Genomic DNA, 56409 nt, shown 5'->3' on the forward strand with positions numbered 1-56409 from the left:
GCCGAACTCGACGTGAAGTGAGCGACAGCCTGACCGGAGGACTGTGATGGTTGCCTTCCATCGACGTAACAAGCGCAGCAGCAACGGCAACGTGACCCACCTGCGGCCGTTCCGCCATAACCAGCTGCGCGGGGCCGACGACGACTTCGACGACGAAGCCACCGACGACCACGATATCGTCTACCAGCGTCCGCGCCGGCGCGGCATCTACCTGCTGCCCAACGCATTCACCACCGCGGCGCTGTTTGCGGGTTTCTTCGCCATCGTCCAGGCCATGAACATGCGCTTCGACGCGGCGGCCATCGCCATCTTCGCGGCGATGGTGCTGGACGGCATGGACGGGCGCGTGGCGCGTATTACCAATACGCAGAGTGCGTTTGGCGAGCAGTATGACTCGCTGTCGGACATGACCTCGTTTGGCGTTGCGCCGGCGCTGGTGATGTATGAGTGGATCCTGCATGACCTGGGCAAGTGGGGCTGGATAGCAGCCTTTGTCTACTGCACCTGCGCAGCGCTGCGCCTGGCGCGCTTCAATGCCAATATTGGCGTTGTCGACAAACGCTTCTTCCAGGGCCTGCCCAGCCCGGCCGCCGCCGCGCTGGTCGCAGGCTTCGTCTGGCTGGTGATCGACAACAAGCTGCCGGTCAAGGAGCTGTGGATGCCGTGGGTGGCGTTCGGCATTACGCTGTACGCCGGCCTGTCGATGGTGTCCAACGCGCCGTTCTACAGCGGCAAGGCGCTGGACGTGCGCTACCGCGTGCCGTTCGGCATGATGGTGCTGGTCCTGGTGCTGTTCGTGGTGGTGTCCACCGATCCGCCGGTGGCGCTGTTCGGGCTGTTCGTGGCCTATGCGATCTCGGGCTATGTGCTATGGGCCTGGCGGGCGATGCACGGCAAGCCGGCCATCGAGAAGAAGCAGCGCGAGAACGGCGGCAAGGCTTCGTAGACGTTTCAGGCAGAAGGGCGCTCAGGCGCCCTTCATGCTTTTCCGGATTCACAATTGTTTTCATGCCGCGGCCATCAAGCCGTGGCACTCTGCAGTGTTTTCCACTCACCGTCAGGAGGATGTCATGGGCATGTTCGACTTCATCAAGGAAGCGGGAGAAAAGCTGTTCGGCACTGGCGAGGCCAAGGCCGCGCAAGAGGCCGCCGCCGCCGATGCGTCGGCGGAGAAGGTCGATGCCGCCAATCGCGCCGCGGGCGATGCGATCGAGGGCTACATCAGGAAGATGGGCCTTGATGCCACCGGGCTGATGGTGCAGGTGGACGGCTCGCAGGGGCTGGTCACCGTGTTTGGCGTGGCGCCGGACCAGGCCACGCGCGAGAAGATCATCCTGTGCGCCGGCAACGTCGAGGGCGTGGACAAGGTCGAGGACAAGATGTCCGTCAACGTCGAGTCCGCGGAATCGAGCTGGCATACCGTGGTCAAGGGCGACACGCTGTGGGCGATCTCCCAGGCTGCTTACGGCAACGGCGCCGAATACAACAAGATCTTCGAGGCCAACAAGCCGATGCTGAGCCACCCGGACAAGATCTACCCGGGCCAGAAACTGCGCATTCCGCCCAAGGGCTGATCCGCCGCTGGCGCGTCCGGGCAAAATGGGCTAAACCCTGTATTGCATGGGCGCGCCAACTCGGCTATAGTCGGTGCCATGATTTCGCGCCAAGTCCTATTCGCCCGCACCACCCTAGGTGGCCTACTAGGCCATCAGGTCGGGACGCGCGCGCGCTAAGGACGGACTCACCCCTTAGCGCGAAATCCGCAAGGAATTTTTCCAACGCCCCGGCCTGCTCCATGCACGCCGGGGCGTTTTGCATTCCACAGCCGTGGAGCGCGGAACAGGCGGTAGGCCCCGGACGCAGCATGCCGGGGACAGCACACGATAAGCAATCAGGAGCTCCACAAAATGTCTGACAAACTCATCATTTTCGACACCACCTTGCGTGACGGCGAGCAGTCGCCCGGCGCCTCGATGACCCGCGAGGAAAAGATCCGCATCGCACGCCAGCTGGAACGCCTGAAGGTCGATGTGATCGAGGCCGGTTTCGCGGCGAGCTCCAACGGCGACTTCGAGGCGATCCGCTCGATCGCGCAGGTAGTCAAGGACTCGACCATCTGCTCGCTGGCTCGTGCCAATGACAAGGACATTGCCCGCGCCGCCGAGGCGCTCAAGCCTGCCAATTCGTTCCGCATCCACACCTTCATCGCCACGTCCGCGCTGCACATGGAGAAGAAACTGCGCATGACGCCGGACGAGGTGTATCAGCAGGCCCGCCTGGCGGTGCGCTTTGCGCGCCAGTTCACCGACGATATCGAGTTCTCGCCGGAAGACGGCAGCCGCTCGGACATGGACTTCCTGTGCCGCGTGCTGGAAGGCGTGATTGCCGAGGGCGCGACCACCATCAACCTGCCGGATACCGTGGGCTATGCGGTGCCGGAAGGCTACGCCGCACTGATCCGCTCGGTGCGCGAGCGCATTCCCAACTCGGACAAGGCGATCTGGTCGGTGCACTGCCACAACGACCTGGGCATGGCCGTGGCCAACTCGCTCGCCGCGGTCAAGATGGCCGGCGCGCGCCAGATCGAATGCACCATCAATGGCCTGGGCGAGCGCGCCGGCAACACCAGCCTGGAAGAAGTGGTGATGGCGGTGAAGACCCGCCGCGACTATTTCGACCTGGATGTCGGCGTGGATACCACCCAGATCGTGCCGGCCTCGAAGTTGGTGTCGCAGATCACCGGTTTCGTGGTGCAGCCGAACAAGGCCGTGGTGGGCGCCAACGCCTTCGCGCATGCCTCGGGCATCCACCAGGATGGCGTGCTCAAGGCGCGCGACACCTACGAGATCATGCGTGCGGAAGACGTGGGCTGGAGCGCCAACAAGATCGTGCTGGGCAAGCTGTCGGGCCGCAATGCCTTCAAGCAGCGCCTGCAGGAACTGGGCATCGAGCTCGAGAGCGAGACCGAAGTCAATGCCGCCTTCACCCGCTTCAAGGAACTGGCCGACCAGAAGGCCGAGATCTTCGACGAGGACATCGTCGCCATCGTCTCGAACGAAGCCCAGCACGATGCCAACGAGCACTTCCGCTTTATCTCGCTGTCGCAGCGCTCCGAGACCGGCGAGCGCCCGCACGCGCGCGTGGTGTTCAGCATGGACGGCCAGGAGCAGAGCGGCGAGGGCGAGGGCAACGGCCCAGTCGACGCCACCCTGCATGCGATTGAATCGCGCGTGTCCAGCGGCGCCGAGATGGTGCTCTATTCGGTGAACGCCATCACCGGCGGCACCGAGGCCCAGGGCGAAGTCACCGTGCGCCTGTCCAAGGCCGGCCGCATCGTCAACGGCGTGGGCACCGACCCGGATATCGTCGCCGCCTCGGCCAAGGCCTACCTGGCCGCGCTGAACAAGCTGCACGACAAGGCTGTGCAAAAGATCAATCCGCAGATCTGACCCAGGCCTCTGCGTAGACGGCGGAAGGCTTACCCGGCCTGAGCGTACGGACCAAGCCCGCCATTCCCGACCCGGGGATGGCGGGCTTTTTTTTATGGCTCAGTGGCGGCGATCGTCGGGATCGTACATCGGGTCGGGCGTGATCTGGGTCTGGCGCAGGATGCCGGTGTCGTCGAAATAGAAGTTGTACAACGATGGCCACACGTCTTCATGGCGGAAGCGGTAGGACCAGACCTCGCGCCGCATCAGCGGGTAGTACTCGACCGGCAGGCGCGTCCTGCCAAAATGCTCGGCCACATCCTGCCTGGTCCAGGTGCCGACCTGCGCCTTGTACAGTTCCGGCGTAGACAGCACATTGCTGAAGCGGGTCAGGTTGCCGTTGCGGTCGAAGTCCGCGCCATAGGCATACTGGCCCAGCGGCTGCTTGGTGTAGATCCAGCGCGAGGTGCCGTCGCGCAACTGGAACACATCGGTGGGCGGCCCGAACGCGGCCTGTACCGCGGCCTGCGGCTGGCCCACCAGCTTGGTGCCTTCCTGTACCGGCATCAGCGTGGTGCAGGCAGACAGCATGGCGACGCCCAGCGCCAGCATTAGCCGGCGCGCGCCGTTGGCGATGACAGGATTCATGGCAGACCTCGGTCGATGCGTGGATAGTGGATACCGCAAGTGTAGTGCGGCCTCCGGCCTTGTGTGCGCCGGGCGCTGCTTATTGACGGATCTTCCAGCAACCTGGCGGTTTCCTCGCGGAACTGGCGGCCTATGATCGTGCCCCGGTGGCATTTGCCCGCAACCGGTCGCTGCCGTACTATCCAGCGCTTTCCGGGAGAGAACATGAAGGTTGCAGCACGGTGGCGTGGATGGCTGGGCGGGTTGTTGCTGGTGGCAGCGGCGGGCGCGTCGGCACAAGAGCCGATCCGGCTGGGCATGATCGACGGGCTGTCCGGCCCGTTTGCCAACGCGGGCGAAGCCGTGACGCGCAACCTGCGCCTGGCGATCGAGCGCATCAACGCGCGCGGCGGCGTAAAGACCGCAGAGGGCGCACGGCCCATGGAGCTGGTCACCTTCGACAGCAAGGGCAATGTCGACGAGAGCCTGATCCAGTTGCGGGCCCTGACCGACAAGCGCATTCCCTTTGTCCTGCAGGGCAACAGTTCGGCCGTGGCCGGCGCGCTGGTGTCGGCCATCAACCGCCACAACGCGCGCCAGCCCGACGCGCGCGTGCTGTTCCTGAACTACTCGGCGGTCGATCCCAGCCTGACCAACGAGAATTGCAGCTTCTGGCATTTCCGCTTCGACGCCAGCGCCGACATGCGCATGCAGGCGCTGACCGAGGTGATCCGTCAGGATCAGGCGGTGCGCCGCGTCTACCTGATCGACCAGGACTACAGCTTCGGCCACCAGGTGTCGCGCTCGGCGCGCGAGATGCTGGCGGCGCGCCGGCCGGATATCCAGATCGTGGGCGACGAGTTCCACCCGATCGGCAAGATCAAGGACTTTGCGCCCTATATCGCCAAGATCAAGGCGAGCGGGGCGGACGCGGTCATCACCGGCAACTGGGGCAACGACCTGACGCTGATGGTCAAGGCCGCGCGCGAAGGCGGCCTGCAGGCCAAGTTCTACACCTTCTACGGCAATGGCCTGGGCGCGCCCGCGGCGATGGGCGACGCCGGCGTGGGCCGCGTGCTGGCGGTGGCCGAGTGGCACCCGAACGTGGGCGGGGCGGCATCGGACGCCTTCTACCAGCAGTTCCGCGCGCGCTATCCGGAGCCGAAGGACGACTACGTGCACCTGCGCATGCAGATGATGGTGGAAATGCTGGCGCGCGCGATCGAGCAGGCCGGCTCCACCGATGCGGTCAAGGTGGCGCGCGCGCTGGAGAACATGCGCTACGTCAACCAGTTCCATGAGGCCACCGTGCGTGCCGACGACCACCAGGTGCTGCAGCCGCTGTACGTGTCGGTGATGGAGCGCCAGGGCGGGGCAGTGCGCTTCGACAACGAGGGCTCGGGTTATGGCTTCCGTACCGTGCGCAGGCTCAAGGCCGCGCAGACCACGCTGCCGACCACATGCCGGATGGAGCGCCCCTGAGCGCCAGCGCGCTCGCACGGGCCCCGTGGTACTCCTGCCGCGGCTTTTCGGCTATAATCCGCGGCTGTCGTTGTCTGGCCGTTGGTCGGGCGGCGGCGGTAGCCAGTCAAAACATGGCACGACGCATGCGGCGCATCCCGCGCTGTAGCGTTCGCAAGTGAAAGGAAATCATCATGGCAGTTGCCGATATCAACAAGTCCGAAGTCATCAAGCAGTTCGCACGTGGCGCCAACGACACTGGCAGCCCCGAGGTGCAAGTGGCCCTGCTGACCACCCGCATCAACGAACTGACCCCGCACTTCAAGGCCAACATGAAGGATCACCACAGCCGCCGCGGTCTGCTGCGCATGGTGAGCCGCCGTCGCCGCCTGCTGGACTACCTCAAGTCCAACGACGCCGACCGTTACCGCGCCCTGATCGAAAAGCTGGGCCTGCGCAAGTAAGGTTGCGCCCGATGGCAGCGCGATTCCAGGGTTTGCACGGTTTCGCGTGAGGCCTCGATGCCTGCTTCAGCAATGCTGGGGCAGGCATTTTGCATTTCTGGCGGGGTGAATCCGCTTTGCCCAGGGATGCAGGCAGTTGATGGAGTGATTTTCGCTTCACGCCGTCCGGCGGACATTCTGATTCCCGGGCGCCCGTTGCAGCAAGCTGCGCAACGGAGTAAGTTGTTCTTTTTTCTGTTTTCAATACCCCGGACCGGCCAAGGAAACAGGGCTTTGTGTCATTCCAGCGCGGCATCGGCAACGCCAGTGCCGCGCTGGAATGGCATAGCACTTCCCTGCGACTGCGACCGGCAACCCGGCAGTTTGCCTGCGGCTGAGAACGCAGGCGTCGCAGGCCGTGCGCGTGTTATTGCGTGATGGCGCGGCCTGCACGCAAGCCAAGGAATGCACATGTCCATGTTCAACAAGATCGTCAAGGAATTCCAGTGGGGCCAGCACACGGTCCGCATGGAAACCGGCGAAATCGCCCGCCAGGCCGGCGGTGCCGTGCTGGTCGATGTGGAAGACACCGTGGTGCTGGCGACCGTGGTCGCCGCCAAGAGCCCGAAGCCGGGCCAGGACTTCTTCCCGCTGACCGTCGACTACATCGAGAAGACCTACGCGGCCGGCAAGATCCCCGGCGGCTTCTTCAAGCGTGAAGGCCGTCCGTCGGAAAACGAGACCCTGACCTCGCGCCTGATCGACCGTCCGCTGCGCCCGCTGTTCCCGGAAGGCTTCTACAACGACGTCCAGGTGGTGATCCACGTGGTGTCGCTGAACCCGGAAGTGCCCGCTGACATTCCCGCGCTGATCGGCGCGTCGGCCGCGCTGGCCGTGTCGGGCATCCCGTTCAACGGCCCGGTTGGCGCCGCGCGCGTGGGCTACAAGGATGGCCAGTACCTGCTGAACCCGACCCGCTCGCAGCTCGCCACCTCGGACCTGGACCTGGTGGTCGCCGGCACCGAGCGCGCCGTGCTGATGGTGGAATCGGAAGCCAACCAGCTGTCGGAAGAAGTGATGCTGGGCGCCGTGGTCTATGGCCACGAGCAAATGCAGATCGCGATCAACGCCATCCATGAGCTGGTGCGCGAAGGCGGCAAGCCCGAGTGGGACTGGGCCCCGGCCGCCAAGAACGAGCCGTTGATCGGCAAGGTCACCGAAGTGGCACTGCCGCTGCTGCAGGAAGCTTATCAACTGCGCCAGAAGTCGGCCCGCAGCCAGAAGCTGAAGGAAGTGAACGCCAACGTGGCGGCCGCACTGGCAGCCGCCGGCGTGGAAGCCGACAAGGTGGAAGTCGGCAACATCATGTTCGACCTCGAAGCCAAGATCGTGCGCGGCCAGGTGCTGGCTGGCGAGCCGCGTATCGACGGCCGCGACACCCGCACGGTGCGCCCGATCGAGATCCGTTCGTCGGTGCTGCCGCGCGCGCACGGCTCGGCGCTGTTCACCCGTGGTGAAACGCAGGCGCTGGTGGTGGCCACGCTCGGCACCAAGAGCGACGAGCAGATCATCGACGCGCTGGCCGGCGAATACCGCGACCGCTTCATGCTCCACTACAACATGCCCCCGTTCGCCACCGGTGAAACCGGCCGCGTGGGCAGCCCGAAGCGCCGCGAAATCGGCCACGGCCGCCTGGCCAAGCGCGCACTGATCCCGGTGCTGCCGAAGGACGATGAATTCGCCTACACCATCCGCCTGGTTTCGGAAATCACCGAGTCCAACGGCTCGTCGTCGATGGCTTCGGTCTGCGGCGGCTGCCTGGCTCTGATGGACGCCGGCGTTCCGGTCAAGGCGCACGTGGCCGGCGTGGCCATGGGCCTGATCCTGGAAGGCAACAAGTTCGCCGTGCTGACCGACATCCTGGGCGATGAAGATCACCTGGGCGACATGGACTTCAAGGTGGCGGGTACCGACAACGGCATCACCGCGCTGCAGATGGACATCAAGGTCCAGGGCATCACCAAGGAGATCATGCAGGTTGCGCTGGCGCAGGCCCGTGAAGGCCGCCTGCACATCCTGCACAAGATGCAGGAAGCGATGGGCCACGCACGCACCGAGCTGTCGGCGCACGCACCGCGCATGATCACCATGAAGATCCATCCGGACAAGATCCGCGAAGTGATCGGCAAGGGCGGCTCGACCATCCAGGCGCTGACCAAGGAAACCGGCACCACCATCGACATCCAGGAAGACGGCACGATCACGATCGCGTCGACCTCGACCGACGGCATGGCCGAAGCCAAGCGCCGCATCGAGGGCATCACCGCGGAAGCCGAAGTGGGCAAGATCTACGCCGGTACCGTGCTGAAGCTGCTGGACTTCGGCGCCATCGTCAACATCCTGCCGGGCAAGGATGGCCTGCTGCACATCTCGGAAATCGTCAACGAGCGTGTCAAGGACATCAAGGACTGGCTGAAGGAAGGCCAGCATGTCCGCGTCAAGCTGATCCAGGCTGACGAGAAGGGCCGCCTGCGCCTGTCGCTGAAGGCCGCGCTGGCCGAAGAGGGCGGCAGCATCAGCCCGATCAACGCTGGCGAAGCCGCCGCGCCGGCCGCTCCGGCCGAAGGCTCGGAACAGCAGTAAAGTCAGCGGGGCCGGATTGCCCGCAGGTGCCGCCGCAAGGTGGCGCCGCCGAAAAAACGGCTGGACGTTGTCCAGCCGTTTTTTTGTTTACACTGCCGGCAACCCTATCGAGCCACGGCTCACACCGACCCTGGCGCGACGCATCGTCGAGCCGCGCCAAGACAAGTACAAGGAGCAGAGCAGCATGCAAGCCATCGAGATCCGCGAATACGGTGCCCCCGAAGTCCTCCAGCTGACCGAGCGTCCCGATCCGGTCGCGGGTGCGGGCGAGGTCCTGATCCGCGTGGCTGCGGCCGGCGTCAACCGTCCGGACGTATTCCAGCGCACCGGCAACTACCCGGTGCCGCCGGGCGCTTCGGACCTGCCCGGCCTGGAAGTGGCGGGCGTGGTGGTGGGCGGCGACCTGTCGCATGCCGACAACCGCTTCGGCCTGAAGGTGGGCGACCGCGTCTGCGCGCTGGTGCAGGGCGGCGGTTACGCACAGCTGTGCACGGCGCCGCTGGCGCAGGTCCTGCCCGCGCCGCAAGGCCTGAGCGATGTCGAGGCCGCCGCGCTGCCGGAAACCTTCTTCACCGTCTGGAGCAATGTGTTCGACCGCGGCTACCTGGGCCAGGGCCCGCGCGGCAAGGATGAGACCCTGCTGATCCAGGGCGGCTCCAGCGGCATCGGCACGACCGCGATCCAGATCGCCAAGGCGCTGGGCTACAAGGTGTTCGTCACCGCCGGGACCGATGAGAAATGCAAGGCCTGCGAAGACCTGGGCGCGGATCGCGCGATCAACTACAAGACGCAGGACTTCGTCGCCGAGGTGGCCGCGCTGACCGGCGGCAAGGGTGTCGACGTGATTCTCGACATGGTTGCCGGCCCGTACCTGGCGCGCGAGCTGAAGTGCATTGCCGACGATGGCCGCATCGTCATCATTGCGCTGCTGGGCGGCGCCAAGGCCGAGATCCCGCTGGGCGATATCCTGCGCCGGCGCATCACCGTGACCGGCTCCACGCTGCGTCCGCGCCCGGCATCGTTCAAGGGCAAGATCGCCGCGGCACTGCATGAGCAGGTGTGGCCGCTGCTGGCTGCCGGCAACATCAAGCCGGTGATCCACCAGGTGTTCCCGGCCGCGCAGGCGGCCGATGCGCATCGCCTGATGGAGTCGAGCGAGCATATCGGCAAGATCGTGCTGACCTGGTAAGTCACATCGACCGTTGCATGTGGCCAATGCTGCCGCCCCCCGCCATCGGGCGGCGGTAGCGCCGTGCCCCCGCCACAAGCTACAATACCGGGTTTGATTTGGGAGGGGCACTTCGTGAGACAAAAGCTCGTCATCGGCAATTGGAAGATGCACGGCAGCCTGGCTGCAAACGCGGCGCTGCTGGAGGGTATCAAGGCTGGCGCGGCCAAGGCGACGCTGGCGGTCTGCGCGCCGTTCCCCTATCTTGCACAATGCCAGGCGTTGCTGAATGGCTCGCAGGTGGCCTGGGGCGCACAAGATGTGTCGGCGGAGGCGCGTGGCGCCTTCACCGGTGAAGTCGCGGCATCGATGGTCGGTGAATTTGGTTGCACTTATGTGCTGGTCGGCCACTCGGAGCGCCGCACCTATCATGGCGAAACCGACCAGACCGTCGCGGCCAAGGCGCTGCGCGCGCTGGAATTCGGCATCGTCCCGGTGGTCTGCGTGGGTGAAACGCTGGCCCAGCGCGAGGCGGGCGAAACCGAGGCGGTGGTCGGCAGGCAACTGCAGGCCGTGCTGGACGCGCTGACGGTGGAGCAGCTGAGCCGCGTGGTGCTGGCCTATGAGCCGGTCTGGGCGATCGGCACCGGCAAGACCGCCACCAGCGAACAGGCGCAGGCGGTGCACGCGTTCCTGCGCGGCCAGGTTGTTGCGCGCGATGCGGGCGTGGCCGAGCGCATGGCCATCCTGTACGGCGGCAGCGTCAAGCCGGACAATGCGGCCGAACTGTTTTCCATGACCGATATCGACGGGGGCCTGATTGGCGGCGCCTCGCTGAAGTCGGAAGATTTTCTCGCGATCGGCAACGCCTGAATGCCGGCCGTTCCGATCGACCGATCAGGCAAGTAACCAGCCAGTAAGGCTTATTTAAATCAAATGGCAATCTTCAAGACTTTGTTGGTGGTGCTGCAGGTGTTGTCGGCGCTGGGCGTGATTGGCCTGGTGCTGATCCAGCATGGCAAGGGCGCCGATGTCGGCGCGGCATTCGGTTCGGGCGCCTCAGGCAGCCTGTTCGGTGCCACTGGCTCGGCAAACTTCCTGTCGCGCACCACCGCCGTGCTGGCCACGCTGTTCTTCGTCTGCACGTTGGCACTGACGCTGCTGGGCAACTACAAGCCGGCTGCGTCGCTGGGCGTGATGGGCGCGGCGCCGGCTTCGGCGCCCGCAGTGGCAGGTGCTTCGGCTCCCGCTGCAGCCGCGGCCGCTGACGCGTCGGCGCCGGCAGCCCCCGCTGTTCCGAAATAATCCGTAAGCCTTGCGGCGGATTCCTGAGTTTTTTTGCAGTTGTGCGTTGAACAAAGCAAGAAATCTAGGTTAGAATGCAAGGCTTGAAACGATTCCCCAGCGATGGGTTCCGAGCGAAGACGAAAGCCTCTGCAACGGACCTGAAGGGCCTGAAAACCCGGCGCCAGGCAATATTGTTTCTCCCCCAGCCGACGTGGTGAAATTGGTAGACACGCTATCTTGAGGGGGTAGTGGCGAAAGCTGTGCGAGTTCGAGTCTCGCCGTCGGCACCAAACAACTTGATCGGAGTCCCTGGCCGGGCAATGCACCCGAGCGTGGGGCTCCGGCAGTCCGCAAGGCGGCGCGCCATGAGGCTTATGGCTTAGCGCCTGGGGTGGGCAACAGGACGCCGCTTCAGCTGGTGCTGTTGACAACATTCCAGATAAGGCTGGCCGTACCTTGAATCTCGAAGCCTACTTCCCCGTTCTCATCTTCATCATCTTCGGTGTCGTGCTTGGCGTGGCACTGATGTCGATCGGTCGGATCCTCGGTCCGAACAAGCCCGATCCCGCGAAGCTGTCGCCGTACGAGTGCGGCTTCGAAGCGTTTGAGGACGCGCGCATGAAGTTCGATGTGCGCTACTACCTCATCGCCATCCTGTTTATCCTGTTCGATCTCGAAACCGCCTTCCTGTTTCCGTGGGGTGTCGCCCTGCGGGATATCGGCTGGCCGGGGTTCATCGCCATGGGCGTGTTTCTGCTGGAATTCATCGTGGGCTTCGTCTACATCTGGAAAAAGGGCGCGCTCGATTGGGAGTGATGTGAAATGGCAATCGAAGGCGTTCTCAATGAAGGCTTCGTCACGACTACCGCTGACAAGCTGATCAACTGGACCCGCACCGGGTCGCTGTGGCCGATGACTTTCGGCTTGGCCTGCTGTGCCGTGGAAATGATGCATGCCGGCGCCGCGCGCTACGACATGGACCGCTTCGGTGTGATTTTCCGCCCGTCGCCGCGCCAGTCGGACGTGATGATTGTGGCCGGCACGCTGTGCAACAAGATGGCCCCCGCGCTGCGCAAGGTCTACGACCAGATGGCGGAACCGCGCTGGGTGATCTCGATGGGCTCGTGCGCCAATGGCGGCGGCTACTACCACTACTCGTATTCGGTGGTGCGTGGCTGCGATCGCATCGTGCCGGTGGATATCTACGTGCCGGGCTGCCCGCCGACGGCCGAAGCGCTGATCTACGGCGTGATCCAGCTGCAGAACAAGATCAAGCGTACCAACACCATCGCGCGCAAGGGCTGAAATGGCGAAGCTCGACATCCTCAAGGCCGCGCTCGAGAAAGCTCTCGGCAAGCGCGTGCAGAATCTGATCGAGGCGACCGGCGAACTGACGCTGATCGTCAAGGCCGACGACTACCTCGAAGTTGCCCGCATCCTGCGTGACGATCCGTCGCTGCGCTTCGAGCAGCTGATCGACCTGTGCGGCGTGGACTATTCCGAGTACGGCGACGGTGCCTGGGACGGCCTGCGCTTTGCCGCGGTCTCGCAGCTGCTGTCGATTACCCACAACTGGCGCCTGCGCGTGCGCGTGTTTGCCCCGGACGATGATTTTCCGGTGCTGCCGTCGGTGATCGACGTGTGGAACGGCGTCAACTGGTTCGAGCGCGAAGCTTTTGATTTCTACGGCATCGTCTTCGACGGCCATCCTGACCTGCGCCGCATCCTGACCGACTACGGTTTCGTCGGCCATCCGTTCCGCAAGGATTTCCCGGTTTCGGGCTTCGTCGAGATGCGCTACGACCCGGAACAGAAGCGGGTCATCTACCAGCCGGTCACGATCGAGCCGCGCGAAATCACCCCGCGCGTGATCCGCGAGGACAACTACGGCGGCTTGCACTGATAACGCGCCATGGCAGACATCAAGAACTACACCCTGAACTTCGGCCCGCAACACCCGGCAGCGCACGGCGTGCTGCGCCTGGTGCTGGAGCTGGACGGCGAAGTCATCCAGCGCGCCGACCCCCATATCGGCCTGCTGCACCGTGCCACTGAAAAGCTGGCCGAGCAGAAGACCTGGATCCAGAACGTGCCGTACATGGACCGCCTCGACTATGTGTCGATGATGGTCAACGAGCATGCCTACGTGATGGCAATCGAGCGCCTGCTGGGCCTCGAGGTGCCGGTGCGCGCGCAGTACATCCGCGTGATGTTCGACGAGATCACCCGCCTGCTGAACCACCTGATGTGGATCGGCTCGCACGCGCTGGACGTGGGCGCGATGGCGGTGTTCCTGTACGCCTTCCGCGAGCGCGAGGACATGTTCGATATGTACGAGGCGGTGTCGGGCGCGCGCATGCACGCGGCCTACTACCGTCCGGGCGGCGTCTATCGCGACCTGCCTGACACGATGCCGCAATATCGCGCGTCCAAGGTACACAACGAGCGCGCCATCAAGGCCATGAACGAGGCGCGTTCGGGCTCGCTGCTGGACTTCATCGAGGACTTCACCAACCGGTTCCCGAAGTACGTTGACGAATACGAGACGCTGCTGACCGACAACCGGATCTGGAAGCAGCGCCTGGTGGACATCGGCGTGGTCAGCCCGGAGCGGGCGCTGCAGATGGGCTTTACCGGCCCGATGCTGCGCGGCTCCGGCATCGAGTGGGACCTGCGCAAGAAGCAGCCGTACGAGGTGTACGACAAGCTGGACTTCGACATCCCGGTAGGCGTGGGCGGCGACTGCTACGCGCGCTACCTGGTGCGCGTGGAAGAGATGCGCCAGTCCAACCGCATTATCAAACAGTGCGTGGAATGGCTGCGCCGCAACCCGGGCCCGGTGATCACCGAGAACCACAAGGTGGCGCCGCCCTCGCGCGTGGACATGAAGTCCAACATGGAAGAACTGATCCACCACTTCAAGCTCTTCACCGAAGGCATGCACGTGCCCGAAGGCGAAGCGTATGCAGCGGTGGAACACCCGAAGGGCGAGTTCGGCATCTACGCGATCTCGGACGGCGCGAACAAGCCGTACCGCCTGAAGATCCGTGCACCTGGCTTCCCCCACCTGGCCGCGCTCGACGAAATGGCCAAGGGACACATGATTGCTGACGCGGTAACGATCATCGGCACGCAAGACATCGTCTTCGGCGAGATCGACCGTTAATCACGGACCGCCGGCCCGGACGACGATCCGGGCGCTTTCCGCGGCGCTCCCCAGGGGAGCGGGTGGAAAACCCGCGGCGGACCGGCAGGGCCTCAGGCCTGCCGGCGGAACGGGCAGCGACGGCTGCAAACCTGCGGAAGGGAACGCCCAGTGGCGCTGCCTGACGCCGTTTTACTGCAATGACCATGCTATCAGCAGAAGCTCTCAAGGAAATCGATCGCGCGATCGCGAAGTATCCGGCCGACCAGAAGCAGTCGGCCGTGATGGCGGCGCTTGCCGTGGCGCAGGGCGAGGTGGGCTGGGTTTCACCCGAAGTCATGCAGTTCGTCGCCAACTACCTCGAGATGCCGCCCGTGTGGGTGGAAGAGGTGGCGACCTTCTACAACATGTATGACACCAAGCCGGTGGGCAAATTCAAGCTCGCCGTCTGCACCAACCTGCCGTGCGCCCTGTCGGGCGGCGAGCGGGCCGGCGAGTACCTGAAGCGCAAGCTCGGGATCGACTACAACGAGACCACCGCTGACGGCTGCTTCACCCTGAAAGAGGGCGAGTGCATGGGCGCTTGCGGCGATGCGCCGGTGATGATCGTCAACAATACCCGCATGTGCAGCTGGATGAGCGACGACAAGCTCGACGCACTGGTCGACGAGCTCAAGGCCGAGGCTGCCAAGGGGGGCAAGTAACATGACCTGTCTGCACGACCGCCATATCCAGCCGCTGATCCTGGCCGGCCTGGACGGCAAGAACTGGCACCTGGAAGACTACGTCAAGCGTGGCGGCTACCAGCAACTCAAGCGCATCCTGACCGAGAAGATCCCGCCCGAGCAGGTGATCGCCGACGTCAAGGCCTCCGGCCTGCGCGGCCGTGGCGGTGCGGGCTTCCCGACCGGCCTGAAGTGGAGCTTCATGCCGCGCACCTTCCCGGGTCAGAAATACCTGGTCTGCAACACCGATGAAGGCGAGCCCGGCACGTTCAAGGACCGCGACATCATCCGCTACAACCCGCATTCGCTCATCGAGGGCATGGCCATCGGCGCGTATGCGATGGGCATCACCGTGGGCTACAACTACATCCACGGCGAGATCTGGAACGAATACAAGATCTTCGAGGAAGCCCTCGAAGAGGCGCGCGCTGCCGGCTTCCTGGGTGACAACATCCTGGGTTCGGGCTTTGATTTCCAACTGCACGCGCACCACGGCTACGGCGCCTACATCTGCGGCGAGGAAACCGCGCTGCTCGAATCGCTGGAAGGCAAGAAAGGCCAGCCGCGCTTCAAGCCGCCGTTCCCGGCCAGCTTCGGCCTGTACGGCAAGCCGACCACCATCAACAACACCGAGACCTTCGCCGCGGTGCCGTTCCTGCTGGCCGTCGGCCCCGAGAACTACCTGAAGCTGGGCAAGCCGAACAATGGCGGCACCAAGATCTTCTCGATCTCGGGCGACGTCGAGCGTCCCGGCAACTACGAGATCCCGCTGGGCACGCCGTTCGCCAAGCTGCTGGAACTCGCCGGCGGCATGCGCGGCGGCAAGCGCATCAAGGCGGTGATCCCGGGCGGCTCGTCCGCGCCGGTGGTGCCGGGCGACCTGATGATGGCGTCCGACATGGACTACGACTCGATCGCCAAGGCCGGCTCGATGCTGGGCTCGGGCGCGGTGATCGTGATGGACGAGACGCGCTGCATGGTCCGCTCGCTGCTGCGCCTGTCGTACTTCTATTTTGAGGAATCGTGCGGCCAGTGCACGCCGTGCCGCGAAGGCACCGGCTGGCTCTACCGCATGGTCAATCGCATCGAACACGGAGAGGGGCGCCAGGAAGACCTGGACCTGCTCAACAACGTCGCGGAAAACATCATGGGCCGCACCATCTGCGCGCTCGGCGATGCCGCGGCGATGCCGGTCCGCGGCATGCTCAAGCACTACTGGAAAGAGTTCGAATATCACGTCGAACACAAGCAGTGCATGGTTCCGGCCTACATCTAAGCGTGGCAGAACATGGTTGAACTAGAGATCGACGGCAAGAAGGTTGAGGTTGCTGAAGGCAGCCTGGTGATGGAAGCAGCCCGCAAGCTGGGCACCTACATCCCGCACTTCTGCTACCACCGCAAACTGTCCATCGCGGCCAACTGCCGCATGTGCCTGGTCGAGGTCGAGAAGGCGCCCAAGGCGCTGCCCGCCTGCGCCACGCCCGTGACCCCTGGCATGAAGGTCTTCACCAATTCGGAGAAGGCGGTCAAGGCGCAGAAGTCCGTGATGGAATTCCTGCTGATCAACCACCCGCTCGACTGCCCGATCTGCGATCAGGGCGGCGAATGCCAGCTGCAGGATCTGGCCGTGGGCTACGGTGCCTCGGAGTCGCGCTACAAGGAAGAGAAGCGCGTGGTGTTCCACAAGAACGTGGGCCCGCTGATCTCCATGGAGGAGATGACCCGCTGCATCCATTGCACCCGCTGCGTGCGCTTCGGCCAGGAAGTGGCCGGCGTGATGGAGCTGGGCATGCTGGGCCGCGGCGAGCATTCGGAAATCACCACCTTCGTCGGCAAGACCGTCGATTCGGAGCTGTCGGGCAACATGATCGACCTGTGCCCGGTCGGCGCGCTGACCAGCAAGCCGTTCCGTTACTCGGCCCGTACCTGGGAGCTGGCACGCCGCAAGTCGGTGTCGCCGCACGATGGCCTGGGCGCGAACCTGGTGGTGCAGACCAAGAACCAGCGCGTGATGCGCGTGCTGCCGCTGGAAAACGAAGACATCAACGAGTGCTGGATCTCCGACAAGGACCGCTTCTCGTATGAAGGCCTGAACAGCGCCGACCGCCTGACCCGCCCGCTGCTGAAGCAGGGCGGCGAATGGATGGAAACCGACTGGCAGACCGCGCTGGAATACGTGGCCAACGGCCTCGCCAGCATCAAGCGCGATCATGGCGCCGACCAGATCGCCGCGCTGGCCAGCCCGCACAGCACGCTGGAAGAGCTGTTCCTGCTGGGCAAGCTGATGCGCGGCCTGGGCAGCGACAACGTCGACTTCCGCCTGCGCCAGACCGACTTCTCGGCCGCACTGAAGGGCGCGCCGTGGCTGGGCATGCCGGTGGCCGACGTGACCACCCTGCAACGCGTGCTCGTGATCGGCTCGTCGCTGCGCAAGGATCATCCGCTGCTGGCCTCGCGCCTGCGCCAGGCCACCAAGAAGGGTGCCCGCGTGGCCGTGCTGGGTGCCGGCGGTGAAGACCTGCTGATGCCGCTGGCCGCCCGCATCGACGTGGCGCCGTCCGGCTGGACCGCGGCGCTCGCCGGCGTGGCCCGTGCCGTGGCTGCCGCCAAGGGCGTTGCTGCCCCGGCCGGCACTGAAGGATTCGACGGCGGCGAAGCCGCTGGCAAAGTGGCCGAAGCGCTGCTGTCGGGCGAGCGCCGTGCGGTGTTCCTCGGCAACGAGGCGGTGCGCCATCCGCAGTTCTCGGCGCTGCACGCGCTGGCACAGTGGATCGCCACCGAAACCGGTGCGACCCTGGGCTTCCTGACCGAAGCCGCCAACACCGTCGGCGGCTATGTCGCCGGCGCGCTGCCCAAGCAGGGCGGCGCCAATGCGCAGGCGATGCTGGACACGCCGCGCAAGGCCTACATCCTGCTGAACACCGAACCCGAGTTCGACGCCGCCGACCCGCGCAAGGCGCTGGCCGCGCTGGCCCAGGCCGGCACGGTGGTGGTGCTGTCGCCGTTCCGTTCGGAAGCGGCCATGCAGTACGCCGACGTGATCCTGCCGGTGACGCCGTTCACGGAAACCGCCGGCACCTTCGTCAACTGCGAAGGCAAGCCGCAGAGCTTCAACGGTGTGGTGCGCGCCCTGGGCGAATCGCGTCCGGGCTGGAAGGTACTGCGCGTGCTGGGCAACCTGCTGGACGTGGTTGGCTTCGACTATGAAACCGCCGAGTCGGTGCGTGTCGAAGTGCTGTCGGCCCCGGTCGACGCGCAGCTGGACAACACCACCGACGCGCCGATCCGCGTGGCCGCCGCTGCCGCCAACGGCATCGAACGCATTGCCGATGTGCCGATCTACCACGCCGACCCGATCGTGCGCCGCGCCGAGTCGCTGCAGCTGAGCGCTGCCGCGCGCCGCGCCATGCAGATCGCGCTGCCGGCCGACCTGTTCGCCAGCCTTGGCATCCAGTCCGGCGATCCGGTGCGGGTCACGCAAGGGCAGGGCAGCGTGGTGCTGCCGGCCGTGCTCGAAGCCACGCTCCCGGCCAACACCGTGCGCGTGCCGGCGGCAACGCCGGCGGCCATGAGCCTGGGCGCGATGTACGGCACGGTCACCGTAGAGAAGGCCATTGACCTGGCGCCGGCCACCGGCACCGTGGCCACGGCGTAAGAACAACAGCGAGAACAAGACATGATTGACTGGATTACCTCGCAAGGACAGGGCCTGCTGGGTGCCTACTGGACACCGCTGTGGATCCTGATTCGCGCCGTGATCATCGTGGTGCCGCTGCTGCTGTGCGTGGCTTACCTGATCCTGTGGGAGCGCAAGCTGATCGGCTGGATGCACGTCCGTATCGGCCCGAACCGCGTGGGCCCGCTGGGCCTGCTGCAGCCGATCGCCGACGTGCTGAAGCTGCTGCTCAAGGAAGTCATGATGCCCACGCAGGTCAGCCGGGGCATGTACCTGATTGCCCCGCTGATGGTGCTGATGCCCGCCGTGGCGGTCTGGGCCGTGATTCCGTTCCAGGCCGAAGTGGTGCTGGCGGATGTGAACGCCGGCCTGCTGTACGTGATGGCGATCAGCTCGGTGGGCGTGTACGGCGTGATCCTGGCCGGCTGGGCCTCGAACTCCAAGTACGCCTTCATCGGCGCCATGCGTGCCGCGGCCCAGATGGTGTCGTATGAAATCGCCATGGGCTTTGCGCTGGTGACGGTGCTGATGGTTGCCGGCAGCCTGAACCTGTCGGCCATCGTCAACGGCCAGAACACCGGCTACTTTGCCGACATGGGCATCAACATCCTGTCGTGGAACTGGCTGCCGCTGCTGCCGATGTTCGCCGTCTACTTCATCTCGGGCGTGGCCGAAACCAACCGCCACCCGTTCGACGTGGTGGAAGGGGAGTCGGAAATCGTGGCCGGCCACATGATCGAGTATTCGGGCATGGGCTTCGCGCTGTTCTTCCTGGCCGAGTACATCAACATGATCATCATCTCGACGATGACCGCGCTGATGTTCCTGGGCGGCTGGGCGCCGCCGGTCGATAGCGTGCTGACCAACGCGATCCCGGGCTTCTTCTGGCTGGTGATCAAGGTATTCCTGCTGCTGTCCGTCTTCATCTGGATCCGTGCCTCGTTCCCGCGCTACCGCTATGACCAGATCATGCGCCTGGGCTGGAAGGTGTTCATCCCCCTGACGGTGGCGTGGCTGATCATCGTGGCGATCTGGATCAAGTCGCCCTGGAACATCTGGCACTGAACGGCCAAACGACGGTGCGCGCCGTGGCGCGCACCGTGTGGAAATACTAGGAAGCATCATGCTGCTCGCCATCAAGGACTTCTTCAACAGCCTGCTCCTGAAGGAACTCTTCAAGGGCATGGCCGTGACCGGCCGCTATCTCTTCGCGCGCAAGATCACCGTCCAGTTCCCGGAAGAGAAAACGCCGATCTCGCCGCGCTTCCGTGGCCTGCACGCGCTGCGCCGCTACCCGAACGGGGAAGAGCGCTGCATCGCCTGCAAGCTGTGCGAGGCGGTGTGCCCGGCGCTGGCCATCACGATCGAGTCCGACGCGCGCGCCGACGGCACGCGCCGCACGACCCGCTATGACATCGACCTGACCAAGTGCATCTTCTGCGGTTTCTGCGAAGAGGCCTGCCCGGTCGACGCCATCGTGGAAACGCAGATCCTGGAGTACCACGGCGAGAAGCGCGGCGACCTGTACTTCACCAAGGACATGCTGCTGGCAGTGGGCGACCGCTACGAGCCGCAGATCGCCGCAGCCAAGGCTGCCGACGCGAAGTACCGCTAAGCTGAATCACCGGCCGGAAGTCTCGGCCAGAAGTAACGCCGGTTGGCGGCTGCCGCAAGCAGCAGACCTGGCAGCCGCCGCCACCGAATTTGAATGCGGTCCCTGCAATGCAAGGGGCCAATGCAAGGATGCCGCAGGAGCGGGCCACCCGAGGGGATGGCTTGTGCCGGACGGCCCAGAGAGGATCCGATAGGGACCATGGAACTCACGACCACCATCTTCTACGTCTTTGCGCTGGTGCTGGTGCTCTCCGCACTGAAAGTCATCACTGCGAAGAACCCGGTGCATTCCGCACTGTTCCTCGTGCTGTCGTTCTTCACGGCCGCGGCGATCTGGATGCTGCTCAAGGCGGAATTCCTCGCCATCCTGCTGGTGCTGGTCTATGTCGGCGCGGTGATGGTGCTGTTCCTGTTCGTGGTGATGATGATCGATATCGACATCGAGCACCTGCGGCGGGATTTCTGGACCTACGTGCCGATGGCCTCGGTGGTGGGCGCGCTGATCATCGCCGAGATGGCGATCGTGCTGGTGCGCAACTTCATCGGCACCACCACGCCGGTGGCCGCCAGCGGTTCGCAGGACCCGGGCTACTCGAACTCCGCCGCGCTCGGCAAGCTGATCTACACCGACTATATCTACGCCTTCGAAGTGGCCGGCATCATCCTTCTGGTGGCGATCATCGCCGCCGTGGCGCTGACCCTGCGCCGCCGCAAGGACGTCAAGGCCCAGGACGTATCGGCGCAGCTGCGCACCCGCCGCGACGACCGCGTGCGCCTGGTGCCGATGCAGTCCGAAGGCCAGACCCAGCAGACGGAAGCCGCGGCTGCCGCCAATAAGAACTAAAGCCCGGAGAAACGCTGTGCTCTCTCTCGCTCACTACCTCGTCCTCGCTGCGATCCTGTTCGCGATCAGCATCGTCGGCATCTTCCTGAACCGCAAGAACGTGATCGTGCTGCTGATGGCGATCGAACTGATGCTGCTTGCGGTGAACATCAACTTCGTCGCCTTCTCGCATTACCTGGGCGACCTGGCTGGTCAGGTTTTTGTTTTCTTCATCCTCACGGTGGCCGCCGCCGAGTCGGCAATCGGTCTCGCCATCCTGGTTGTGCTGTTCCGCAACCTGGATACGATCAACGTGGACGACATGGATACCCTCAAGGGCTGATCCGTGGCGCACTACGTAGATACCCAAGACTCACCGACCGCACACCACTAAGCGTCCTATGGCAACCACGCTCAACCCCAACCTGCTGCTTGCGATTGCGCTGGCGCCGCTAGTCGGCTCCGCGATCGCCGGCCTGTTCGGTACCAAGTTCTTCGACCTGTTTTCCTCGGAGTCGCGCGGCGGCCGGATCGTGGCGCATACGGCCACGATCCTGGGCGTTGCCATTTCCTTCGTGCTGTCGGTGATGGTGCTGCTCGACGTGATGAACGGCGCCGGCTACAACGGCACCGTCTACGAGTGGATGGCCATCGGCAGCCTGAAGATGGAGGTCGGCTTCCTGGTCGACTCGCTGACCGCGATGATGATGGTCGTGGTGACCTTCGTCTCGCTGATGGTGCACATCTACACCGTCGGCTACATGGACGGGGACCCCGGCTACAACCGCTTCTTCGCCTACATCTCGCTGTTCACCTTCTCGATGCTGATGCTGGTGATGAGCAACAACTTCCTGCAGCTGTTCTTCGGCTGGGAAGCGGTGGGCCTGGTGTCGTACCTGCTGATCGGCTTCTGGTACACCCGCCCGACGGCCATCTTCGCCAACCTGAAGGCCTTCCTGGTCAACCGCGTCGGCGATTTCGGCTTTATCCTGGGCATCGGCCTGCTGCTGGCCTACGCCGGCAGCATGAACTACACCGAAGTGTTCGCCGCGCGCGACCAGCTGGCGACCGTGATCTTCCCGGGCACCGACTGGCTGATGATCACCGTGGCCTGCATCTGCCTGTTCATCGGCGCGATGGGCAAGTCGGCGCAGTTCCCGCTGCACGTCTGGCTGCCTGACTCGATGGAAGGCCCGACCCCGATCTCGGCACTGATCCACGCGGCAACCATGGTGACCGCCGGCATCTTCATGGTCGCGCGCATGTCGCCGCTGTTCGAGCTGTCGGATACCGCACTGTCCTTCGTGCTGGTGATCGGTGCCATCACGGCGCTGTTCATGGGCTTCCTGGGCATCATCCAGAACGACATCAAGCGCGTGGTCGCGTATTCGACCCTGTCGCAGCTGGGCTACATGACTGTGGCGCTGGGCGCTTCGGCCTACTCGGTGGCCGTGTTCCACCTGATGACGCACGCGTTCTTCAAGGCACTGCTGTTCCTGGGCGCCGGTTCGGTCATCATCGGCATGCACCACGACCAGGACATCCGCAATATGGGCGGCCTGCGCAAGTACATGCCGATCACCTGGATCACCTCGCTGGTGGGTTCGCTGGCGCTGATCGGCACGCCGTTCTTCGCGGGCTTCTACTCCAAGGACTCGATCATCGAGGCCGTGGCCGAGTCGCATATCGCCGGTTCGGGCTTTGCCTACTTCGCCGTGCTGGCCGGCGTGTTCGTCACCGCGTTCTACTCGTTCCGCATGTACTTCCTGGTCTTCCACGGCAAGGAGCGCTGGGGCCAGAACCATGCCCACCAGCACCATGAGGGCGACCACGAGGACGAGGAAGTCACGCTCGACCACCACCATGGCCTGGCCGCCGGCGAGAAGCCGCACGAGTCGCCGTGGGTGGTGACCCTGCCGCTGGTGCTGCTGGCGATCCCGTCGGTGATCATCGGCGCGATCGCGATCGAGCCGATGCTGTTCGGCAACTTCTTCAAGCACGGCATCGCCTTCAAGGACGTGATCTTCGTCGGCGAGAACCACCACGCCATGGCCGAGCTGGAGGAAGCCTTCCACGGCTGGGTGCCGATGGCGCTGCACTCGCTGACCACGCCCGTGCTGTGGCTGGCCATCGCCGGGGTCGTGCTGTCGTGGTTCTTCTACATGAAGCGCCCGGACATCCCCGAGGCCATCAAGAACCGCTTCTCGGGCCTGTACAAGCTGCTCGACAACAAGTACTACATGGACGCCATCAACCAGGCCGTGTTCGCCCGCGGCGCACGCTTGCTCGGTACCGGCCTGTGGAAGGGCGGCGACCAGAGCCTGATCGACGGCCTGTTCGTCAACGGCGCGGCGCGCGTGGTGGCTTCGTTTGCTTCGGCAAGCCGCTACCTGCAGTCGGGCTATATCTACCACTACGCATTCGCGATGATCGTCGGCATGCTGGTGCTGCTGACGCTGACGGTCACGGGCGTGATCGGCACCAAGTGATAGGCACCAAGTAAGGAATACATAGAAATGGTTCTGTCTTTCTCAATCTGGCTGCCTATCTTTTTCGGCCTGCTGATCCTCGCCTTCGGCTCGGACCGGAGTCCGGGCTTCGTGCGGTGGATGTCGCTGTTCGGCTCGATCGCGAGCTTCGTCGTCACGCTGCCGCTGGTCTTCCGCTTCGACCGCACCACCGCGGCCATGCAGTTCGTCGAGAAGGCGAACTGGATCGAGCGATTCAATATCAACTACCTGCTTGGGGTTGACGGCATCTCGATGTGGTTCGTGGTGCTGACCGCCTTCATCACGGTGATCGTGGTGATCTCGGCCTGGGAAGTGATCACCGAGCGTGTGGCGGAATACATGGCCTCGTTCCTGATCCTGTCGGGCCTGATGGTCGGCGTGTTCTGCACGCTGGACGGCATGCTGTTCTACGTGTTCTTCGAGGCCACGCTGATCCCGATGTACATCATCATCGGCGTCTGGGGCGGCCCGAACCGTGTCTATGCCGCGTTCAAGTTCTTCCTGTACACGCTGGCTGGCTCGCTGCTGACGCTGATCGCACTGCTGTACCTGTACAACAAGACCGGCACCTTCGACATCCTGCAATGGCACCAGGCCAAGCTGTCGATGAACGAGCAGATCGCACTGTTCATTGCCTTCTTCGTCGCCTTCGCCGTCAAGGTGCCGATGTGGCCGGTGCACACCTGGCTGCCCGACGCCCACGTGGAAGCGCCGACTGGCGGTTCGGTGGTGCTGGCCGCCATCATGCTGAAGCTGGGCGCCTACGGTTTCCTGCGGTTCTCGCTGCCGATCGCGCCTGACGCCAGCCACTACCTGGCCCCGTTCATCATCACCATCTCGCTGATCGCGGTGATCTACATCGGCCTGGTCGCCCTGGTGCAGGCCGACATGAAGAAGCTGGTGGCGTACTCGTCGATCGCCCACATGGGCTTCGTCACGCTGGGCTTCTTCATCTTCAGCGACATCGGCGTGGAGGGCGGCATCGTGCAGATGATCTCGCACGGCTTTATCTCCGGCGCGATGTTCCTTTGCATCGGCGTGCTGTACGACCGCGTTCACTCGCGCCAGATCGCCGACTACGGCGGCGTGGTCAACACCATGCCCAAGTTCGCCGCGCTGGCAGTGTTCTTCGCCATGGCCAACTGCGGCCTGCCGGCCACCTCGGGCTTCGTCGGCGAATTCATGGTGATCCTGGGCGCGGTCAAGTTCGACTTCTGGATCGGCCTGCTGGCTGCCACCGCCCTGATCTTCGGCGCCGCCTACTCGCTGTGGATGGTCAAGCGCGTGATCTTCGGCGACGTCGTCCACCAGCACGTGCGCGAGCTGGCCGACCTGAACAAGCGTGAGTTCGTCATGCTCGGCCTTCTGGCCATCATGACGCTGTACATGGGCCTGCACCCGAAGCCCTTTACCGACGTGATGCACGCGTCCGTGGTGAACCTGCTGTCCCACGCGGCACAGTCCAAGCTGTAATCGGGGAGAGAAATCAACATGCAACCGTCCTCGACACTCGGCCCTGTGGCGCCGATCATTTTCCTGGCGATCGCCATCGCTGCGATCAACTGGGTCGACCTTGCGCGCGGCAAGGGCAAGCAAAGCGTTGCCTATCCGCTGTCGCTGCTGACCACCCTGGTGCTGACGGTGTGGTTCGGCCTGAACGCCGCCGCCGGCGAGACGCACTACGCGTTCGCCAACCTGGTCGTGATCGACCCGATGGCCAACGTGCTGTCGGCGTTCTGCGCGGCGGGCCTGTTCGTCACGCTGGTGTACACGCGCCGCTACCTGGCTGAGCGCGACATGTTCGCCGGCGAGTTCTACATGCTGGCCCTGTTCACGCTGGGCGGCCAGATCGTGATGATCACCGGCAACAACTTCCTGACCCTGTACCTGGGCCTGGAACTGCTGTCGCTGTCGTCGTACGCACTGGTGGCACTGCGCCGCGAATCGCGCGTGACCTCGGAATCGGCGATGAAGTACTTCGTGCTGGGCGCGCTGGCTTCGGGCTTCCTGCTGTACGGCATCTCGATGATGTATGGCGCCACCGGTTCGCTGAACCTGGGCGAGGTGTTCCGCGTGGTCGAGTCGGGCCGCGTCAACACCACCATGCTGGCCTTTGGCGTGGTCTTTATCGTTGCCGGCCTGTCGTTCAAGCTGGGCGCTGCGCCGTTCCACATGTGGATCCCGGACATCTACCAGGGTTCGCCGACCGCGGTGACGCTGCTGATCGCCGGCGGCCCCAAGGTTGCTGCTTTCGCGCTGTTCATCCGCGTGCTGGTGGAAGGCCTGCTCCCGCTGGCGAGCGACTGGCAAATGATGCTGGTGGTGCTGTCGATCATCTCGCTGGCCATCGGCAACCTGACCGCCATCGTGCAGAGCAACCTGAAGCGGATGCTGGCGTACTCGACCATCTCGCACATGGGCTTCGTGCTGCTGGGCCTGCTGTCGGGCGTGGTGGCCAACAAGGCTGACGGCGCCGCCGATGCGTACAGCTCGGCGATGTTCTACTCGGTGACCTACCTGCTGACCACGCTCGGCACCTTCGGCATCATCCTGCTGCGCACCAGTAAGGGCTTCGAGGCCGAGACCCTGGAAGACCTGAAGGGCATGTCGCGCCGCAACCCGTGGTTTGCCTTCCTGATGCTGGTGATGATGTTCTCGCTGGCCGGCATCCCGCCGACCGTGGGCTTCTATGCCAAGCTGGCGGTGCTGGATGCGGTGGTCAAGTCAGGCATGACCTGGCTGGCCGTGGTGGCCGTGATGTTCTCGCTGATCGGCGCGTTCTACTACCTGCGCATCGTCAAGCTGATGTACTTCGATGCACCGGTGGGCGAAGAGCAGCTGGAAGCGACCTTTGGCCTGCGCTCGATGCTGAGTGTGAATGGCGCCGCGGTCATCCTGCTGGGCATTTTCCCGGCCGCGCTGATGAACCTGTGCTACCAGGCCATCCGCTCGACGCTGGGTTCCTGATCCGCCACACCCCATGAGCGCATCCGCAAGCGGCTGGTTTGTCATCCTGCTGGCACTGATCAGTGCGAACCTGCCGTTTGTGAACCAGCGCCTGTTCGCGCTGATCCCCCTGCGGCAGGCGCGCAAGCCGCTGTGGCTGCGCCTGCTGGAACTGATCGTCTGGTTCGCGGTGGCCGGCGCCGCCGGCTTTGCTGTGGAGGCCAGCCTTGGCAATGCCTTCCCGCAGGGCTGGCAGTTCTACGCCATCACCGCCTGCATGATGCTGGTGTTTGCCTTCCCGGGCTTCACCTGGCAATACCTCGTCAAACACCGCACGGCCTGAAGCCGGTCTTGTCGGCGCCGGGCCCTGCCTGATCCGGAGCGTCCATGACCGACAAGATCCAACGCGGCACCTCGTCTACCGATGAACCTACCGGGAACGACGACGCACTGAAGGAAGTGTGCGTCGCCTCGGCCACGGTCCATCGCGGCAAGTTCCTTACCCTCAAGCAAGACATCGTCAGGCTGCCGGACGGCAAGCAGACCGGGCGCGAGTACGTAGTCCATCCGGGCGCGGTGATGATGATCCCGCTGTTCAATGACGGCACCGTGCTGATGGAGCGCCAGTTCCGCTATCCGATCGGCGAAGTGATGCTGGAATTCCCTGCCGGCAAGCTCGATCCGGAAGAGGGCGCGCAGCGCTGCGGCGAACGCGAGCTGCTGGAGGAGACGGGCTACAGCGCGGCGCGCTGGGATTACCTGACGCGCATCCACCCGGTTATCTCTTATTCCACCGAGTTCATCGACGTCTTCCTGGCGCGCGACCTGACGCACGGCGAGGCGCAGCTCGACGACGGCGAGTTCCTGGAAACCTTCATCACACCGGTGGGGCAGGTGATCGACTGGGTCCGCAGCGGCCGCATCACCGACGTAAAAACCATCATTGGCGCGTTCTGGCTGGAAAAAGTGATCTCGGGTGCCTGGCAACCGGGCGAACAGCCGCTGCCGCATTACGCCATATAGTGAGTAGTGAGCCGCGTGGATTCTGCGCCATGCGGTTGTTCACGAACGGTCGTTCTAAAAAATTTAGCACGACCGTTCACAAAATTTCGATTCGCGGATAATATAGCTTTTGACGGGCTGGAAAGATCATGAAGGTGCTCGACCTGCGCTGCGCGCATGACCATGGTTTCGAGGGCTGGTTTGCCTCGGAGGAAGATGCGCAGTCGCAAATCTCGCGTGACCTCGTCCAATGCCCGGTCTGTGGCGACCACGCCGTGACGCGGCTGCCCAGCGCGCCGCGCCTGAACCTGTCGGGCGCGACCGCACGCGAAGGCGGCGCCAGGCCGGCGCAGCCGGCTGCCGCACCGGCGACACTGCAAGCGCTCTATATGAAGGCAGTGAAGCAGGTGCTGGCACAGACCGAGGACGTTGGCGAGCGCTTTGCCGAAGAGGCAAGGCGCATGCACTATGACGAGGCGCCGGAACGCGGCATTCGCGGTTCGGCCTCGGCGGAGGAGGTGCAGGCGCTGGCCGAAGAGGGCATCGAGACTTTCCCGCTCGTGGTGCCGGATGCGCTGAAGCAGACGGCTCACTGAATTGCGTCTTGTGCCCGTTGCTGTCGGCGCTTGACGTGCAGGCAGAACAACCGCCGGCGGCCCCACGCCAAGCCGGCACCACTGGAGACGGGCATGGATCTCAACTACTCGGCGTCCGACAACGCCTTCCGCGAGGAAGTGCGTAGCTGGCTCGAAGCGAACTTGCCGGCGGACATCCGCAGCAAGATTCTCAACCACCGGCGTCCGAACCGCGACGACCTGGTGCGCTGGCACAAGACCCTGGCCGGCAAGGGCTGGTCGGCACCGCACTGGCCCGTCCAGTATGGCGGCACCGGCTGGAACGCCACCCAGCGCCATATCTGGGATGAAGAGAATGCCCGCGTTGGCGCGCCCGGCGTGCTGCCGTTCGGCGTGGCGATGGTCGCGCCGGTAATCATGAAGTACGGCAGCGAGGCGCAAAAGTCGTATTACCTGCCACGCATCCTGGACTGCACCGACTGGTGGTGCCAGGGCTATTCGGAGCCGGGCTCGGGTTCGGACCTGGCCTCGCTGAAGACCCGCGCCGAGCTGACTTCGGACGGCAAGCACTACATCGTTAACGGCCAGAAGACCTGGACCACGCTCGGCCAGCACGCCGACATGATCTTCTGCCTGGTGCGCACCGATCCCGAAGCCAAGAAGCAAGAGGGCATCTCGTTCCTGCTGATCGACATGAAGACCCCGGGCATCACCGTGCGCCCGATCATCATGCTCGACGAAGAGCATGAGGTGAACGAAGTCTTCTTCGACAACGTCAAGGTGCCGGTCGAGAACCGCGTCGGCGACGAGAACCGCGGCTGGACCTACGCCAAGTACCTGCTGGGCCATGAGCGCACCGGCATTGCCCGCGTGGGCAACTCCAAGCGCGAGCTGGGCTTCCTCAAGCGCGTGGCGCGCCAGCAGCAGAAGAACGGCAAGCCGCTGCTGGAAGACCCGGTGTTCGGCGCCAAGGTGGCCGCGCTGGAAATCGAACTGATGGCGCTGGAAATCACCGTGCTGCGCGTGGTCTCGAGCGAAGCGGCAGGCAAGGGCCCCGGCCCCGAGGCCTCGATGCTCAAGATCAAGGGCACCGAGATCCAGCAGTTGCTGACCGAGCTGATGGTCGAGGCCGTCGGCCCGTACGCCCAGCCGTTCGACACCGCCTACCTGGAGTGCGAGACCGAGCACGCCGTGACCGGCTACGACGACGCCGCGCCGTTGGCCGCGTACTACTTCAACTATCGCAAGACCTCCATCTATGGCGGGTCCAACGAAATTCAGAAGAACATCATCAGCCAGATGATTCTGGGGCTGTGAGGAGACACGCAACATGAACTTCAATCTCAGCGACGAACAGAAGCAGCTGGCCGACGCCGTCCGCCGTTTCATCGACAAGGACTACGGCTTCGAGTCCCGCAAGAAGAACTACGAAAGCGCCGCCGGCTACGGCGGCGCCGCCTGGGGCTCGCTGGTCGAGCTCGGCCTGACCGCGCTGCCGGTGCCGGAAGCGCAGGGCGGTTTCGCGGGCAAGGCCCTGGACATGATGGTGGTGCAGCAGGAACTGGGCCGCGGCCTGATCGTGGAGCCGTACCTGGCCACGGTGGTCGGCGCCTACGCCCTGGGCCTGGCCGGTGGCCAGGATGCACTGCTGGAGCAGGTCGCCGGCGGCGAACTGAAGCTGGCCGTGGCCTTCAACGAGCCGCAGGCGCGCTACGAGCTGAACAACGTGCGCGTCACCGCCCGCGACGGCAAGCTCAGCGGCCGCAAGGTCGTGGTGGTGCATGGCGGCCAGGCCGACAAGCTGATCGTGTCGGCCCGCAGCAGCGGTGCCGAAGCCGACCGGGATGGCATCTCGCTGTTCCTGGTGGATGCGAAGGGCGCCGGCGTCAGCATCAAGGACTACCGCACCATCGACAACCTGCGCGCGGCCGACATCACCTTCCAGGATGCCCCCGCGCAACTGCTGGGCGAAGCCGGCAAGGCCTTCCCGGTGATCGAGCAAGTGGCCGACTACGCCGCCGTGCTGCTGTGCGCCGAGGCCGTGGGCGTGATGGATACGCTCAATGCCGCCACTTTGGAATATGCCAAGACGCGCCAGCAGTTCGGCCAGCCGATCGCGCGCTTCCAGGCGCTGCAGCACCGCATGGTCGAGATGTTCATCCACGCCGAGCAGTCGCGTTCGATAACGCTGCTGGCCGCTGCCCGCTTCGAAGAAGTAACGCCGGAAGAGCGGCGCCGCTATGTCTCCGCCGCCAAGGCGCGCGTGGGGCAGGCAGCGCGCACGGTCGGCCAGGAGGCGGTGCAGATCCACGGCGGCATGGGCGTGACCAACGAACTGCCGGCCGCGCACATGTTCAAGCGGCTGACGCTGATCAACACGACCTTCGGTGACGTGGATCACCACCTGGGCAGGTTTGCTGCCCAGCCCGGGTTCCAGGAAGCTGCCTGATCCTGCCCGTCCAGTCAAAACCGCGCTGTAGTCCAGGCGCGGTTTTTTTCTTTGGAGACCGTTAGGGGCGGGTTCGGCAAATACGGACGCCAGCCCCCGGCGGCCATGCGATCATTGCCTGGACAAAGTGCCCTGGCGCCAATCACTACAGAGAGACAACCGATGCTGTATTTCGAGGACTTTGAAGTCGGCAGCCGCCGCGAACTGGGTTCGTACCTCGTCACCGAGGAAGAGATCCTGGCTTTTGCGCGCCAGTACGATCCGCAGCCGTTCCATATCGACAAGGAGGCCGCTGCCAGGAGCATCTATGGCGGCGTGATATCGAGCGGCTGGATGACGTGCTCGATCATGATGCGGCTGCTGGTGCTGAGCAGCACCGGCAAGTCAGCCAGCATGGGCTCGCCTGGTGTGGATGAGATTCGCTGGCTCAAGCCCGTCTATGCCGGCGACACGCTCAGCGTCGTGCTGAATGTGCTCGATACCCGGCCGTCGCAGTCCAAGCCGGACCGCGGCGTGGTCCACACCCAGTGGGAAGCCACCAACCAGCGCGGTGAACTGGTCTGCACCGTCAAGGGCATGGGCATGTACGGCCGCCGGCCCGCCTGAGAACACTCAACCCACCATCGAGGAGACAACCGACATGCGCACCATCGCATCGCTTGAAGAACTGGAAGGCCTGCAGGGCCAGGAAGTCGCGGTCAGCGACTGGATCGAGGTGACCCAGCAGCAGGTCAACCAGTTTGCCGATGCCACCGGCGACCACCAGTGGATCCACATCGACGTGGAGCGCGCAAAGAAGGAGTCGCCCTATGGCGGCCCGATCGCCCACGGCTTCCTGACGCTGTCGCTGCTGCCCAAGTTCATGCACAACGCGCTGCACATGCCATCGAAGATCGGCGTCAACTACGGCCTGAACCGCGTGCGCTTCACGGCGCCTGTGCCGGTAGGCAGCAAACTGCGGGCACGAATCAAGCTGCTCAAGGTCGATCGGCTCGATCCGCTGCCGAAGTCTCCTGAACTGGTGGGCGCTCAGTCCACCTGGGAAGTGACGATCGAGCGCGAGGGCAGCGACCGTCCGGTGTGCGTGGCGGAGTCGATTTCGCGCCGATATGGATGAACTGCGGCTTGATCCGCGCCAAGGGTTCTGACGCAGTGCGACAATATGCCACATAGTGTTGTCGCACCCCGAAAAGCCGCGCATGCGCGGCTTTCTGCATATTCAAAGCCGAATTTGTGCGCTTGACGCCGGTCAATGCACGGAAAGCCATTCTCGAGGTCGATTGTCCGATAAAACGGACACTGTGTTTTGTGCCGTTGGGTTTACCCCTAATGTTGCGTTGCGGTACAGTCGCGCCCACGATGTTTTACGTGTTGCGCTCCCCGGCCGAAAACCGCGCTTGCCATGAAGGCAAGTCCGTCGGGAAGTGCAAAAACCTCGTATTCCAACGCTACCCGGCCGCTGTACTGAGCCGGGACCGTTCGCGGTTTCGGCCAGGTGCCGCAGCGCCGGCAAGGTCCTACAGGGCCTGCAGCGCACGCAGTCAGTTGTCCTTCCGTGTTCATGGCGTTGCAAGGCCGCATGGTCCCTCGGCGATCGATCCGCCGCCCGACCGCAACGCCAGCTAAGGACACGTCCTTCCGGTTTTCCCTCAGCCCCACGCCTCTTGCGCGAGCATCAGGCGGTTTAGCCGCGCTTTTGCCCGAAGCGCGGTGTAACCAAACCAGTCGTGACATGAAGAAACCCATACTGCCGCGTTGGACGCGGTTCCTGCCTTGCCTTGGCCTGCTCCTGCTCGCCGGCTGCAACATGACACTGCTCGACCCGAAAGGGCAGGTCGGCGTCGACATCAAGAACATCATCCTGATCGCTACGTGGCTCATGCTGCTGGTGGTGCTGCCGGTGATCGTGCTCACGCTGGTGTTCGCCTGGAAGTACCGCGCGTCCAATACCTCGGCGCGCTATGAGCCGGACTGGTCGCACTCCACCGCGATCGAAGTGGTGGTATGGCTGATCCCCTGCCTGATCATCATTGCGCTGGGCATCATCACCTGGAAGTCCTCGCACGATCTGGACCCGTACAAGCCGCTTGAATCCAGCAAGAAGCCGGTCACCGTCGAGGTGGTGGCGCTGAACTGGAAGTGGCTGTTCATCTATCCGGAACTGAAGATCGCCACGGTCAACCAGATCGCCTTCCCGGTCGACACCCCGGTGAACTTCAAGATCACCTCGGATTCGATCATGAATTCGTTCTTCATCCCGCAACTGGGCAGCCAGGTGTACGCCATGGCAGGGATGGAGACCAAGCTCCACCTGATCGCCAACGAAGCCGGTTCTTACGACGGCGTGTCGGCCAACTACAGCGGCGGCGGTTTTTCGGGCATGAAGTTCAAGGCGATGGCCATGTCGAACTACGAGTTCGACCAGTGGGTCGCCAAGGTTCGCGCCTCGTCCACCGAACTGGGCGTTGAAGGCTACAAGACGCTGGCACAACCCAGCGAGAAGGAGCCGGTCACGTACTACGGCAAGGTGGAAGACCAGCTCTTCCGCAACATCCTGCACAAGTACATGGACCACAGCGGCACGGCTGTCGCCGCCGACGGGTTCAAGGGCGGCCCGATCTGCACGTCGCGCAACACCCTCGGTGAAGAGCAGCTGTCGATGACCACGCCGGCCAAGCTGGCGCTGGGCGCGCAATCCTAGGAGCAATGATGTTTGGCAAGTTGAGTTTGTCGGCGATTCCGTTTCATGAGCCGATCATCATGGTCGTTCTGGCCGGCGTCGCCGTGGGCGGGGCCGCGCTGCTAGGCGCGATCACCTATTTCAAGAAGTGGGGCTACCTCTGGAACGAGTGGTTCACCTCGGTCGACCACAAGAAGATCGGCGTGATGTACTGCCTGGTCGCCCTGATCATGCTGCTGCGCGGCTTTTCCGACGCGATCATGATGCGCGCCCAGCTGGCGCTCGCCACCAATGGCGCGACCGGCGTGCTGCCGCCTGAGCACTACGACCAGATCTTCACCGCCCACGGCGTGATCATGATCTTCTTCGTGGCCATGCCGCTCATGACCGGCCTGATGAACCTGGTCGTGCCGCTGCAGATCGGCGCGCGCGACGTGGCCTTCCCGTTCCTGAACACGCTCTCGTTCTGGCTGTTCGTCGCGGGCGCCATGCTGGTCAATATCTCGCTGGGCGTCGGTGAATTCGCCAAGACCGGCTGGCTGGCCTACCCGCCGCTGTCGGGCCTGGACTTCAGCCCGGGCGTGGGCGTGGACTACTACCTGTGGAGCTTGCAGATCTCAGGCCTGGGCACGCTGCTGACCGGCGTGAACTTCCTGGTGACGATCCTGCGCATGCGCGCCCCGGGCATGACCCTGATGCGCATGCCGGTGTTCACCTGGACCGCGCTGTGCACCAACGTGCTGATCGTGGCCGCCTTCCCGGTGCTGACCGTGACCCTGGCGCTGCTGGGCCTGGACCGCTACCTCGGCATGCACTTCTTCACGAACGATGGTGGCGGCAATGCCATGATGTACGTGAACCTGATCTGGATCTGGGGCCACCCCGAGGTGTACATCCTGATCCTGCCGGCGTTCGGCATCTTCTCTGAAGTGATCGCCACGTTCTCGGGCAAGAAGCTGTTCGGCTACAAGGGCATGGTGTACGCGACCGCCGCCATCATGGTGCTGTCGTTCATCGTGTGGCTGCACCACTTCTTCACGATGGGTTCGGGCGCCAACGTCAACGCGTTCTTCGGCATCACCACCATGATCATCTCCATCCCGACCGGGGTGAAGATCTTCAACTGGCTGTTCACCATGTACCGCGGCCGGGTCCAGATGACCACGCCGGTGCTGTGGACGCTGGGCTTCATGATCACCTTCGTGATCGGCGGCATGACCGGCGTGCTGATGGCCGTGCCGGCTGCTGACTTCGTGCTGCACAACAGCCTGTTCCTGATCGCCCACTTCCACAACGTGATCATCGGCGGCGTGCTGTTCGGCTACCTGGCCGGCATCACCTACTGGTGGCCGAAGGCGTTCGGCTTCAAGCTGAACGAGCGCCTGGGCAAGTACGCCTTCTGGTGCTGGCTGGTGGGCTTCTACTTCGCCTTCATGCCGCTGTACGTGCTGGGCCTGATGGGCATGACCCGCCGCCTGAACCACACCGACAACCCGGCCTGGACGCCGTGGCTGTACCTGGCCGTGGTCGGCGTGGTGTTCGTGGCGCTGGGCATCTTCTTCCAGGTGCTGCAGATCGTGGTGTCGATCCGCGACCGCAAGAAGCTGGCCGACGTGACCGGCGACCCGTGGGGCGGCCGCACCCTGGAGTGGGCCACCTCGTCGCCGCCGCCGTTCTACAACTTCGCGCACACCCCTGTGGTGCGTGACCTGGACGCGTTCGCCGACATGAAGGCCCGCGGCGAGACCCTGCCGACCGAAGGCTACGAGAAGATCCACATGCCCAAGAACACGGGCGCGGGCTTCATCATCGGCGCCTTCAGCCTGGTGTTCGGCTTTGCCCTGACCTGGCATATCTGGTGGATGGCCGCGGTTGGCCTGGTGGGCATGATCTGGGCGTTCATCCACCGCAGCAACGACGACCACATCGACTACTACGTGCCGGCCACCGAGGTCGAGCAGATCGAAACGCGCCAACTGCAGCGCATTGCTTCGCAAGCCTGAGAACCATGTCGACTCAAGTTCTAGACCGCATCCCCGCGCAGGCAGGCGCCTCGGCTCACGCCGACGCGCACGGCCATGACCATGCGCACCACGATACCAGTGCCAATACGGTGTATGGCTTCTGGATCTACCTGATGAGCGACTGCATCATCTTCGCCGGACTGTTCGCGGCTTTCGCCGTGCTGCGCGGCGAGCTGGCAGGCGGCCCGTCGGCGAAGGAGCTGTTCGAGCTCAACTACGTGCTGGTGGAGACCTTCATCCTGCTGTTCTCCTCGATCACGTACGGCATGGCGATGATCTCGCTGCAGAACCGCAGCCTGAGCCGCGTGCAGGTGTGGCTCGGCGTCACGTTCCTGCTGGGCCTGGCCTTCATGGCGATGGAAATCAACGAGTTCCATCACCTGATCGCCGAAGGTGCCGGCCCGGGCCGCAGCGCGTTCCTGTCGTCATTCTTCACCCTGGTCGGCACCCACGGCCTGCACGTTGCCAGCGGCATGCTGTGGATGATCGTGCTGATGTGGCAACTGTCGAAGAAGGGCATCACCCCGACCCTGACCAAGCGCCTGACCTGCCTGTCGCTGTTCTGGCACTTCCTGGACGTGGTCTGGATCGGCGTGTTTACCGTGGTCTACCTGATGGGACATCTGTGATGGCACAACACAACGCACCGGCGGCGCACGGCGCCCACGACTCGCACGATTCGCACGCGGGCCACGACACCCACGCCAGCTTCAAGTCGTACGCGATCGGCTTCATCCTGGCCGTGATCCTGACCGTGATCCCGTTTAAGCTTGTGATGGACGGCAGCATGGACAAGGGCACCATCCTCTGGATCATCCTCGGCATGGCCGTGGTCCAGATGCTGGTCCACCTGAAGTACTTCCTGCACCTGGACACGTCGTCTGAGCAGCGCAGCAACGTGATCGCGCTGCTGTTCACCGCGCTGATCCTGGTGATCGTGGTGGCGGGTTCGCTGTGGATCATGCACAACCTGAACGCCAACATGATGGTGATGTAAGGACCCAGCGTCCTGGCATCGAAAGCGGGGCCCCGGAAGGGGCCCTTTTTTTTGCCCATGCCAGCCTTGGGGCATGGTGCCCGGCCCTGGTGCGGGGCGCGCAGCGCCTGGCGCCTTTCGCATGCCGCCCGCACGGAATTGCACCGATGCACGGGAGTGGTGCGCGCGCCGCCCGCACTGCCCTGGTGCGGATACGCGATCGCCGGCAGCGGTAGCGCCTGCGCGCCGCGCCAGCAGGCCGTCTGCCGCCGGCGCGGTGGGTATCAGGCCGTTTGCCTCCATGGCACGCTAGTTGCAGAAGCATCACCCGGGGAGCGTAGTCCCTGACCAACACCATAAACGGGAGCTGCAAAATGCAACGACGTGACATGCTGAAGCTGTCGGCGATAGCCGCCGCGGCGATGATCGGTACCAGCCCGCTGGCGCTGGCGCAGTCCAAGGAGCCGATCAAGGTCGGCATCCTGCATTCGCTGTCCGGCACCATGGCCATTTCGGAGACGTCGCTGAAGGACGTGGCCCTGATGACCATTGATGAGATCAACAAGAGCGGCGGCGTGCTGGGACGCAAGCTGGAGCCGGTGGTGGTGGACCCGGCCTCGAACTGGCCGCTGTTCGCGGAAAAGGCGCGCCAGCTGATCACCAAGGACAAGGTCGCAGTGACCTTCGGCTGCTGGACCTCGGTGTCGCGCAAGTCGGTGCTCCCGGTCTATGAGGAACTGAACTCGCTGCTGTTCTACCCGGTGCAGTATGAAGGCGAAGAGATGTCGAAGAACGTCTTCTACACCGGTGCAGCGCCCAACCAGCAGGCGATCCCGGCGGTGGAATACCTGATGAGTAAGGAAGGCGGCGGCGCCAAGCGCTTCTACCTGCTGGGCACGGACTACGTCTACCCGCGCACCACCAACAAGATCCTGCGCGCCTTCCTGAAGAGCAAGGGCGTGGCCGACAAGGACATCGAAGAGGTCTACACCCCGTTCGGCCACAGCGACTACCAGACCATCGTCGCCAATATCAAGAAGTTCTCGCAGGGCGGCAAGACCGCGGTGATCTCCACTATCAACGGCGACTCCAACGTGCCGTTCTACAAGGAGCTGGGCAACGCCGGGCTGAAGGCCAAGGACGTGCCGGTGGTGGCGTTCTCGGTGGGTGAAGAGGAACTGCGCGGCATCGATACCAAGCCGCTGGTGGGCCACCTGGCCGCATGGAACTACTTCATGTCGGTCAAGAACCCCGAGAACGATGCCTTCCGCAAGCAGTGGGCGGCATGGGTCAAGGCCAACAATCTGCCCGGCGGCGACAAACGCGTGACCAACGATCCGATGGAAGCCACCTACGTCGGCATTCACATGTGGGCGCAGGCCGTGAAGAAGGCCGGCACCACCGACACCGACAAGGTGCGCGCCGCCATGTACGGCCAGACCTTCAAGGCACCGGACGGCTTCACCCTGACCATGGGCGAGAACCACCACCTGTACAAGCCGGTGATGATCGGCGAAGTGAAGGGTGATGGCCAGTTCTCGGTGGTGTGGAAGACGCCGAAGGCGGTGCGTGCGCAGCCGTGGAGCCCGTTCATCGCGGGTAATGAAGGCAAGCCGGACAAGGTGATGTAAGCGGACGCCAGTCCGGCCCCTGACGATGGCTTCCTTCTCCCGCAAGGCGGGGGAGGGGAGCGCATCGCCCCCTTTCGCACACCCAGAACAACAAGGCGCTGAAGCGCCGCCACTGCGCCAGCCACTATGCCCAAACTACTTCCGACAATGGCCATGCCATGGCTGCGCGCCTTGCTGGCGGCGCTGCTGCTGGCGGCTGCGCCGTGGGCCGCGGCGCTGACGCAGGCCGACCTGAAGCCGCTGGCCGAAGACGATTTCGATGCCAAGACCGCCGCGCTGGCCGCACTAGCCAAGGCACCCCCGGCGGAAGCCGGCCCGATCCTGAAAGCCTTGCAGGACGACGCGCTGCAATATGCACCATCGGTCGGCATGGTGCGCCAGGACGGCGACAAGACCGTCGATGCCATTACCGGCAAGCCGGTCGCGGTGAAAGCCGACGAACTGGAGTCCCTGACCCTGAACAACAGCCTGCGTGCGCTGGTCGACAGCGCCGCCAGCAGCCTGCTGCTGCAGTCACCCGACATCGCGGTGCGTGCGCAGGCGGTCGCCACGCTGCGCGCCCAGCCGGAAAGCGCCTCGCGCGCCGCGGTCGAAGCCGCGCGCAAGAACGAGGCCGATGCCGGCCTGCGCACCAGCCTGGACGTGATCTGGGCCAACCTGGTGCTGGCCGAGCCGGCCGATCCGGCAGCGCATGACGCGCGGCTTGAAGCCATCCGCATCCTCGGCAGCGACAGCAACCCGCAGAGCCGCCAGAAGCTGGCGCCGCTGGTGGAGCGCGACAGTGCCGGCAACTACCGCGAGCCCGATGCCGACGTGCGCCTGGCCGCGCAGCAGGTGCTGGACACGCTGCGCAGCGACCAGCGCCGCGCCGAGCTGATCGGCAACCTGTTCGCCGGGCTGAGCCTGGGCAGCGTGCTGCTGCTGGCCGCGCTGGGGCTGGCCATTACCTATGGCCTGATCGGCGTCATCAACATGGCGCACGGTGAATTCCTGATGATCGGCGCCTATGCCACCTACGTGGTGCAGTCGCTGTTCCGCGCCTACGCGCCGGGTGCGTTCGACTGGTACCTGCCGGCGGCGCTGCCGGCCTCGTTCCTGGCGGCAGCCGTGGTGGGCTTCGTGCTGGAGCGGCTGGTGCTGCGCCACCTGTACGGCCGCCCGCTGGAAACGCTGCTGGCCACCTTCGGCGTGAGCCTGCTGCTGATGCAGGCAGTGCGCACGCTGTTCGGCGCGCAGAACGTGGAAGTGGCCAACCCGGCGTGGATGAGCGGCGGCATCGAGTGGATGCCGGGCCTGGTGATTCCCTACAACCGCATCGTCATCATCCTGTTCGCGCTGGCGGTGGTGGCGGTGGCGTGGGCGGTGCTGAACCGCACGCGGCTCGGGCTGTTCGTGCGCGCCACCACGCAGAACCGCACCATGGCGGCCTGCGTCGGCGTGCGCACCTGGAAGGTCGACAGCTACGCCTTTGCCTTTGGCGCCGGCATTGCCGGGCTGGGCGGCTGCGCGCTGTCGCAGATCGGCAATGTCGGTCCCGACCTGGGCCAGGCCTACATCATCGATTCCTTCATGGTGGTGGTGCTGGGCGGGGTGGGGCAGCTGGCGGGCACCATCGTCGGCGCTTTCGGGCTGGGCATCATCAACAAGTTCATCGAGCCCTTCTATGGCGCGGTGCTGGCCAAGATCTTTGTCCTGGTGCTGATCGTGCTGTTTATCCAGAAGCGGCCGCAGGGACTTTTCGCGCTCAAGGGGCGCAGCGCGGAGGCATGATGCAGCGATTCCAATCGAATTCTTCCGCTACCCCGTTCCGGCTTGGCGTGCCTGAGCGCCAGGCGCTGTTCTCGCGGCGCGGCTGGATGGCGCTGGCGGCGCTGGCGGTGATCGTCGGCATCGGCGTGCCGGTGTGCGCGCTGGTGTTGCCGGAGGGCCATCCGCTGCACCTGTCGGCCTATGCGCTGACGCTGGTCGGCAAGATCATGTGCTTTGCGCTGGCCGCGATCGCGCTGGACCTGGTGTGGGGCTACTGCGGCATCCTGAGCCTGGGCCACGGGCTGTTCTTCGCGCTGGGCGGCTACGCCATGGGCATGTACCTGATGCGGGCGATCGGGCGCGAGGGCGTGTACAAGAGCGAGCTGCCGGACTTCATGGTGTTTCTCGACTGGAAGGAGCTGCCCTGGTTCTGGCACGGCACTGAGCACCTGGGCTACGCGCTGCTGCTGGTGGTGCTGGTGCCGGGCGTGCTGGCGTGGCTGTTCGGCTTCTTTGCCTTCCGCTCGCGCATCAAGGGCGTGTACCTGTCGATCATCACGCAGGCGATGACGTATGCGGCGATGCTGCTGTTCTTCCGCAACGAGACCGGTTTCGGCGGCAACAACGGCTTCACGGACTTCAAGCGCATTGCCGGCTTTGCGATTGCGGCGCCGCAGACGCGCACGGCGCTGTTCGTGCTGACCTTCCTGGCGCTGCTGGCGGGCTTCATCGCCTGCCGCTACATCGTCACGTCCAAGCTCGGGCGCGTGGTCACCGCAGTGCGCGATGCCGAGATGCGGGTGATGTTCTCCGGCTACAACCCGCTGGGCTACAAGCTGTTCGTGTGGACTTTCTCGGCAGTGCTGTGCGGCATCGCGGGTGCGCTGTATGTGCCGCAGGTGGGCATCATCAACCCTGGCGAGATGTCGCCCGGCAACTCGATCGAGATGGCGGTGTGGGTTGCCGTGGGCGGGCGCGGCACGCTGATCGGGCCGGTGATCGGCGCATTCCTGGTCAATGGCGCCAAGACCCTGTTCACCGCCCACTTCGCCGAATACTGGCTGTTCCTGCTGGGTGCGATGTTCGTGCTGGTGACCTTGTACCTGCCCGATGGCGTGACCGGGCTGTGGAACCGGCTGCGCGAGCGGCGTGCGGCCGCACCGCCAGCCGCTGCAGACCCTGTTTCCGCGCCTGCCGTGGCAGGCCGCACCGGAGGTGAAGCATGAATGCCGCACTCCAGCACGGCCAGGCCGAAAGTGGCGATGCCACCGGCCTGGGCCGCATTGTCGAGCCTGGCACCATCGATGTCTCGCACGGGCCGATCCTGTACCTGGAAGACCTGACGGTGCAGTTCGACGGCTTCCGCGCGCTGAACAAGCTGACCTTGTCGATCGACCATGGCGAGCTGCGCTGCGTGATCGGCCCCAACGGTGCCGGCAAGACCACGATGATGGATGTCATCACCGGCAAGACCGGGCCGCGCAATGCCAATGTCAGCGGGCGCGTGTTCCTGGGCCAGACCATCGACCTGATGCGGATGACCGAGCCGCGCATCGCGCAGGTGGGCATCGGCCGCAAGTTCCAGAAGCCGACGGTATTCGAGCAGCACGCGGTGTGGGAGAACCTGGAACTGGCGATGAAGGCCGACAAGCGCTGGTGGTCGTCGCTGCGCGCGCGGCTGACGGCAGAGGGGCATCGCCGCATCGAGGAAACGCTGGCGCTGACCGGACTGGAGGCCGAGGCCTACCGGCCCGCCGGGCTGCTGTCGCACGGGCAGAAGCAGCGCCTGGAGATCGGCATGCTGCTGATGCAGCAGCCGCAGCTGCTGTTGCTGGACGAGCCGGTGGCCGGCATGACCGATGAAGAGACCATGCAGCTGGCGGCGCTGCTCAACGGCCTGCGCGGCAGCTGCTCGATGATGGTGGTCGAGCACGACATGGAGTTCGTCGCCGCGCTCGCAGGCGATGCCGGCCAGGTCACGGTGCTGGCCGAGGGCAGCGTGCTGGCCGAAGGCACGCTCGACAGCGTCAAGCGCGACGAGCGCGTGATCGAATCCTACCTGGGAAGATAAGCATGCTGCAGGTCAATGCACTGAACCAGTTCTACGGCGGCAGCCATATCCTGCGCAATGTCAGCTTCGACGTGCCCGCCGGCAAGCTGACCACGCTGCTGGGCCGCAATGGCGTGGGCAAGAGCACGCTGCTCAAGTGCCTGATGGGCGTGGTGCCCACGCGCAGCGGCAGCATCCAATGGGAAGGGCAGGCGCTGGAGAAGAAGGCGCCGTATGAACGCGTGTCTGCCGGGCTGGCCTATGTGCCGCAGGGCCGGGAGATCTTCCCGCGGCTGACGGTGGAAGAAAACCTGCTGATCGGCGCCGCCAGCCGGGCGCGGCCGTCCGGCGTGCCGGACCGGATCTACCAGTTGTTCCCGGTGCTGCGCACCATGCGGCTGCGCCGCGGCGGCGACCTGTCCGGCGGCCAGCAGCAGCAACTGGCGATCGGGCGCGCGCTGATGAGCGAGCCGGGCCTGCTGATCCTGGACGAGCCCACCGAGGGCATCCAGCCTTCCATCATCCAGGACATCGGCCGGGCGCTGCGCCTGCTGGTTGACGAGTTCGGCATGACAGTGCTGCTGGTCGAGCAGTACTACGAGTTCGCGCGGCATATTGCCGACCACTACGTGGTGATGAGCCGCGGCGAAGTGGTGGCGCGGGGTGCCGGCGCCAGCATGGAGCAGGACGGCGTGCGGGAGCTGATCGCCGTGTAGGGCGGCTGCGCGGCAGCGCCGGGATTTGTGGGCCATACGCTGCTTCCGCCAAGGCGGACAGCGCGCTATGATTGCTTGCAACTCCCGCCCTCGCGCGCGTCCCCACCGCCGGCTGTCCTTGCCATGCGCCATCCCGATTTTCCTTCCGCCCTCGCCGTGCCCGCCGCATGGCAGGCCACCCTGCGGCTGCGCTTTGCGCAGCGCGGCGAACGCACCGCGCTGACCGAGCGGCGCCACCAGGGGCCGCTGCTGGTGCAGAAGCCGCTGTACCCGGAAGGAGGCATCTGCCATGCGGTGATCCTGCATCCGCCAGCGGGCGTGGCAGGCGGCGACAGCCTGGATATCGACGTGACAGTGGAGGCTGGCGCGCACGCCGTGCTGGCCACGCCGGGCGCCACCAAGTGGTACAAGTCGCTTGGCCGCGAGGCGGCGCAGCATGTGCGCCTGTCGGTGGGCGCAGGCGCGCGGCTGGACTGGCTGCCGCAGGAGAACATCGTCTTCGACGACGCCCGTGCGCGGATTTCGACCGTGCTCGACGTCGCGCCCGGCGGCAGCGCGATCGGCTGGGATGCGGTGGTGCTGGGCCGGCAGGCATCTGGCGAGCAGTGGGCCAGCGGCGCGCTGTGGCTGGATACCCGCATCGGCGCCGGTGAACGCGCGCTGTGGATCGAACAATCGCATCTTGAGGCCGCGTCGCCACTGCGCACCGCGGTGGCCGGGCTCGACGGACTCAATGTGCTGGGCACGCTGTGGGCGGTAGGCGAGGGCGCGACGCAGGAACTGGCCGAAGCGCTGGCCGAACAGCTGCCCTATCGGCCGGAGCTGCGCGCCGGCGTGACCTGCCTGGCCGCCAACGGCCAGTCGATGCTGCTGCTGCGCGTGCTGGGCCGGCAGATGGAAGCCGTGCGCCACGTCATGGTCGACAGCTGGCAGGCGCTGCGCATGCCGATCCACGGTGTCGCGGCGCGGCCGCTGCGGCTGTGGGCCACGTAGGCCGCCAACAGAGACAATCGAACCCAAGAACCAGGAACAAGAGATGGAACTGACGCCGCGAGAGAAAGACAAGCTGCTGATCTTCACCGCCGCTCTGCTGGCCGAGCGGCGCAAGGCACGCGGGCTGAAGCTGAACTACCCGGAAGCGGTGGCGCTGATCACCGCCGCCATCATGGAAGGCGCGCGCGATGGCCGCACCGTGGCCGAGTTGATGCATGAGGGCACCACCGTGCTGAGCCGCGAGGACGTGATGGATGGCGTGGCCGAGATGATCCCCGAGATCCAGGTGGAGGCCACTTTTCCGGACGGCACCAAGCTGGTGACCGTCCACCATCCCATTGTCTGAACATGACCGTTCCCCGATTTTGACCACGATAACAAGACCAACCCGAGAGCCGACATGAACCGTACCGCCTGCCTGCGTCTTGCCCTGGGCACTTCCCTGACCGTTGCCGCCGGCGCCGCCCTGGCACATCCAGGCCACGATGCCGCCACCGTCAGTGCCAGCCTGTGGGCCGGCCTGGCGCACCCCTTCACCGGCGCCGACCATTTGCTGGCGATGGCGGCGGTGGGCGTGTGGAGCGCCTTGATTGCCCGCTCGGCTGCCGATACGCTGCGCCTGCCGCTGGCCTTCGTGGCGCTGATGCTGGTGGGGGCTGCAATCGGCCTGTCCGGTGTGGCGCTGCCCGCAGTCGAACCGATGATCGCGGCCTCATTGCTGGTGATCGGGTTGCTGCTGGCGCTGCGCGCGAAGCTGCCGGCGTGGGCCGGTACGCTGCTGGTCGGCAGCTTTGCCGTGTTCCACGGCTATGCCCACGGGGCCGAACTTCCCGCCACCGCTGGCGCGCTGCCTGCGGTACTCGCATACGTAGGCGGGTTTGCCGCCGCCACCATGGCGCTGCACCTGCTGGGCATCGGCGCCGGCACGCTGTTGCGCCGCCATGCCGGCTGGCTGGCCCGCGCGGCCGGTGCCGGCGTGGCGCTGTACGGCGCCAGCCTGCTGGTGGCCTGAGGAGAATCGCCATGATCCCCGGTGAACTGATGCCCGCCGACGGCGAGATCGAACTGAATGCCGGCCGCACCACGGTCAGCGTGACGGTGGCCAATACCGGCGACCGGCCAATCCAGGTCGGCTCGCACTTCCATTTCTACGAGACCAACACCGCGCTCGCGTTCGACCGCGAAGCCGCACGCGGCTTCCGGCTGAATATTGCCGCCGGCACCGCGGTGCGCTTCGAGCCCGGCCAGACGCGCACGGTGGAACTGGTGGCACTGGACGGCGACCGCATCGTCTACGGCTTCAACGGCAAGATCATGGGAGCGCTGTGATGGCAAAGATCTCCAGGCAGGCCTATGCCGAGATGTTCGGCCCGACCACCGGCGACCGCCTGCGGCTGGCCGATACTGGGCTTATCATCGAGGTCGAGAAAGACTTCACCATCTATGGCGAGGAAGTGAAGTTCGGCGGCGGCAAGGTGATCCGCGACGGCATGGGGCAGAGCCAGCGCATGGCGAAGGACTGCGTCGACACCGTCATCACCAATGCGCTGATCGTTGACCACTGGGGTATTGTCAAGGCCGATATCGGCCTGAAGGGCGGGCGCATCGCGGCGATCGGCAAGGCCGGCAATCCGGATATCCAGCCGGGCGTGACCATCGTGGTCGGACCGGGCACCGAGGTGATCGCGGGCGAGGGCATGATCGTCACCGCCGGCGGCATCGACAGCCATATCCACTTTATCTGCCCGCAGCAGATCGAAGAGGCGCTGATGAGCGGCGTCACCACCATGATCGGCGGCGGCACCGGGCCGGCCACCGGCACCTTCGCCACCACCGTGACGCCGGGGCCGTGGTATATGGAGCGCATGCTGCAGGCGGCCGATGCCTATCCAATGAATATCGGCCTGCTGGGCAAGGGCAACGCCAGCCAGCAGGGGCCGCTCCTGGAGCAAGTGGAAGCCGGCGCCATCGGCCTGAAACTGCACGAGGACTGGGGCACCACGCCGGCGGCGATCGACACCTGCCTGTCGGTGGCGGACGCGACCGACACCCAGGTGGCGATCCATACCGACACGCTCAACGAAGCCGGCTTTGTCGAGGCCACCATCGCCGCGTTCAAGGGCCGCACCATCCATACGTACCACACCGAAGGCGCGGGCGGCGGCCATGCGCCCGACATCATCAAGGTGTGCGGCGAGGCCAACGTGCTGCCGTCGTCGACCAACCCGACGCGCCCGTACACGGTCAATACGCTGGACGAGCACCTCGACATGCTGATGGTGTGCCACCACCTGGACCCGTCGATTGCCGAGGACATTGCCTTTGCCGAAAGCCGCATCCGCCGCGAAACCATCGCCGCCGAAGACATCCTGCACGACCTGGGCGCGTTCTCGATGATCTCCAGCGACTCGCAGGCCATGGGGCGCGTCGGCGAGGTCATCATCCGCACGTGGCAGACCGCGCACAAGATGGCGCTGCAGCGCGGCAAGCTGCCGGGCGATCCCAACGATGCGCGCGGCGGGCACGACAATTTCCGCGTCAAGCGCTATGTCGCCAAGTACACCATCAACCCGGCGCTGACGCACGGCATCGCCCATGAAGTGGGCTCGGTTGAAGTCGGCAAGTGGGCCGACCTGGTGTTGTGGCGTCCGGCGTTCTTCGGCGTCAAGCCCAGCCTGATCCTGAAGGGCGGCATGATTGCCGCGGCCGCGATGGGCGATCCCAATGCGTCGATCCCGACACCGCAGCCGGTGCACTACCGGCCGATGTTTGCTTCGGCCGGCGGGGCGCTGCACCGTTCGTCGTTGACCTTTGTGTCGCAGGCGGCGCTGGCGGCCGGCATCGGCGAGCGCTACGGGCTGGCCAAGACGCTGTCGGCGGTGCGCGGCACGCGCACGGTAAGCAAGCGCGACATGGTGCACAATGACTGGCAGCCGCATGTCACGGTCGATCCGGAGACCTACCAGGTCGTTGCCGACGGCCAGTTGCTGACCTGCGAGCCCGCCACCGAGCTGCCCATGGCGCAGCGCTATTTCCTGTTCTGACTGGCCGGCGCCCGCGCCCCGCATCGCCCATGCTGAAGATCGACAAACTCCTGAGCGCCCCGCACGGCATCGCGCCCGTGCTGGTGCGCCGCGCGCCCAAGCTGGTCCTGCCCTTCGCCGAACGCAGCAAGAGCCGCCTGCGCGCGGTGCTCGACAACGGCGACGAAGCCGCGCTGTTCCTGCCGCGCGGCACCGTGCTGCGCGGCGGCGACCTGCTGGTGACTGAAGACGGCAGCTTCGTGGAAGTGCAGGCCGCTACCGAGGCAGTGCTGGAAGTGCGCGCGCAAGACCCGCATGCGCTGATGCGTGCGGCCTATCACCTCGGCAACCGCCATACGCCGGTGGAGATCGGGCGCGACTACCTGCGGCTGGAATACGACCCGGTGCTTGCCGACATGCTGCAGCGCCTGGGCGTGCGCGCCGAGCGTGCCGAGCTGCCGTTCGAGCCGGAGGCGGGGGCCTATGGCGGCGGGCACAAGCATGGGCACGATGCGACGTTTGCGGAGGACTATGCGGCGGCGCAGGCGGTGTTTCATGAGCATCATGGGCACGACCACGGGCATTCGCATGGACCTTCGCACGGACATGGTCATTCCCACGATCACGGTGATCCGCACCATGTCCACGATGAGCATTGCGGACACAAGCATTGATTGCGTGCCATGACCGGCCTGCCCCAACTGATCTCGCTGCTACATCTGGCATCGCCATCCCTGCCGATCGGCGGCTTCAGCTATTCACAAGGACTGGAAGCTGCGATCGATTGTGGCAGCGTGCACGATGCGCCGAGCGCCGAACGCTGGATTCGCGACAACCTGCTGCATGTGCAGGCGCAATGCGAAGCGCCACTGTGGCTGCTGCTGCATCGTCACTGGCTGGCCGGCGACGCTGGGCAAGTACGGACGTGGAACGACTGGTTCCGCGCCACGCGCGAGACTTCCGAGTTGCGGCTTGAGACCGAGCAGATGGGCTGGTCGCTGTCCAGGCTGATTGCGCAGATGGAGTGGGGCGCGCCGGTGCTACGCGAGACGCTGGCGGCGCTGTCACCGGTCTGCCTGCCGACGGCGTTCACTGCGGCATGCGTGGCGCTTCAGGTCGAGGCGCGCGATGGCCTCGCCGCCTACTGCTTCAACTGGGCCGAGAACCAGGTCGCCGCGGCGATCAAGGCGGTGCCGCTGGGCCAGGTGGCGGGGCAGCACATGCTGCGGCGCCTGCACGGCGCGGTGCTCGACACGGTCGATGAAGCCGCGCGCCGCGCCGAAGCCACGCCGCCGCAACTCTCCACCTTTTCCCCGATGCTGGGCCTGCTTTCCGCGCGCCACGAAACGCAGTACTCCCGGCTGTTCCGATCCTGAACTCATACCGCACCATGACCCAGGCCCGTACCAAGAAGAACCCTCCGCTGCGCGTCGGCGTCGGCGGCCCGGTTGGCTCCGGCAAGACCACGCTGCTGGAGATGCTGTGCAAGGCGATGCGCGACCGCTATGACCTGGTCGCCATCACCAACGACATCTACACCAAGGAAGACCAGCGCCTCCTGACGATCTCCGGCGCGCTGCCGGCGGAACGCATCATGGGCGTGGAAACGGGCGGCTGTCCGCACACCGCGATCCGCGAAGACGCCTCGATCAACCTGGAGGCGGTGGACCGCATGCTGGCGCGCTTCCCGGATGCTGACGTGGTCTTCATCGAGTCCGGCGGCGACAACCTCGCCGCCACCTTCAGTCCAGAACTTTCTGATTTGACGATCTACGTCATCGACGTAGCCGGCGGTGAGAAGATTCCGAGAAAGGGTGGGCCGGGCATCACCAAGTCCGACTTGCTGGTGATCAACAAGACGGACCTGGCGCCATACGTCGGGGCATCGCTGGAAGTGATGGAGAGCGATGCACGCAAGATGCGCGGCGCCCGGCCGTTCGTGATGGGCAGCGTCAAGTCCGGGCAGGGCCTGGACGAGGTGATCCGCTTTATCGAACGGCAGGGCATGCTGGGCGTCTAGTCTTTGTTGTCGCCCTTGGCATCGGATGCGGCGCTGGGGGTGTGAGTCAGCGACGGGCGGAAGCTGCCCTTGCCCGCCAGCGCCCGTGCCACCGCGGCCATCAGGTTCAGCTCGGGCTCGGTCAGCTCCGCCATATGGCGCACGGTGGCCTCGATCGCCGCGCGCTGGCGGTTGCCGAAGGGCGCGCGCGATTGTTCCACCTGCAGCTGGCTGGCGTCTTCTTTCTCTGCGCAGGCGAGACCCAGGCTGAATTTGCCGCGGACCGCCATGAATGGTGGGGCTGCCTGCGCGGGGGCCTGCGGCTGTGGTCGCCCGGGCGCGGCTGCCTGCTGCTGGGCGGCGGCGAGCTGTTTGCGCCGGCGCCAGGCGTGCCGATGCAGGTGCAGGCAATGGTCGACACCATCCTGGTGCGCACCGTGCCGCAAGGGCCTGCCGATGCCTCGCGGCCGGTGGCGCTGCCTGCGGGCGGATGGCACTGCGCGCTGGGCGGCATTGCCGCGGTCGAGGCCAATGGCGCAGAGGGGATGGCCGGCATGGACGTATTGCCAGCCGAGGTGGTGCGGGCACAGGACCCGCAGCCGGAGCAGGGCATGCGGCCGGAGTTCATCCGGCTCGACCAGTCAGGCGAAGACTGGGCGCAGCGGCTGCAGGCGCGCGGGCTGCGCTGGGCGCTGTGCTACCGCGGCGCCATCGGCCTGCACTGGCATGGCGCGCTGGTGCGGGCCGGCGGGGACATGGCCTTCCTGCAGCCCGGCACGCTCTACGCGCCGGACCCGCACGAGTCATGCCGGCTGTTGCCGGGCACCGGCCTGCTGTGCTGCTTCGGACCGGGCGATGACGCGGACCTTGGCGTTGCGGCCCGCGGCGGCCGGCGCGCGGACGGATATGCCGTTGCGTGCCACGCGCTGGCGCCGGCCTGATGCCAGGCGGGGCAGCCGGGGCCAGGGTCCCGGCTGCTGCAATACCAGGCTCAGTGCCGCTTGTATTGCGTGGCGCCGAACAGCACCTCGCGTGCCTTGTCGTCCTGCAGCGCCTTGCGCGCGCTGGCCAGCACCTCCACGCCGCGCTTGACCGCGGGGCGCTCTGCGATCTCGTTGAACCAGCGCTTCAGGTGCGGGTAGTCGTCCAGGTCCACGCCCTGGTTCTGCCAGCTGCGCAGCCACGGGAAGGTGGCGATGTCGGCGATGGTGTACTGCTCGCCGGCCAGGTAGGCGTGCTTTGACAACTGCGTGTCGATCACTCCGTACAGGCGCCTGGCCTCGTTGGTGTAGCGGTTGACCGCGTACTCGATCTTCTCGGGCGCGTACATGCGGAAGTGGTGCGCCTGGCCCAGCATCGGGCCCACGCCGCCCATCTGGAACATCAGCCACTGCAGCGCCTCGTACTTGCCGCGCACGTCCTCGGGCAGGAACTTGCCGGTCTTGCCGGCCAGGTAGAGCAGGATGGCGCCCGATTCGAACAGCGAGATCGGCTTGCCGTCCGGGCCGTCGGGGTCGACGATGGCGGGGATCTTGTTGTTGGGGCTGATCTTCAGGAAGTCCTCGCCGAACTGGTCGCCGGCGCCGATATTGATCGGATGGACCTTGTACTCCAGGCCGCATTCTTCCAGCATGATGTGGACTTTGTGGCCGTTGGGCGTGGCCCAGGTGTAGACGTCGATCATCGCAAAAGATCTCCTGGCTGCGATCGTTGGGGATGGCCACATCAACCACTGACGTGGCGAACCGGGCGATTTAAGCACAGAAGAAAAAAACGCGCAGACTGGCTGCGCGTTTTCCATACTGCCGGCAGGGCCGAAGCCCCGCGGCGTTGCCAGGCGGTCAGAACCCGCGTGCCACCGGCATCCTGATGTCGTCCGGGTTCAGATTCATGTGCTTGGCCAGCTCCAGCTTGGCGATGGCGTTGCGGTGCACCTCGTCCGGGCCGTCGGCCAGGCGCAGCGTGCGCTGGTGCGCCCACCAGTTGGCCAGCGGGAAGTCGCTGGAGACGCCGGCGGCGCCATGGACCTGGATGGCCCAGTCGATCACCTTCAGCGCCACGTTCGGGGCGATCACCTTGATCATGGCGATCTCGGCCTTGGCCACTTTGTTGCCCACGGTGTCCATCATGTACGCTGCCTTGAGCGTCAACAGGCGCGCCATCTCGATCTCGCAGCGGGCTTCGGCGATGCGTTCCTGCGTCACGCCCTGGCTGGACACCGGCTTGCCGAAGGCCACGCGCGACAGCGCGCGCTTGCACATCAGTTCCAGCGCGCGCTCGGCCACGCCGATGCTGCGCATGCAGTGGTGGATGCGGCCCGGGCCCAGGCGGCCCTGCGCGATCTCGAAGCCGCGGCCTTCGCCCAGCAGGATGTTCGAAGCCGGCACGCGCACGTTCTTCAGCTCGATCTCCATATGGCCGTGCGGCGCGTCGTCGTAGCCGAACACCGGCAGGAAGCGCTTGATGGTGATGCCCGCGGTATCGGCCGGCACCACGATCATCGACTGCTGCTCATGGCGGCCGGCGTCGGGATTGGTCTTGCCCATCACGATGTAGACCTTGCAGCGCGGGTCGCCTGCGCCCGACGACCACCACTTGGTGCCGTTGATCACGTAGTGGTCACCGTCGCGCTCGATGCGGCATTCGATATTGGTCGCGTCCGACGAGGCCACGGCCGGCTCGGTCATCAGGAAGGCCGAGCGGATCTCGCCGGCCAGCAGCGGCTCGAGCCACTTGTCCTTCAGTTCCTCGGAGGCATAGCGCTCCAGCGTCTCCATGTTGCCGGTGTCGGGGGCCGCGCAGTTGAAGACCTCGGCCGACCAGGGCACCCGGCCCATGATTTCGCACAGCGTGGCGTACTCCAGGTTCGACAGGCCTTGCGGCGCACGCGGCGAGCGCGGCAGGAACAGGTTCCACAGCCCGGCTGCACGCGCCAGCGGCTTCAGTTCCTCGATCACCTTGGTCGGTACCCAGGCGTTGCCCGCGCGGCGATTGGCGTCGATTTCCTCCGCGAAACGCTTTTCGTTCGGGTAGATGTGCTGGTCGAAGAAGGCCAGCAGCTTGGCCTGCATTTCCTTGACCTTCGGGCTGTATTCGAAATCCATGTGGTCTCCTCGCTACGGAATCAGTGGACGCCGGGGTGGGTGGCGGCGCCTCGTTGGCCTCGGCAGGCCCCGGCATCAGTGCGGCATGGGCCGATGGAATGCACTCTATCTGAAAGCCGGTAATAAGAAAAATGAATTTTCTGGATTTGCCAGTATCAATTCCCTGCATTCCGTGCCAGAATCTTCGGCATGCAGCTCTCCCGCATCGACCTGAATCTCTTCGTGGTGTTCGACGCCATCTACAGCGAAGGCAGCATCACCGCGGCCGCGCGCCAGCTCAACCTGACGCAGCCCGCGGTCAGCCATGCGCTGGGCCGGATGCGCACGCTGTTCGACGACCCGCTGTTCGAGCGGCGCGGGCAGGGCATGGCGCCCACGCCGCTGGCGCGCTCGCTCGCCGCCGAGGTGCGCAGCGCGCTGCAATCGTTCGCGCGCACGCTGCAGGATACGCCGCACTTCGATCCCACCAATACCGTGCGGCGTTTCACCATCGGCATGCGCGACGCGCTGGAATCCACGCTGCTGCCGCCGCTGATGGCGCGTGTCACGGCAATGGCGCCGCAGGTGGAGATCGCCGCGATCCGCTTCGACCGCCGCGAGATGGAGTCCGAGTTGCTGGCCGGCACGCTGGACGCCGCGCTGGACATCTTGCTGCCGGTCTCGCCCGCCATCCACCACGCGCCGTTCATGGCCGATCCGATGGTGGTGCTGGCGCGGCGCGACCATCCGCTGGTGAAGAAGGAACTGACGCTTGAGCGCTACCTGGCGGCCGAGCATGTGCACGTGTCGTCGCGCCGCCGCGGCGCCGGGCTGGAAGACCAGGCCCTGCACCGCATGGGCCTGACGCGGCGCGTGCGCCTGCGTTGCCAGCACTATGCGGCCGCGTGCCGCGTGGTCAGCTGCACCGACCTGCTGGCCACGCTGCCGCTGCGCTATGCGCGCATCGCCAATGAGCCCTATGCCAACCGCCTGCTGTCGCTGCCGTTCAAGGTGCCGTCGCTGGAACTGCACCTGTACTGGCATGCGGGCGGCGAAAACGACGGTGCCAACCGCTGGCTGCGCGAGCAGCTGATGGCCGTGATGGCCGCGCTCGGCACCGGCATGGCCGACGTGGCTGCCGCCAGCTAAGTGCGCCCGCGCCCGCATGGCTGGCACCGCAAGCACCCCGCGCGGCGCCCCGGTGCGGCGCGCGCGGGTCACACGTAAGGAATTGTTCATGGGCTAGACCCTCCCGGTCCGCGCCCATACCATCGTCCGGTCTTTCTGCCCCCGGCGCCGCCGCCGCGAGCCCGTGTCCACACGGTGCTGGCGATGGTTGCCGCGCCGGCTGTCCGCGCCTGCGGATCCCCCGGGGCAGGTTCCTTCCTCCGATGACCACGACGATTCAGAACGATGACCGGGAAACGCTTGCTTGCTGATCACCAACCCATGCCTCCGCGACGCGCGCGGCGCACCACGCTCGCCCTGACCACCTTTTGCGCCGCTGCGGCGCTGGCACTGTCCGCATGTGGCGGCGGTGGTGGCGATGGGGGCGGCGGCGGTACTTCGTCGAACGCATCGCAAGCGAACGGGCAGGCCAGCGCGCCGTCCGGCTCGGGCTCGACCACGCCATCCACCGCAGGTGCCTGCTATACCGTCAGCGGCACGGCGCCGGCACCCGCGGCGGGCGGCGGCGTCTCGCTGCTGCCGGCGCGCGGCAGTGCGGTCAGCAATTACCGCGTGCTGGAAGAGCCGCGCACCGCCGGCCTGTGCTACGCCAACTATCGGCGCGAGCAGGTGGGCCTGCCGCCGCTGGCGGCACGCGATCCGCTCAATACCGTGGCGCAGAACCACACTGCCTACATGCTGGCCAACGCCACGCTGACGCACGACGAGACCAGCGGCAAGCCGGGCTATACCGGCGCCACGCCCAACGAGCGCATTCAGGCCGCCTATCCGACCAATGCCACCGCGGAAGTCGTGGCCGGTGCCAACCGCTGGACTTCGGTTGCCAATGCGCAGCTGTCGATGTCGCCCAAGGACGCGCTGGTGTCGGACCTGGTCAACGCGCCGTTCCACCGCGCCGCGCTGCTGGGCAGCTACGGCTCGGCCGGCAGCGGCTTTGCCGAGCGCGTGGGCCCGGACGGCAGCGGCACCTCGGCCAGCTACTACCAGACCATCGACCTGGCCGATGCATCGAAGGGCGGCAGCGACAACCAGATGGTGGCCTACCCGTACAACGGCCAGGCCGACGTGCCGGCCAGCTGGGTCAACTCGGAAAGCCCCAATCCCGCGCCGGGCTACGAGGGCAAGACCGTGGGCTATCCGGTATCGCTGCAGGCCATCAACACCTCGCTGCAGTTCGATGCCGACAACTTCGTCATCACCGACGCGCAAGGCAACAATGTCAGCTGCCTCAAGGTTGACAGCCGTTCGTCGGGCCTCTCCAGCGCGGCACGCGGCCTGGCGATCTGCACGCCGGTGGCGCCGCTGGCCAGCCAGCAGCGCTACAGCGTGCGGGTCACCGGCCGGCTGGGTTCGCAGCCCGTGGACCTGAGCTGGTCGTTCACCACGCGCTGACCAGCACTCGCCAACGCACCGGCGCGCTCATTGCGGCGCGCCGTGGCGCAGTTCGATGCGCACCTGGCCCGGGGCCAGCGTGCGGTCGGCCTGCACGGCAAATGGCACCGGCGGGCGTTGTGCCGCCGGCATCGACTGCCAGAGCCGTCCTGCCCATTCCCTGATTGCCTCACTGTCCGGTTCGGCCGCCAGCAGCGTGACCGATGCCGCCGCCGGCATGCGCGCAGCCGTGGCGGCGGGGTCGTCCTGGATGGACACGACCATGCTGGATGCGGTGTGCGCGGCGGGGGCGCGTGCGGCCGCCATCGGCGGCGCCGCCTTGCGGGCGAAGTCGGCCTGCGGCGCGGCCGCCGGCGGTGCCGCGGGTGCCGGCATTGCCGGCTGCGGGACTGCCTCTGCCATGGCCGGATACGCGGGAGCGGCCGGTGCGGCGGCCACAGCCGGCGCCTGGGCGGATAAGCTTTCGGTCGCCTGCGGCGGTGCTTGCGTGGCGGCCTCGCGTGGCGCCGTGCCCCGGGCCGTTGCCGGCGCGCGGCTGAGCTGCCCGGCGTGCGCCGGGGCAGGCCGCTCTTCCCGCCGCGGGGCCGGGGCAGCTTTCGGGGCTGGCGGCGGGTTTGCCGGCGCGGCGGTCCCGGACTCCGCCGCAGCTTGTGGTACGGGCGCTGCTGCCATCTCTGCGGCGGGTGCCGCGGCCGGGGCGGACACCTGTTCAGGCGCCGATGCCGGCAGCAGTGCGCCGTCATCGATCTGCCGCAGTACGATGCTGGTGGTCAGCCCGGCCACCGCCGCGACGCTGGCCACGAGCCCCAGCGAGCGCCACCAGCGCCGCGCGCGCGCGGCGCGCGCTGCCATGGACTGCGCTGTGGTCCGTGTTGCCCGTGCTGGTGTTGCCGCCTCCGCCGCCTGTGCCTGCAGCCATGCGCTGGCAGCGGCACCGACCGGGGCACCCAGAATCTCCGCTGCGGGCTGGCCTGACGCCACGCGCGCAAGCAGCGCATCGCGTCGCGCAGCCTGCGCCGCCTGCAGGCGCGCGGCTTCTTCCAACACCGCCGTGGCAAGCGTTGGCGGCGCGGCGAAGGGCAAGGCCGCCGCGCCGGCCCGCAGGCGATCCGCTTCCTGTTGTGCCGCACGTGCGGCCGCGTGCACCGACTCCGCCAGCGCAGCGGACGACGCGTAAGCGGGCAGCTCCCGCAGCAGTGCCGAAAGCCGGTCCTTGCCGTCGATAAATCGGTCGGCCGCGTTCACGACGGCGTCTCCTGCGAGCCCGGCACGCTGCCGGCCAGGTCTGCGCGCAGGCGCGCAAACGCATAGCGCAGCCGGCTCTTCACCGTCTCGAACTTCTCGCCGAGCATCTGCGCAATCTCTTCGACGCTCATGTCGCTGAAGAAGCGCAGCACCACCACCTCGCGCTGGGCGACGGGCAACTGCAGCAGCGCGCGATGCACGTGGTGCGCGTGCTGGCGCAACTGCAGCTCCGCTTCCGGCGACAGGTCGTCGGCCGGCATCTCCGCTGGCTGGTCGTCCAGGGCTTCGCGCTGGCGCGCATCGGCGCTGCGCACCTGGTCGAGCCAGGTATTGCGCGCGATCTGGAACAGGAAGGTGCGGAACGCCGCGTCCGGCTGGTAGTCGCCGCAGCGGGTCATCAGCTTGACCCAGGTCTTCTGCGCGATGTCTTCTGCTTCGCCGCGGTTGCCCTGGCACAGCCAGGCCACGTAGTTGTAGAGGCCGGCGTTATGGCGGCGGAACAGCTCGGTGACGGGCTGCTCGATGATGCCGCCCGCCACCAGCAGCATCAGGTCATGGTCGGGCAGCGCCGACAGCGCTGCGCCGGGCGTGGCGGCTGTGGGCGCGGCGGAAGGGACGGGGTCGGGTGCCTGCATGCGCCCGAGTATAGGAGAGCGCAAGGCGGCGCGACAGTCTGCCGCGCCGCCTTGCGCCGGCTCGCGGCCCGGGCTGGTGTCAGCGTGCCGCATGCTCGGCCGGCCCGCCGCTGCTGGCGCCGGTCGGACTGGCCGTGCCCAGGCTCTGTGCCAGGTCCACCAGCTTGAGGAACTCGCCCCGATAGCCAAAGCGGTCGGTGCCGCGGGCGCCCTGGGCCAGCGCGCGGGCATCTGCGTAGCGCCAGTCGCCGGTGAACTTGCCGCCGCGCAGCACCTGGCCGAAACCGGCCACCGCCGCGGCAAAGCGGAAGTCGTCATCGCCTTGCGCCAGCGGGCGGATGGCCTGCCGCGCGACGGTGATGTCCATCAACTGGCTGGTGCTGGCGGCGGGCAGCTTGTAGCGCAGCTTGATGTGCGCCAGTTCGCCGTCGCGCCCCGGCACGGGTGCGGCCAGCTGGTAGCGCAGCGGATCGACCATCCCGGGCTGGCCGGCCAGCGTCAGC

At 65.6% G+C, this 56409-nt stretch carries 58 protein-coding genes and 1 tRNA gene (2 of these 59 cut by a window edge); 52 read left to right on the top strand and 7 right to left on the bottom strand.

From position 1 onward, the window contains the following. The 4 genes from CNE_RS04765 to CNE_RS04780 all read left to right on the top strand — a co-directional run. Window positions 1-21, top strand: the 3' end of a protein-coding gene (locus tag CNE_RS04765) for a phosphatidylserine decarboxylase (protein WP_013956004.1). 630 nt of this gene lie to the left of the window's left edge; 21 of the gene's 651 nt are visible here — the last part of the coding sequence; its start codon lies off the left edge, out of view; its stop codon occupies window positions 19-21. 25 nt (window positions 22-46) lie between these two features. Further along, window positions 47-946: a CDP-diacylglycerol--serine O-phosphatidyltransferase gene (gene pssA / locus CNE_RS04770; RefSeq protein WP_013956005.1), complete on the top strand. Its 900-nt coding sequence runs from the start codon at window positions 47-49 to the stop codon at window positions 944-946. Between the two features lie 124 nt (window positions 947-1070). After that, entirely contained in the window at window positions 1071-1574 is a 504-nt protein-coding gene (gene lysM, locus CNE_RS04775; protein WP_010809140.1) for a peptidoglycan-binding protein LysM, read from the top strand. Between the two features lie 333 nt (window positions 1575-1907). Continuing rightward, window positions 1908-3449, top strand: coding sequence for a 2-isopropylmalate synthase (locus CNE_RS04780; protein ID WP_013956006.1), 1542 nt, complete (start codon window positions 1908-1910; stop codon window positions 3447-3449). A 99-nt stretch (window positions 3450-3548) separates the two neighbouring features. Here CNE_RS04780 and CNE_RS04785 read toward each other — a convergent pair whose 3' ends face one another. After that, a complete protein-coding gene (locus tag CNE_RS04785) occupies window positions 3549-4076 on the bottom strand; it encodes a hypothetical protein (protein ID WP_013956007.1) in 528 nt (175 codons plus the stop codon). 204 nt (window positions 4077-4280) lie between these two features. On the opposite strand from CNE_RS04785, the gene CNE_RS04790 reads away from it, so the two are divergent. From CNE_RS04790 to ureG, 45 genes are all read left to right on the top strand, one after another. After that, window positions 4281-5537, top strand: coding sequence for a branched-chain amino acid ABC transporter substrate-binding protein (locus CNE_RS04790; RefSeq protein WP_013956008.1), 1257 nt, complete (start codon window positions 4281-4283; stop codon window positions 5535-5537). Between the two features lie 173 nt (window positions 5538-5710). Beyond that, window positions 5711-5980 carry a 30S ribosomal protein S15 gene (gene rpsO, locus CNE_RS04795; protein WP_010809136.1) on the top strand — a complete coding sequence of 90 codons (270 nt, stop codon included), beginning with the start codon at window positions 5711-5713 and terminating at the stop codon, window positions 5978-5980. A 450-nt stretch (window positions 5981-6430) separates the two neighbouring features. Next, window positions 6431-8602 carry a polyribonucleotide nucleotidyltransferase gene (gene pnp / locus CNE_RS04800; RefSeq protein ID WP_013956009.1) on the top strand — a complete coding sequence of 724 codons (2172 nt, stop codon included), beginning with the start codon at window positions 6431-6433 and terminating at the stop codon, window positions 8600-8602. Window positions 8603-8786: 184 nt separating this feature from the next. After that, window positions 8787-9791 (top strand): NAD(P)H-quinone oxidoreductase, encoded by a 1005-nt coding sequence (locus CNE_RS04805; protein WP_013956010.1) that lies wholly within the window; start codon window positions 8787-8789, stop codon window positions 9789-9791. 114 nt (window positions 9792-9905) lie between these two features. Beyond that, window positions 9906-10643, top strand: a complete 738-nt coding sequence (gene tpiA, locus CNE_RS04810; protein WP_013956011.1) for a triose-phosphate isomerase — start codon at window positions 9906-9908, stop codon at window positions 10641-10643. 63 nt (window positions 10644-10706) lie between these two features. Next, window positions 10707-11075: a preprotein translocase subunit SecG gene (gene secG / locus CNE_RS04815; RefSeq protein WP_013956012.1), complete on the top strand. Its 369-nt coding sequence runs from the start codon at window positions 10707-10709 to the stop codon at window positions 11073-11075. A 187-nt stretch (window positions 11076-11262) separates the two neighbouring features. Further along, a tRNA-Leu gene (locus CNE_RS04820) sits at window positions 11263-11347 on the top strand. Between the two features lie 166 nt (window positions 11348-11513). After that, window positions 11514-11873, top strand: a complete 360-nt coding sequence (locus CNE_RS04825; protein ID WP_010809131.1) for an NADH-quinone oxidoreductase subunit A — start codon at window positions 11514-11516, stop codon at window positions 11871-11873. 6 nt (window positions 11874-11879) lie between these two features. Next, window positions 11880-12362, top strand: a complete 483-nt coding sequence (locus CNE_RS04830) for a NuoB/complex I 20 kDa subunit family protein (RefSeq protein WP_008643342.1) — start codon at window positions 11880-11882, stop codon at window positions 12360-12362. Window position 12363: 1 nt separating this feature from the next. Beyond that, window positions 12364-12960 carry an NADH-quinone oxidoreductase subunit C gene (locus tag CNE_RS04835; protein WP_013956013.1) on the top strand — a complete coding sequence of 199 codons (597 nt, stop codon included), beginning with the start codon at window positions 12364-12366 and terminating at the stop codon, window positions 12958-12960. Between the two features lie 9 nt (window positions 12961-12969). Continuing rightward, window positions 12970-14223, top strand: a complete 1254-nt coding sequence (locus CNE_RS04840) for an NADH-quinone oxidoreductase subunit D (RefSeq protein ID WP_013956014.1) — start codon at window positions 12970-12972, stop codon at window positions 14221-14223. A gap of 185 nt (window positions 14224-14408) precedes the next feature. Beyond that, the gene (gene nuoE / locus CNE_RS04845) at window positions 14409-14906 is read left to right on the top strand and encodes an NADH-quinone oxidoreductase subunit NuoE (RefSeq protein ID WP_041228324.1); all 498 of its coding nucleotides are present in this window, start codon (window positions 14409-14411) and stop codon (window positions 14904-14906) included. Between the two features lies 1 nt (window position 14907). Further along, complete coding sequence (gene nuoF / locus CNE_RS04850; RefSeq protein WP_013956016.1) at window positions 14908-16203, top strand: NADH-quinone oxidoreductase subunit NuoF; 1296 nt, start codon at window positions 14908-14910, stop codon at window positions 16201-16203. A gap of 12 nt (window positions 16204-16215) precedes the next feature. Continuing rightward, on the top strand, window positions 16216-18582 hold the full coding sequence (gene nuoG, locus CNE_RS04855) for an NADH-quinone oxidoreductase subunit NuoG (protein WP_013956017.1): 2367 nt from the start codon (window positions 16216-16218) through the stop codon (window positions 18580-18582). 21 nt (window positions 18583-18603) lie between these two features. Further along, a complete protein-coding gene (nuoH, locus tag CNE_RS04860; protein ID WP_013956018.1) occupies window positions 18604-19668 on the top strand; it encodes an NADH-quinone oxidoreductase subunit NuoH in 1065 nt (354 codons plus the stop codon). A gap of 58 nt (window positions 19669-19726) precedes the next feature. Next, the gene (gene nuoI, locus CNE_RS04865) at window positions 19727-20218 is read left to right on the top strand and encodes an NADH-quinone oxidoreductase subunit NuoI (protein ID WP_013956019.1); all 492 of its coding nucleotides are present in this window, start codon (window positions 19727-19729) and stop codon (window positions 20216-20218) included. A 198-nt stretch (window positions 20219-20416) separates the two neighbouring features. Further along, window positions 20417-21061 (top strand): NADH-quinone oxidoreductase subunit J, encoded by a 645-nt coding sequence (locus CNE_RS04870; RefSeq protein WP_041227814.1) that lies wholly within the window; start codon window positions 20417-20419, stop codon window positions 21059-21061. A 16-nt stretch (window positions 21062-21077) separates the two neighbouring features. Beyond that, window positions 21078-21383 carry an NADH-quinone oxidoreductase subunit NuoK gene (gene nuoK / locus CNE_RS04875; protein ID WP_013956021.1) on the top strand — a complete coding sequence of 102 codons (306 nt, stop codon included), beginning with the start codon at window positions 21078-21080 and terminating at the stop codon, window positions 21381-21383. Window positions 21384-21441: 58 nt separating this feature from the next. Then, window positions 21442-23529, top strand: a complete 2088-nt coding sequence (gene nuoL, locus CNE_RS04880) for an NADH-quinone oxidoreductase subunit L (protein WP_013956022.1) — start codon at window positions 21442-21444, stop codon at window positions 23527-23529. Window positions 23530-23556: 27 nt separating this feature from the next. Then, window positions 23557-25023: an NADH-quinone oxidoreductase subunit M gene (locus tag CNE_RS04885; RefSeq protein WP_013956023.1), complete on the top strand. Its 1467-nt coding sequence runs from the start codon at window positions 23557-23559 to the stop codon at window positions 25021-25023. An 18-nt stretch (window positions 25024-25041) separates the two neighbouring features. After that, complete coding sequence (gene nuoN / locus CNE_RS04890) at window positions 25042-26517, top strand: NADH-quinone oxidoreductase subunit NuoN (RefSeq protein ID WP_013956024.1); 1476 nt, start codon at window positions 25042-25044, stop codon at window positions 26515-26517. 13 nt (window positions 26518-26530) lie between these two features. Continuing rightward, window positions 26531-26839 (top strand): DUF2818 family protein, encoded by a 309-nt coding sequence (locus CNE_RS04895; RefSeq protein WP_013956025.1) that lies wholly within the window; start codon window positions 26531-26533, stop codon window positions 26837-26839. Between the two features lie 44 nt (window positions 26840-26883). After that, window positions 26884-27519: an NUDIX domain-containing protein gene (locus CNE_RS04900; protein ID WP_013956026.1), complete on the top strand. Its 636-nt coding sequence runs from the start codon at window positions 26884-26886 to the stop codon at window positions 27517-27519. A 128-nt stretch (window positions 27520-27647) separates the two neighbouring features. Then, on the top strand, window positions 27648-28094 hold the full coding sequence (locus tag CNE_RS04905) for a DUF1178 family protein (RefSeq protein ID WP_013956027.1): 447 nt from the start codon (window positions 27648-27650) through the stop codon (window positions 28092-28094). Between the two features lie 93 nt (window positions 28095-28187). Next, window positions 28188-29390, top strand: a complete 1203-nt coding sequence (locus tag CNE_RS04910; protein WP_013956028.1) for an acyl-CoA dehydrogenase family protein — start codon at window positions 28188-28190, stop codon at window positions 29388-29390. Between the two features lie 13 nt (window positions 29391-29403). Continuing rightward, on the top strand, window positions 29404-30522 hold the full coding sequence (locus CNE_RS04915) for an acyl-CoA dehydrogenase family protein (RefSeq protein ID WP_013956029.1): 1119 nt from the start codon (window positions 29404-29406) through the stop codon (window positions 30520-30522). A gap of 162 nt (window positions 30523-30684) precedes the next feature. Then, window positions 30685-31128 carry a MaoC family dehydratase gene (locus CNE_RS04920; RefSeq protein WP_013956030.1) on the top strand — a complete coding sequence of 148 codons (444 nt, stop codon included), beginning with the start codon at window positions 30685-30687 and terminating at the stop codon, window positions 31126-31128. Window positions 31129-31162: 34 nt separating this feature from the next. Next, a complete protein-coding gene (locus CNE_RS04925) occupies window positions 31163-31639 on the top strand; it encodes a MaoC family dehydratase (protein ID WP_013956031.1) in 477 nt (158 codons plus the stop codon). Window positions 31640-32254: 615 nt separating this feature from the next. After that, window positions 32255-33223: a ubiquinol oxidase subunit II gene (gene cyoA / locus CNE_RS04930; protein ID WP_013956032.1), complete on the top strand. Its 969-nt coding sequence runs from the start codon at window positions 32255-32257 to the stop codon at window positions 33221-33223. An 8-nt stretch (window positions 33224-33231) separates the two neighbouring features. Continuing rightward, window positions 33232-35205, top strand: a complete 1974-nt coding sequence (cyoB, locus tag CNE_RS04935; RefSeq protein ID WP_013956033.1) for a cytochrome o ubiquinol oxidase subunit I — start codon at window positions 33232-33234, stop codon at window positions 35203-35205. A 5-nt stretch (window positions 35206-35210) separates the two neighbouring features. After that, window positions 35211-35855: a cytochrome o ubiquinol oxidase subunit III gene (gene cyoC / locus CNE_RS04940; RefSeq protein WP_013956034.1), complete on the top strand. Its 645-nt coding sequence runs from the start codon at window positions 35211-35213 to the stop codon at window positions 35853-35855. Beyond that, entirely contained in the window at window positions 35855-36223 is a 369-nt protein-coding gene (cyoD, locus tag CNE_RS04945) for a cytochrome o ubiquinol oxidase subunit IV (RefSeq protein WP_013956035.1), read from the top strand. The genes cyoC and cyoD overlap by 1 nt, the downstream gene beginning before the upstream one ends. Before the next feature lie 353 nt (window positions 36224-36576). Then, window positions 36577-37833: an urea ABC transporter substrate-binding protein gene (gene urtA, locus CNE_RS04950; protein WP_013956036.1), complete on the top strand. Its 1257-nt coding sequence runs from the start codon at window positions 36577-36579 to the stop codon at window positions 37831-37833. A gap of 147 nt (window positions 37834-37980) precedes the next feature. Beyond that, window positions 37981-39603, top strand: coding sequence for an urea ABC transporter permease subunit UrtB (gene urtB / locus CNE_RS04955; protein WP_041227816.1), 1623 nt, complete (start codon window positions 37981-37983; stop codon window positions 39601-39603). Then, a complete protein-coding gene (urtC, locus tag CNE_RS04960) occupies window positions 39603-40808 on the top strand; it encodes an urea ABC transporter permease subunit UrtC (RefSeq protein WP_013956038.1) in 1206 nt (401 codons plus the stop codon). The genes urtB and urtC overlap by 1 nt, the downstream gene beginning before the upstream one ends. Further along, on the top strand, window positions 40805-41653 hold the full coding sequence (gene urtD / locus CNE_RS04965; protein ID WP_010809104.1) for an urea ABC transporter ATP-binding protein UrtD: 849 nt from the start codon (window positions 40805-40807) through the stop codon (window positions 41651-41653). The genes urtC and urtD overlap by 4 nt, the downstream gene beginning before the upstream one ends. Window positions 41654-41655: 2 nt before the next feature. Next, entirely contained in the window at window positions 41656-42348 is a 693-nt protein-coding gene (gene urtE / locus CNE_RS04970; protein WP_013956039.1) for an urea ABC transporter ATP-binding subunit UrtE, read from the top strand. Window positions 42349-42471: 123 nt separating this feature from the next. Continuing rightward, window positions 42472-43341: an urease accessory protein UreD gene (locus tag CNE_RS04975; RefSeq protein ID WP_013956040.1), complete on the top strand. Its 870-nt coding sequence runs from the start codon at window positions 42472-42474 to the stop codon at window positions 43339-43341. A gap of 43 nt (window positions 43342-43384) precedes the next feature. Continuing rightward, a complete protein-coding gene (locus CNE_RS04980; protein ID WP_013956041.1) occupies window positions 43385-43687 on the top strand; it encodes an urease subunit gamma in 303 nt (100 codons plus the stop codon). A gap of 54 nt (window positions 43688-43741) precedes the next feature. After that, complete coding sequence (locus CNE_RS04985) at window positions 43742-44353, top strand: HupE/UreJ family protein (RefSeq protein WP_013956042.1); 612 nt, start codon at window positions 43742-43744, stop codon at window positions 44351-44353. Between the two features lie 11 nt (window positions 44354-44364). Continuing rightward, the gene (locus tag CNE_RS04990; RefSeq protein ID WP_013956043.1) at window positions 44365-44670 is read left to right on the top strand and encodes an urease subunit beta; all 306 of its coding nucleotides are present in this window, start codon (window positions 44365-44367) and stop codon (window positions 44668-44670) included. Further along, window positions 44667-46385 carry an urease subunit alpha gene (ureC, locus tag CNE_RS04995; RefSeq protein ID WP_269148705.1) on the top strand — a complete coding sequence of 573 codons (1719 nt, stop codon included), beginning with the start codon at window positions 44667-44669 and terminating at the stop codon, window positions 46383-46385. The genes CNE_RS04990 and ureC overlap by 4 nt, the downstream gene beginning before the upstream one ends. Window positions 46386-46414: 29 nt before the next feature. Next, window positions 46415-47038, top strand: coding sequence for an urease accessory protein UreE (gene ureE, locus CNE_RS05000; protein WP_013956045.1), 624 nt, complete (start codon window positions 46415-46417; stop codon window positions 47036-47038). Window positions 47039-47047: 9 nt separating this feature from the next. After that, the gene (locus CNE_RS05005; protein WP_013956046.1) at window positions 47048-47740 is read left to right on the top strand and encodes an urease accessory protein UreF; all 693 of its coding nucleotides are present in this window, start codon (window positions 47048-47050) and stop codon (window positions 47738-47740) included. A gap of 14 nt (window positions 47741-47754) precedes the next feature. Beyond that, the gene (gene ureG / locus CNE_RS05010; protein WP_013956047.1) at window positions 47755-48384 is read left to right on the top strand and encodes an urease accessory protein UreG; all 630 of its coding nucleotides are present in this window, start codon (window positions 47755-47757) and stop codon (window positions 48382-48384) included. On the opposite strand, the gene CNE_RS05015 is transcribed toward ureG, so the two are convergent. After that, complete coding sequence (locus CNE_RS05015; RefSeq protein ID WP_238553046.1) at window positions 48381-48584, bottom strand: hypothetical protein; 204 nt, start codon at window positions 48582-48584, stop codon at window positions 48381-48383. The two genes, ureG and CNE_RS05015, sit on opposite strands and share 4 nt — an antisense overlap. Here CNE_RS05015 and CNE_RS05020 point away from each other — a divergent pair. Beyond that, entirely contained in the window at window positions 48576-49304 is a 729-nt protein-coding gene (locus CNE_RS05020; protein ID WP_238553051.1) for a hypothetical protein, read from the top strand. The two genes, CNE_RS05015 and CNE_RS05020, sit on opposite strands and share 9 nt — an antisense overlap. Before the next feature lie 50 nt (window positions 49305-49354). On the opposite strand, the gene CNE_RS05025 is transcribed toward CNE_RS05020, so the two are convergent. Then, on the bottom strand, window positions 49355-50047 hold the full coding sequence (locus CNE_RS05025) for a glutathione binding-like protein (RefSeq protein ID WP_013956050.1): 693 nt from the start codon (window positions 50045-50047) through the stop codon (window positions 49355-49357). 157 nt (window positions 50048-50204) lie between these two features. Next, window positions 50205-51467, bottom strand: coding sequence for an acyl-CoA dehydrogenase family protein (locus CNE_RS05030; RefSeq protein ID WP_013956051.1), 1263 nt, complete (start codon window positions 51465-51467; stop codon window positions 50205-50207). Window positions 51468-51656: 189 nt separating this feature from the next. On the opposite strand from CNE_RS05030, the gene CNE_RS05035 reads away from it, so the two are divergent. Both CNE_RS05035 and CNE_RS05040 read left to right on the top strand, forming a co-directional pair. Continuing rightward, entirely contained in the window at window positions 51657-52595 is a 939-nt protein-coding gene (locus CNE_RS05035) for a LysR family transcriptional regulator (RefSeq protein ID WP_013956053.1), read from the top strand. A 264-nt stretch (window positions 52596-52859) separates the two neighbouring features. Beyond that, a complete protein-coding gene (locus tag CNE_RS05040; RefSeq protein WP_013956054.1) occupies window positions 52860-54026 on the top strand; it encodes a CAP domain-containing protein in 1167 nt (388 codons plus the stop codon). A 27-nt stretch (window positions 54027-54053) separates the two neighbouring features. Here CNE_RS05040 and CNE_RS05045 read toward each other — a convergent pair whose 3' ends face one another. The 3 genes from CNE_RS05045 to CNE_RS05055 form a co-directional block, all read right to left on the bottom strand. Beyond that, complete coding sequence (locus CNE_RS05045) at window positions 54054-55271, bottom strand: hypothetical protein (protein ID WP_013956056.1); 1218 nt, start codon at window positions 55269-55271, stop codon at window positions 54054-54056. Continuing rightward, window positions 55268-55906, bottom strand: a complete 639-nt coding sequence (locus CNE_RS05050) for a sigma-70 family RNA polymerase sigma factor (protein ID WP_013956057.1) — start codon at window positions 55904-55906, stop codon at window positions 55268-55270. Before CNE_RS05050 ends, CNE_RS05045 begins: the two co-directional genes overlap by 4 nt. A 79-nt stretch (window positions 55907-55985) precedes the next feature. Next, window positions 55986-56409: the end of a vWA domain-containing protein gene (locus CNE_RS05055; protein ID WP_013956058.1), read on the bottom strand. The gene runs 1277 nt beyond the window's last position; the window shows 424 of its 1701 coding nt (coding positions 1278-1701); its start codon lies beyond the right edge, outside the window; the stop codon is at window positions 55986-55988.

The organism is Cupriavidus necator N-1, from assembly GCF_000219215.1.
In the GTDB taxonomy this organism is placed as follows: Bacteria; Pseudomonadota; Gammaproteobacteria; order Burkholderiales; family Burkholderiaceae; genus Cupriavidus; species Cupriavidus necator.

Excerpts from the sequence above, each read along its gene's own strand:
- pssA (WP_013956005.1), top strand. The coding sequence starts at position 47 with ATGGTTGCCTTCCATCGACGTAACAAGCGCAGCAGCAACGGCAACGTG.
- lysM (WP_010809140.1), top strand. The coding sequence starts at position 1,071 with ATGGGCATGTTCGACTTCATCAAGGAAGCGGGAGAAAAGCTGTTCGGC.
- CNE_RS04780 (WP_013956006.1), top strand. The coding sequence starts at position 1,908 with ATGTCTGACAAACTCATCATTTTCGACACCACCTTGCGTGACGGCGAG.
- CNE_RS04785 (WP_013956007.1), bottom strand. The coding sequence starts at position 4,076 with ATGAATCCTGTCATCGCCAACGGCGCGCGCCGGCTAATGCTGGCGCTG.
- CNE_RS04790 (WP_013956008.1), top strand. The coding sequence starts at position 4,281 with ATGAAGGTTGCAGCACGGTGGCGTGGATGGCTGGGCGGGTTGTTGCTG.
- rpsO (WP_010809136.1), top strand. The coding sequence starts at position 5,711 with ATGGCAGTTGCCGATATCAACAAGTCCGAAGTCATCAAGCAGTTCGCA.
- pnp (WP_013956009.1), top strand. The coding sequence starts at position 6,431 with ATGTCCATGTTCAACAAGATCGTCAAGGAATTCCAGTGGGGCCAGCAC.
- CNE_RS04805 (WP_013956010.1), top strand. The coding sequence starts at position 8,787 with ATGCAAGCCATCGAGATCCGCGAATACGGTGCCCCCGAAGTCCTCCAG.
- secG (WP_013956012.1), top strand. The coding sequence starts at position 10,707 with ATGGCAATCTTCAAGACTTTGTTGGTGGTGCTGCAGGTGTTGTCGGCG.
- CNE_RS04830 (WP_008643342.1), top strand. The coding sequence starts at position 11,880 with ATGGCAATCGAAGGCGTTCTCAATGAAGGCTTCGTCACGACTACCGCT.
- CNE_RS04835 (WP_013956013.1), top strand. The coding sequence starts at position 12,364 with ATGGCGAAGCTCGACATCCTCAAGGCCGCGCTCGAGAAAGCTCTCGGC.
- CNE_RS04840 (WP_013956014.1), top strand. The coding sequence starts at position 12,970 with ATGGCAGACATCAAGAACTACACCCTGAACTTCGGCCCGCAACACCCG.
- nuoE (WP_041228324.1), top strand. The coding sequence starts at position 14,409 with ATGCTATCAGCAGAAGCTCTCAAGGAAATCGATCGCGCGATCGCGAAG.
- nuoF (WP_013956016.1), top strand. The coding sequence starts at position 14,908 with ATGACCTGTCTGCACGACCGCCATATCCAGCCGCTGATCCTGGCCGGC.
- nuoG (WP_013956017.1), top strand. The coding sequence starts at position 16,216 with ATGGTTGAACTAGAGATCGACGGCAAGAAGGTTGAGGTTGCTGAAGGC.
- nuoH (WP_013956018.1), top strand. The coding sequence starts at position 18,604 with ATGATTGACTGGATTACCTCGCAAGGACAGGGCCTGCTGGGTGCCTAC.
- nuoI (WP_013956019.1), top strand. The coding sequence starts at position 19,727 with ATGCTGCTCGCCATCAAGGACTTCTTCAACAGCCTGCTCCTGAAGGAA.
- CNE_RS04870 (WP_041227814.1), top strand. The coding sequence starts at position 20,417 with ATGGAACTCACGACCACCATCTTCTACGTCTTTGCGCTGGTGCTGGTG.
- nuoL (WP_013956022.1), top strand. The coding sequence starts at position 21,442 with ATGGCAACCACGCTCAACCCCAACCTGCTGCTTGCGATTGCGCTGGCG.
- CNE_RS04885 (WP_013956023.1), top strand. The coding sequence starts at position 23,557 with ATGGTTCTGTCTTTCTCAATCTGGCTGCCTATCTTTTTCGGCCTGCTG.
- nuoN (WP_013956024.1), top strand. The coding sequence starts at position 25,042 with ATGCAACCGTCCTCGACACTCGGCCCTGTGGCGCCGATCATTTTCCTG.
- CNE_RS04895 (WP_013956025.1), top strand. The coding sequence starts at position 26,531 with ATGAGCGCATCCGCAAGCGGCTGGTTTGTCATCCTGCTGGCACTGATC.
- CNE_RS04900 (WP_013956026.1), top strand. The coding sequence starts at position 26,884 with ATGACCGACAAGATCCAACGCGGCACCTCGTCTACCGATGAACCTACC.
- CNE_RS04905 (WP_013956027.1), top strand. The coding sequence starts at position 27,648 with ATGAAGGTGCTCGACCTGCGCTGCGCGCATGACCATGGTTTCGAGGGC.
- CNE_RS04910 (WP_013956028.1), top strand. The coding sequence starts at position 28,188 with ATGGATCTCAACTACTCGGCGTCCGACAACGCCTTCCGCGAGGAAGTG.
- CNE_RS04915 (WP_013956029.1), top strand. The coding sequence starts at position 29,404 with ATGAACTTCAATCTCAGCGACGAACAGAAGCAGCTGGCCGACGCCGTC.
- CNE_RS04920 (WP_013956030.1), top strand. The coding sequence starts at position 30,685 with ATGCTGTATTTCGAGGACTTTGAAGTCGGCAGCCGCCGCGAACTGGGT.
- CNE_RS04925 (WP_013956031.1), top strand. The coding sequence starts at position 31,163 with ATGCGCACCATCGCATCGCTTGAAGAACTGGAAGGCCTGCAGGGCCAG.
- cyoA (WP_013956032.1), top strand. The coding sequence starts at position 32,255 with ATGAAGAAACCCATACTGCCGCGTTGGACGCGGTTCCTGCCTTGCCTT.
- cyoB (WP_013956033.1), top strand. The coding sequence starts at position 33,232 with ATGTTTGGCAAGTTGAGTTTGTCGGCGATTCCGTTTCATGAGCCGATC.
- cyoC (WP_013956034.1), top strand. The coding sequence starts at position 35,211 with ATGTCGACTCAAGTTCTAGACCGCATCCCCGCGCAGGCAGGCGCCTCG.
- cyoD (WP_013956035.1), top strand. The coding sequence starts at position 35,855 with ATGGCACAACACAACGCACCGGCGGCGCACGGCGCCCACGACTCGCAC.
- urtA (WP_013956036.1), top strand. The coding sequence starts at position 36,577 with ATGCAACGACGTGACATGCTGAAGCTGTCGGCGATAGCCGCCGCGGCG.
- urtB (WP_041227816.1), top strand. The coding sequence starts at position 37,981 with ATGGCCATGCCATGGCTGCGCGCCTTGCTGGCGGCGCTGCTGCTGGCG.
- urtC (WP_013956038.1), top strand. The coding sequence starts at position 39,603 with ATGCAGCGATTCCAATCGAATTCTTCCGCTACCCCGTTCCGGCTTGGC.
- urtD (WP_010809104.1), top strand. The coding sequence starts at position 40,805 with ATGAATGCCGCACTCCAGCACGGCCAGGCCGAAAGTGGCGATGCCACC.
- urtE (WP_013956039.1), top strand. The coding sequence starts at position 41,656 with ATGCTGCAGGTCAATGCACTGAACCAGTTCTACGGCGGCAGCCATATC.
- CNE_RS04975 (WP_013956040.1), top strand. The coding sequence starts at position 42,472 with ATGCGCCATCCCGATTTTCCTTCCGCCCTCGCCGTGCCCGCCGCATGG.
- CNE_RS04980 (WP_013956041.1), top strand. The coding sequence starts at position 43,385 with ATGGAACTGACGCCGCGAGAGAAAGACAAGCTGCTGATCTTCACCGCC.
- CNE_RS04985 (WP_013956042.1), top strand. The coding sequence starts at position 43,742 with ATGAACCGTACCGCCTGCCTGCGTCTTGCCCTGGGCACTTCCCTGACC.
- CNE_RS04990 (WP_013956043.1), top strand. The coding sequence starts at position 44,365 with ATGATCCCCGGTGAACTGATGCCCGCCGACGGCGAGATCGAACTGAAT.
- ureE (WP_013956045.1), top strand. The coding sequence starts at position 46,415 with ATGCTGAAGATCGACAAACTCCTGAGCGCCCCGCACGGCATCGCGCCC.
- CNE_RS05005 (WP_013956046.1), top strand. The coding sequence starts at position 47,048 with ATGACCGGCCTGCCCCAACTGATCTCGCTGCTACATCTGGCATCGCCA.
- ureG (WP_013956047.1), top strand. The coding sequence starts at position 47,755 with ATGACCCAGGCCCGTACCAAGAAGAACCCTCCGCTGCGCGTCGGCGTC.
- CNE_RS05025 (WP_013956050.1), bottom strand. The coding sequence starts at position 50,047 with ATGATCGACGTCTACACCTGGGCCACGCCCAACGGCCACAAAGTCCAC.
- CNE_RS05030 (WP_013956051.1), bottom strand. The coding sequence starts at position 51,467 with ATGGATTTCGAATACAGCCCGAAGGTCAAGGAAATGCAGGCCAAGCTG.
- CNE_RS05035 (WP_013956053.1), top strand. The coding sequence starts at position 51,657 with ATGCAGCTCTCCCGCATCGACCTGAATCTCTTCGTGGTGTTCGACGCC.
- CNE_RS05040 (WP_013956054.1), top strand. The coding sequence starts at position 52,860 with ATGACCGGGAAACGCTTGCTTGCTGATCACCAACCCATGCCTCCGCGA.
- CNE_RS05050 (WP_013956057.1), bottom strand. The coding sequence starts at position 55,906 with ATGCAGGCACCCGACCCCGTCCCTTCCGCCGCGCCCACAGCCGCCACG.